General features: G+C 72.1%; 48 protein-coding genes and 3 tRNA genes (2 of these 51 cut by a window edge). 30 read left to right on the forward strand and 21 right to left on the reverse strand.

Features of this window, described 5'->3' with window-relative positions:
• The 4 genes from ACFV4P_RS09825 to ACFV4P_RS09840 form a co-directional block, all read left to right on the forward strand.
• On the forward strand, positions 1–327 hold the 3' portion of the coding sequence (locus ACFV4P_RS09825) for a cytidine deaminase (protein ID WP_073812267.1). It extends 27 nt beyond the left edge of the window; only the last 327 of its 354 coding nucleotides appear in the window; the start codon falls outside the window, past its left edge; its stop codon occupies positions 325–327.
• An 82-nt stretch (positions 328–409) separates the two neighbouring features.
• Entirely contained in the window at positions 410–571 is a 162-nt protein-coding gene (locus ACFV4P_RS09830) for a hypothetical protein (RefSeq protein ID WP_158071912.1), read from the forward strand.
• A 56-nt stretch (positions 572–627) separates the two neighbouring features.
• Positions 628–1,560, forward strand: coding sequence for a GTPase Era (gene era, locus ACFV4P_RS09835; protein ID WP_380469223.1), 933 nt, complete (start codon positions 628–630; stop codon positions 1,558–1,560).
• 37 nt (positions 1,561–1,597) lie between these two features.
• A complete protein-coding gene (locus ACFV4P_RS09840) occupies positions 1,598–2,311 on the forward strand; it encodes an alpha/beta fold hydrolase (RefSeq protein ID WP_380469225.1) in 714 nt (237 codons plus the stop codon).
• Between the two features lie 61 nt (positions 2,312–2,372).
• Here ACFV4P_RS09840 and ACFV4P_RS09845 read toward each other — a convergent pair whose 3' ends face one another.
• A complete protein-coding gene (locus ACFV4P_RS09845) occupies positions 2,373–2,639 on the reverse strand; it encodes a protealysin inhibitor emfourin (protein WP_073812262.1) in 267 nt (88 codons plus the stop codon).
• 352 nt (positions 2,640–2,991) lie between these two features.
• Between ACFV4P_RS09845 and leuA the strand changes: the two genes are divergently transcribed.
• The 4 genes from leuA (at position 2,992) to ACFV4P_RS09865 (ending at position 7,449) form a co-directional block, all read left to right on the forward strand.
• Positions 2,992–4,776, forward strand: coding sequence for a 2-isopropylmalate synthase (gene leuA / locus ACFV4P_RS09850; protein ID WP_380469227.1), 1,785 nt, complete (start codon positions 2,992–2,994; stop codon positions 4,774–4,776).
• Between the two features lie 237 nt (positions 4,777–5,013).
• Positions 5,014–5,679 (forward strand): hypothetical protein, encoded by a 666-nt coding sequence (locus ACFV4P_RS09855; RefSeq protein WP_083646889.1) that lies wholly within the window; start codon positions 5,014–5,016, stop codon positions 5,677–5,679.
• Positions 5,680–5,863: 184 nt separating this feature from the next.
• Positions 5,864–6,610: a DNA repair protein RecO gene (gene recO, locus ACFV4P_RS09860; RefSeq protein WP_380469230.1), complete on the forward strand. Its 747-nt coding sequence runs from the start codon at positions 5,864–5,866 to the stop codon at positions 6,608–6,610.
• A 2-nt stretch (positions 6,611–6,612) separates the two neighbouring features.
• On the forward strand, positions 6,613–7,449 hold the full coding sequence (locus ACFV4P_RS09865) for an isoprenyl transferase (protein WP_380469232.1): 837 nt from the start codon (positions 6,613–6,615) through the stop codon (positions 7,447–7,449).
• A gap of 111 nt (positions 7,450–7,560) precedes the next feature.
• Here ACFV4P_RS09865 and ACFV4P_RS09870 read toward each other — a convergent pair whose 3' ends face one another.
• From ACFV4P_RS09870 to ACFV4P_RS09890, 5 genes are all read right to left on the reverse strand, one after another.
• Positions 7,561–8,775 carry an IS30 family transposase gene (locus tag ACFV4P_RS09870; RefSeq protein ID WP_380469234.1) on the reverse strand — a complete coding sequence of 405 codons (1,215 nt, stop codon included), beginning with the start codon at positions 8,773–8,775 and terminating at the stop codon, positions 7,561–7,563.
• A gap of 84 nt (positions 8,776–8,859) precedes the next feature.
• The gene (locus tag ACFV4P_RS09875) at positions 8,860–9,282 is read right to left on the reverse strand and encodes a Fur family transcriptional regulator (protein ID WP_380469236.1); all 423 of its coding nucleotides are present in this window, start codon (positions 9,280–9,282) and stop codon (positions 8,860–8,862) included.
• Between the two features lie 35 nt (positions 9,283–9,317).
• Complete coding sequence (locus ACFV4P_RS09880; protein ID WP_380469927.1) at positions 9,318–10,304, reverse strand: metal ABC transporter permease; 987 nt, start codon at positions 10,302–10,304, stop codon at positions 9,318–9,320.
• Positions 10,304–11,131, reverse strand: a complete 828-nt coding sequence (locus ACFV4P_RS09885; protein WP_380469238.1) for a metal ABC transporter ATP-binding protein — start codon at positions 11,129–11,131, stop codon at positions 10,304–10,306. The genes ACFV4P_RS09880 and ACFV4P_RS09885 overlap by 1 nt, the downstream gene beginning before the upstream one ends.
• 101 nt (positions 11,132–11,232) lie before the next feature.
• Entirely contained in the window at positions 11,233–12,198 is a 966-nt protein-coding gene (locus ACFV4P_RS09890) for a metal ABC transporter substrate-binding protein (protein WP_380469239.1), read from the reverse strand.
• A 274-nt stretch (positions 12,199–12,472) separates the two neighbouring features.
• Here ACFV4P_RS09890 and ACFV4P_RS09895 point away from each other — a divergent pair, with 274 nt between their 5' ends.
• Complete coding sequence (locus ACFV4P_RS09895; protein WP_073812249.1) at positions 12,473–13,855, forward strand: glycine--tRNA ligase; 1,383 nt, start codon at positions 12,473–12,475, stop codon at positions 13,853–13,855.
• A gap of 269 nt (positions 13,856–14,124) precedes the next feature.
• On the opposite strand, the gene ACFV4P_RS09900 is transcribed toward ACFV4P_RS09895, so the two are convergent.
• The 3 genes from ACFV4P_RS09900 to ACFV4P_RS09910 form a co-directional block, all read right to left on the reverse strand.
• Positions 14,125–15,714 (reverse strand): hypothetical protein, encoded by a 1,590-nt coding sequence (locus ACFV4P_RS09900; protein ID WP_380469241.1) that lies wholly within the window; start codon positions 15,712–15,714, stop codon positions 14,125–14,127.
• 303 nt (positions 15,715–16,017) lie between these two features.
• Entirely contained in the window at positions 16,018–16,593 is a 576-nt protein-coding gene (locus tag ACFV4P_RS09905) for an NADAR family protein (protein WP_380469244.1), read from the reverse strand.
• 125 nt (positions 16,594–16,718) lie between these two features.
• Entirely contained in the window at positions 16,719–18,152 is a 1,434-nt protein-coding gene (locus ACFV4P_RS09910; protein WP_380469246.1) for an MFS transporter, read from the reverse strand.
• Positions 18,153–18,253: 101 nt separating this feature from the next.
• Here ACFV4P_RS09910 and ACFV4P_RS09915 point away from each other — a divergent pair, with 101 nt between their 5' ends.
• A complete protein-coding gene (locus tag ACFV4P_RS09915) occupies positions 18,254–19,105 on the forward strand; it encodes a helix-turn-helix transcriptional regulator (RefSeq protein WP_380469248.1) in 852 nt (283 codons plus the stop codon).
• A 457-nt stretch (positions 19,106–19,562) separates the two neighbouring features.
• Here the strand turns inward: ACFV4P_RS09915 and ACFV4P_RS09920 are convergent, their stop codons facing one another.
• Positions 19,563–20,063 (reverse strand): hypothetical protein, encoded by a 501-nt coding sequence (locus ACFV4P_RS09920; protein ID WP_380469251.1) that lies wholly within the window; start codon positions 20,061–20,063, stop codon positions 19,563–19,565.
• Between the two features lie 135 nt (positions 20,064–20,198).
• Here ACFV4P_RS09920 and ACFV4P_RS09925 point away from each other — a divergent pair, with 135 nt between their 5' ends.
• The 8 genes from ACFV4P_RS09925 to ACFV4P_RS09960 all read left to right on the forward strand — a co-directional run bounded on the left by ACFV4P_RS09925 (position 20,199) and on the right by ACFV4P_RS09960 (position 29,263).
• Positions 20,199–21,470, forward strand: a complete 1,272-nt coding sequence (locus ACFV4P_RS09925) for a histidine kinase (protein ID WP_380469254.1) — start codon at positions 20,199–20,201, stop codon at positions 21,468–21,470.
• Complete coding sequence (locus ACFV4P_RS09930) at positions 21,458–22,105, forward strand: response regulator (RefSeq protein WP_380469256.1); 648 nt, start codon at positions 21,458–21,460, stop codon at positions 22,103–22,105. The genes ACFV4P_RS09925 and ACFV4P_RS09930 overlap by 13 nt, the downstream gene beginning before the upstream one ends.
• Complete coding sequence (locus ACFV4P_RS09935) at positions 22,102–22,995, forward strand: DUF4097 family beta strand repeat-containing protein (protein WP_380469258.1); 894 nt, start codon at positions 22,102–22,104, stop codon at positions 22,993–22,995. Before ACFV4P_RS09930 ends, ACFV4P_RS09935 begins: the two co-directional genes overlap by 4 nt.
• 196 nt (positions 22,996–23,191) lie before the next feature.
• Positions 23,192–24,298: a tRNA dihydrouridine synthase DusB gene (gene dusB / locus ACFV4P_RS09940; RefSeq protein ID WP_380469929.1), complete on the forward strand. Its 1,107-nt coding sequence runs from the start codon at positions 23,192–23,194 to the stop codon at positions 24,296–24,298.
• Between the two features lie 567 nt (positions 24,299–24,865).
• On the forward strand, positions 24,866–27,574 hold the full coding sequence (gene ppdK / locus ACFV4P_RS09945; RefSeq protein WP_380469260.1) for a pyruvate, phosphate dikinase: 2,709 nt from the start codon (positions 24,866–24,868) through the stop codon (positions 27,572–27,574).
• Between the two features lie 212 nt (positions 27,575–27,786).
• Positions 27,787–28,305 (forward strand): ribonuclease, encoded by a 519-nt coding sequence (locus tag ACFV4P_RS09950; protein WP_380469262.1) that lies wholly within the window; start codon positions 27,787–27,789, stop codon positions 28,303–28,305.
• A gap of 68 nt (positions 28,306–28,373) precedes the next feature.
• Positions 28,374–28,934 (forward strand): hypothetical protein, encoded by a 561-nt coding sequence (locus ACFV4P_RS09955; protein ID WP_380469264.1) that lies wholly within the window; start codon positions 28,374–28,376, stop codon positions 28,932–28,934.
• On the forward strand, positions 28,931–29,263 hold the full coding sequence (locus tag ACFV4P_RS09960; RefSeq protein ID WP_380469266.1) for a transcriptional regulator: 333 nt from the start codon (positions 28,931–28,933) through the stop codon (positions 29,261–29,263). The genes ACFV4P_RS09955 and ACFV4P_RS09960 overlap by 4 nt, the downstream gene beginning before the upstream one ends.
• Before the next feature lie 220 nt (positions 29,264–29,483).
• Here ACFV4P_RS09960 and ACFV4P_RS09965 read toward each other — a convergent pair whose 3' ends face one another.
• Positions 29,484–30,239: a GNAT family N-acetyltransferase gene (locus ACFV4P_RS09965; protein ID WP_380469268.1), complete on the reverse strand. Its 756-nt coding sequence runs from the start codon at positions 30,237–30,239 to the stop codon at positions 29,484–29,486.
• 651 nt (positions 30,240–30,890) lie between these two features.
• Here ACFV4P_RS09965 and ACFV4P_RS09970 point away from each other — a divergent pair.
• The 3 genes from ACFV4P_RS09970 (at position 30,891) to ACFV4P_RS09980 (ending at position 35,690) form a co-directional block, all read left to right on the forward strand.
• The gene (locus ACFV4P_RS09970) at positions 30,891–31,832 is read left to right on the forward strand and encodes a PAC2 family protein (protein ID WP_073812232.1); all 942 of its coding nucleotides are present in this window, start codon (positions 30,891–30,893) and stop codon (positions 31,830–31,832) included.
• Positions 31,833–32,774, forward strand: a complete 942-nt coding sequence (locus ACFV4P_RS09975; RefSeq protein ID WP_380469270.1) for an SGNH/GDSL hydrolase family protein — start codon at positions 31,833–31,835, stop codon at positions 32,772–32,774. It begins immediately after the preceding gene.
• Positions 32,775–33,008: 234 nt separating this feature from the next.
• Positions 33,009–35,690 (forward strand): hypothetical protein, encoded by a 2,682-nt coding sequence (locus tag ACFV4P_RS09980; protein ID WP_380469272.1) that lies wholly within the window; start codon positions 33,009–33,011, stop codon positions 35,688–35,690.
• 100 nt (positions 35,691–35,790) lie between these two features.
• On the opposite strand, the gene ACFV4P_RS09985 is transcribed toward ACFV4P_RS09980, so the two are convergent.
• Positions 35,791–37,176, reverse strand: coding sequence for an MFS transporter (locus ACFV4P_RS09985; RefSeq protein ID WP_380469274.1), 1,386 nt, complete (start codon positions 37,174–37,176; stop codon positions 35,791–35,793).
• Positions 37,173–37,799 carry a helix-turn-helix domain-containing protein gene (locus ACFV4P_RS09990; RefSeq protein WP_380469276.1) on the reverse strand — a complete coding sequence of 209 codons (627 nt, stop codon included), beginning with the start codon at positions 37,797–37,799 and terminating at the stop codon, positions 37,173–37,175. The genes ACFV4P_RS09985 and ACFV4P_RS09990 overlap by 4 nt, the downstream gene beginning before the upstream one ends.
• A 137-nt stretch (positions 37,800–37,936) precedes the next feature.
• Here ACFV4P_RS09990 and ACFV4P_RS09995 point away from each other — a divergent pair, with 137 nt between their 5' ends.
• The 3 genes from ACFV4P_RS09995 to ACFV4P_RS10005 all read left to right on the forward strand — a co-directional run bounded on the left by ACFV4P_RS09995 (position 37,937) and on the right by ACFV4P_RS10005 (position 42,545).
• Positions 37,937–39,211, forward strand: a complete 1,275-nt coding sequence (locus ACFV4P_RS09995) for a deoxyguanosinetriphosphate triphosphohydrolase (protein WP_380469278.1) — start codon at positions 37,937–37,939, stop codon at positions 39,209–39,211.
• Between the two features lie 39 nt (positions 39,212–39,250).
• Positions 39,251–41,161, forward strand: coding sequence for a DNA primase (dnaG, locus tag ACFV4P_RS10000; protein ID WP_380469280.1), 1,911 nt, complete (start codon positions 39,251–39,253; stop codon positions 41,159–41,161).
• A 178-nt stretch (positions 41,162–41,339) separates the two neighbouring features.
• Entirely contained in the window at positions 41,340–42,545 is a 1,206-nt protein-coding gene (locus tag ACFV4P_RS10005) for an RNA polymerase sigma factor (protein WP_380469282.1), read from the forward strand.
• Positions 42,546–42,564: 19 nt separating this feature from the next.
• Here ACFV4P_RS10005 and ACFV4P_RS10010 read toward each other — a convergent pair whose 3' ends face one another.
• The 3 genes from ACFV4P_RS10010 to ACFV4P_RS10020 form a co-directional block, all read right to left on the reverse strand.
• Positions 42,565–43,977, reverse strand: coding sequence for a glutamate decarboxylase (locus ACFV4P_RS10010; protein WP_380469283.1), 1,413 nt, complete (start codon positions 43,975–43,977; stop codon positions 42,565–42,567).
• 98 nt (positions 43,978–44,075) lie between these two features.
• Positions 44,076–45,515 (reverse strand): FGGY family carbohydrate kinase, encoded by a 1,440-nt coding sequence (locus tag ACFV4P_RS10015; protein WP_380469285.1) that lies wholly within the window; start codon positions 45,513–45,515, stop codon positions 44,076–44,078.
• Between the two features lie 190 nt (positions 45,516–45,705).
• Positions 45,706–45,999: a hypothetical protein gene (locus ACFV4P_RS10020; RefSeq protein ID WP_073812218.1), complete on the reverse strand. Its 294-nt coding sequence runs from the start codon at positions 45,997–45,999 to the stop codon at positions 45,706–45,708.
• Between the two features lie 298 nt (positions 46,000–46,297).
• Here ACFV4P_RS10020 and ACFV4P_RS10025 point away from each other — a divergent pair.
• Positions 46,298–46,370, forward strand: a tRNA-Asn gene (locus tag ACFV4P_RS10025).
• 5 nt (positions 46,371–46,375) lie between these two features.
• A tRNA-Asn gene (locus ACFV4P_RS10030) sits at positions 46,376–46,448 on the forward strand.
• A gap of 132 nt (positions 46,449–46,580) precedes the next feature.
• Here ACFV4P_RS10030 and ACFV4P_RS10035 read toward each other — a convergent pair.
• Positions 46,581–47,393 carry a trypsin-like serine peptidase gene (locus tag ACFV4P_RS10035; protein WP_380469287.1) on the reverse strand — a complete coding sequence of 271 codons (813 nt, stop codon included), beginning with the start codon at positions 47,391–47,393 and terminating at the stop codon, positions 46,581–46,583.
• Positions 47,394–48,003: 610 nt separating this feature from the next.
• Here ACFV4P_RS10035 and ACFV4P_RS10040 point away from each other — a divergent pair.
• A tRNA-Ile gene (locus ACFV4P_RS10040) sits at positions 48,004–48,077 on the forward strand.
• Between the two features lie 468 nt (positions 48,078–48,545).
• On the opposite strand, the gene ACFV4P_RS10045 is transcribed toward ACFV4P_RS10040, so the two are convergent.
• Entirely contained in the window at positions 48,546–50,861 is a 2,316-nt protein-coding gene (locus ACFV4P_RS10045) for a collagenase (RefSeq protein WP_380469289.1), read from the reverse strand.
• A gap of 335 nt (positions 50,862–51,196) precedes the next feature.
• On the opposite strand from ACFV4P_RS10045, the gene ACFV4P_RS10050 reads away from it, so the two are divergent.
• Complete coding sequence (locus ACFV4P_RS10050; protein ID WP_380469290.1) at positions 51,197–51,823, forward strand: ankyrin repeat domain-containing protein; 627 nt, start codon at positions 51,197–51,199, stop codon at positions 51,821–51,823.
• Between the two features lie 101 nt (positions 51,824–51,924).
• On the opposite strand, the gene ACFV4P_RS10055 is transcribed toward ACFV4P_RS10050, so the two are convergent.
• Entirely contained in the window at positions 51,925–53,253 is a 1,329-nt protein-coding gene (locus tag ACFV4P_RS10055) for a PLP-dependent aminotransferase family protein (protein WP_380469931.1), read from the reverse strand.
• 229 nt (positions 53,254–53,482) lie between these two features.
• Between ACFV4P_RS10055 and ACFV4P_RS10060 the strand changes: the two genes are divergently transcribed.
• Together ACFV4P_RS10060 and ACFV4P_RS10065 are read left to right on the forward strand one after the other, a co-directional pair.
• Positions 53,483–53,935, forward strand: a complete 453-nt coding sequence (locus tag ACFV4P_RS10060) for a carboxymuconolactone decarboxylase family protein (RefSeq protein WP_380469292.1) — start codon at positions 53,483–53,485, stop codon at positions 53,933–53,935.
• Between the two features lie 101 nt (positions 53,936–54,036).
• Positions 54,037–54,939, forward strand: coding sequence for a 1-aminocyclopropane-1-carboxylate deaminase/D-cysteine desulfhydrase (locus tag ACFV4P_RS10065; RefSeq protein ID WP_380469294.1), 903 nt, complete (start codon positions 54,037–54,039; stop codon positions 54,937–54,939).
• A 51-nt stretch (positions 54,940–54,990) separates the two neighbouring features.
• On the opposite strand, the gene ACFV4P_RS10070 is transcribed toward ACFV4P_RS10065, so the two are convergent.
• The gene (locus ACFV4P_RS10070; protein WP_380469297.1) at positions 54,991–56,547 is read right to left on the reverse strand and encodes an LCP family protein; all 1,557 of its coding nucleotides are present in this window, start codon (positions 56,545–56,547) and stop codon (positions 54,991–54,993) included.
• Positions 56,548–56,765: 218 nt separating this feature from the next.
• Positions 56,766–56,993, reverse strand: the 3' portion of a protein-coding gene (locus ACFV4P_RS10075) for a MarR family winged helix-turn-helix transcriptional regulator (RefSeq protein ID WP_380469300.1). It continues 246 nt past the right edge of the window; only the last 228 of its 474 coding nucleotides appear in the window; its start codon lies off the right edge, out of view; it ends in the stop codon at positions 56,766–56,768.

The following is a 56,993-nucleotide window of genomic DNA, read 5'->3' on the forward strand; positions in this document are numbered from 1 at the left end:
GAGGACAAGAAGATCATCACGCTGGCCCGCTCGGCCCGCGCCCGCAACGGCGTGGCCGAGGGCGCCGCAGTCCGCGACGAGACCGGCCGCACCTACGTGGCCGGGACGGTCGCGCTGGAGTCGCTGCAGCTCAGCGCGGTGCAGACGGCCGTGGCGATGGCGGTGGCCAGTGGGGCGAAGAGCCTGGAGGCGGCCGCGGTGGTCTCGGCCGCGGACGAGCCGGCGGCGGCCGACCTGGCGGCCGTGCGGGACTTGGGCGGTGCCGGGACCCCGGTGCTGCTGGCCGGTCCCGACGGCACGCTGAAGGTGGTCGCCGAGGCGCGTTGAGGCTTCTGCCGAACCCCTCGACAACCCCCAGGCCGGTGCGATAATCGCACCGGCCGGGGGTGTTTTCGGTGGGGGAGGGGTCATGGGCGTCGCCGCGTTCTTCTGCGGACTGCTGCTGTGCGTCATGGGTTTCGGCCGCTGGCACGAGACCGGATCCCCGTGGTGGCTGGGCGGCACCCTGGCGCTACTGGCGTTGGTCCTGGTCGGCGGCATCATGGGCGGCGGCAAGAAGAAGGCCGGCTGAGCAGCCGCCCGACCCAATGGCCGGGAAGGCCCGGCCGATCGGGGACAATGGGTGGCATGAATGCCCCTTCCTCCCCGTACCGCTCCGGGTTCGCGTGCTTCGTCGGCCGTCCCAACGCGGGCAAGTCGACCCTGACCAACGCCCTGGTCGGGACGAAGGTCGCGATCACCTCCGACCGTCCCCAGACCACCCGGCACACCGTGCGCGGCATCGTGCACCGCCCCGACGCCCAGCTCGTGCTGGTGGACACCCCCGGGCTGCACAAGCCCCGCACGCTGCTCGGCGAGCGCCTCAACGACCTGGTCCGCAGCACCTGGGCCGAGGTCGACGTGATCGGCTTCTGCGTGCCCGCCGACCAGAAGCTCGGCCCCGGCGACAAGTTCATCGCCAAGGAGCTCGCCGAGATCAAGAAGTCCACCCCGAAGGTGGCGCTGGTCACCAAGACCGACCTGGTGGACTCCAAGCGGCTCGCCGAGCAGCTGATCGCCGTCCACCAGCTGGGCGCCGAACTCGGCATCGAGTGGGCCGAGATCATCCCGGTCTCCGCCGTGGGCGACAAGCAGGTCGACCTGGTCGCCGACCTGCTGACCAAGCTGCTGCCCGAGGGCATGCCGCTGTACCCCGACGGCGACCTCACCGACGAGCCCGAGCAGATCATGGTCGCCGAGCTGATCCGGGAAGCCGCCCTGGAGGGCGTGCGCGACGAACTCCCGCACTCGCTGGCCGTGGTGGTCGAGGAGATGATCCCGCGCGAGGGCCGGCCCGCCGACCGTCCGCTGCTGGACATCCACGCCAACGTGTATATCGAGCGGCAGAGCCAGAAGGCCATCGTGATCGGCGCCAAGGGCTCCCGGCTCAAGCACGTCGGCACCACCGCCCGCAAGCAGATCGAGGCGCTGCTCGGCACCCCGGTCTACCTGGACCTGCACGTCAAGGTCGCCAAGGACTGGCAGCGCGATCCGAAGCAGCTGCGTAAGCTCGGCTTCTGACGGGGCGTCGAACGGGCTTGAAGCGGAGGGGCCGGTCGTGAAGCTGCACACCCACGAGTGGGGCGGGGGCGACCGGACCGCTCTGCTGATCCACGGCCTGCAGTCCGACCACCGCACCTGGCGGGTGATCGGCCCCGCCCTCGCCGCCCGCGGCTACCGGGTGATCGGCGTGGACCTGCGCGGCCACGGCGCCTCGCCGCGCGGCGAGGGCGCCACCCCCGCCGACCGGTACGGGCCCGAGCAGTTCGCCGAGGACCTCGCCGACACCCTGCCCGCCGGAGCCGCGCTGGCCGTCGGGCACTCGCTGGGCGCGCTCGCGCTGTGGCGGGCCGTGGACCGACTCAAGCCGGACCGCGTCGTCTACAGCGACCCGCCGTTCGCCTTCGACCGGCCCGGGCTCGGGCCGGAGCCGTTCGTCGTCTTCCGGCGCATCGGCACCCGGGCGTTCATCACCGCCATGCACCCCGGCTGGGCCGCCGAGGACGTGGACGCCGAACTCGCCGGTCTCGCCGCCTGGGACAGCGACACCGCCGTCGGCCTGTGGGCGCACCCCGAACTGTCCGCCCTGCCGGGCGCCCCGGCCGTCCCCTCGCTGGTCCAACTCGCCGACGCCAGCGCCATGGTGACTCCCGAGGAGGCCGCCGAGCTGCGCCGCCGCGGCTACGAGGTGCGCACCGTCGCGGGCACCGGCCACTGCATTCACCGGGACGACCCGGACGGGTTCCTGGCCTCGCTGGACGGTTGGATCTGAGTCGACCGTCGGCCGTCGGCTGTGGACCGCCAGTCTGCCGGTCCGTGGGCGGGCTCGGGCGTCAGGCGCCTTCGCGGAGTACCAGGCCGATCAACTCGCGCTGGGAGTCGGTCAGTTCGGGGTCGGCGCAGTGGACGGTGCGGCCGTCGACGCTGATCTCGTAGTGGAAGCCGTCGGGCACGCCGTACGCGGGCGTGCGCAGTCCGCCGGCCATCGCCTCGCGTGCCAGCGCGTGCACGTGCGGGGCGTCCGTGCGCTGCTCGGTGTCCATCTCGGCATACCGGAGCAGGCCGGCGAACCCGCCGGTGCGGGTGACCTGGATACGCATGGATGCCAGTGTGCAGCGCGGCGAACGGGTTTGCCGAGGCTTTTCACCAACTTGCCGCACCGGCCCGCCACTCGCCCCGCGTGCGCGGCCCGTCTCACTGGGTGGGATCGTGGCGGGGCTCACTGCGACCGGTGGGCCGCCCGGGTTACAGTGGCGGCATCATGCGTATCCGGCTGCTTCTTCTTAGCTGCCGCGGCGAGGGCCTGTAGTCCAGTGAAGGCCGGCCCCCTCGCCGCGGGGAGTCGTGTTGCGCCCAGCGTGATCCGTGGCGGCGCATCCAGTCGGCCGAGTCGGGTGTCCTGATCCCCCGACCGCAGACCGCCTTCGACAAGGGAAGCCGAGAGCCCCAGCCATGACCGAACAGTCCTCCGTCGCCCGCGCGTTCGTCGACCGTCCGACCCCGATCACCGCCGCGACCGTGCAGCAGAAGACCTCGGGGATGCCGTTCCAGCGGTACGTACCCTTCGGCACCGTGGACCTGCCGGACCGCACCTGGCCGAGCAAGGTCATCACCCAGGCCCCGCGCTGGCTGTCCACCGACCTGCGCGACGGCAACCAGGCGCTGATCGACCCGATGTCGCCGGCCCGCAAGCGCAAGATGTTCGACCTGCTGGTGAAGCTGGGCTACAAGGAGATCGAGGTCGGTTTCCCCTCCTCGGGCGCCACCGACTTCAACTTCGTCCGCTCGCTGATCGAAGAGGGCGCGATCCCCGAGGACGTCACCATCTCGGTGCTGACCCAGGCCCGCGAGGACCTGATCGAGCGGACCGTCGAATCGCTGAAGGGCGCGCCCCGGGCCACCGTCCACCTGTACAACGCCACCTCCCCGATGTTCCGCCGGGTGGTGTTCAAGGCGAGCAAGGACGAGATCAAGGCCATTGCCACGGACGGCACCCGGCTGGTGATGGAGTACGCCGAGAAGATCCTGGGCGACGAGACCGTCTTCGGCTACGAGTACTCGCCGGAGATCTTCATCGACACCGAGCTGGACTACGCGCTGGAGGTCTGCGAGGCGGTGATGGACGTCTGGCAGCCCGGCGAGGGCCGCGAGATCATCCTGAACCTGCCGACCACCGTCGAGCGGTCCACCCCGAACGTCTACGCCGACAAGATCGAGTGGATGTCGCGCAACCTGTCGCGCCGCGAGTTCGTCTGCGTCTCCGCGCACCCGCACAACGACCGCGGCACCGGCGTCGCCTCCGCCGAGCTGGCCGTCATGGCCGGCGCCGACCGGGTCGAGGGCTGCCTGTTCGGCCAGGGCGAGCGCACCGGCAACCTGGACCTGGTCAACGTCGGGATGAACCTGTTCTCTCAGGGCGTCGACCCGATGATCGACTTCTCCGACATCGACGAGATCCGCCGCACCGCCGAGTACTGCAACCAGATGCCGGTGCCCGAGCGCCACCCCTACGCCGGCGACCTGGTCTTCACCTCCTTCTCCGGCTCGCACCAGGACGCCATCAAGAAGGGCTTCGACGCCCTGGAGGCCGACGCCGCCGCCGCGGGCGTCCCGGTCGGCGAGTACACCTGGGGCGTGCCCTACCTGCCGATCGACCCCAAGGACGTGGGCCGCAGCTACGAGGCGGTCATCCGGGTCAACTCGCAGTCCGGCAAGGGCGGCATCGCCTACGTGCTGAAGAACGACCACAAGCTGGACCTGCCGCGCCGGATGCAGATCGAGTTCTCGAAGATCATCCAGGCCAAGACCGACGCCGAGGGCGGCGAGGTCACCCCCGCCGACATCTGGTCGGTCTTCCAGGACGAGTACCTGCCCACCCCCGCCAACCCGTGGGGCCGGATCTCGCTGAGCGGCTCGCGCAGCCTGACCACCGAGGACGGTCGCGACGCGCTGACCACCGAGGCGGTCGTCGACGGCACCCCCGTCACCCTGACCGGCACCGGCAACGGCCCGGTCTCCGCGTTCGTCCACGCGCTGGCCTCGATCGGCGTCGACGTCCGCGTGCTGGACTACGCCGAGCACGCGCTGAGCGAGGGCGGCGACGCGCAGGCCGCCGCGTACGTCGAGTGCGCCGTGGGCGAGAAGGTGCTGTGGGGCGTGGGCATCGACGGCAACACCGTGCTGGCCTCGCTGAAGGCACTGGTCAGCGCCGTCAACCGGGCCGCGCAGCGCGACTGACCTGCGGTCGGTCCACTGTGACTGACGTACCGTTAAGTAACGTGTGGGGCCACACTCTTGAGGTGTGGCCCCGGTCACAAATTTTCCCCTCGGCACCCGTTCAGGGTGCTGACACGAGCCGGTAACCGTGGCAACATCGACGGACCGGAACCGGGGTCGGTGGGACGGCCACGGCGTCCGGTCGCGTGACCTGCCCATTGATGCGCAGGCCGCCTGCCATGTCTGGGGAGTGGCGCCGTGACAGGGTTGTGGGGTGTTCGCCCTCGCTGGCGGACGGACGTCCTCGGCGAGTTCTTCTGCCCGGGCTGCGGTGGGGACCGCAACTACCGTCGGCAGCACGGCCGGCGGTGGCTGCGGTTGCTCGGCACGCCGGTCCTGCCGCTCGGCGGCGTGGTCCGCAGCGTCCAGTGCACCTCCTGCCGCGGCCGCCACGGCACCGACGCCCTGGAACAGTTGACCTCCGTCCGGCTCGGCGCGATGCTCCGCGACGCCCAGTACACCATCGCGCTGGCCGCGCTCGCGGCCGGCGGTACCGGCAGCCGCAGCGGACGCGAAGCCGCCTGCGCCGTCATCAAGGAAGCCGGCTTCGACGACTGCGGCGAGGCCCAGGTGCTGGCCTCGCTCGCCGCGCTCTCCGGACACGGCGGCGGCGAACCCCTCGACGTGGACGTCGCGGGCGGCGGCCTGGCCGTCGAACTGCACGCCGCGCTCGAACCGCTCGCCCCGCACCTGCTCGTCCAGGGCCGCGAACGCCTGCTCACCCTCGGTGCCATGGTCGCGCTCGCCGACGGCCGCTACCTCCCGCAGGAACGGGCCGCGCTCGGCGTGGTCGGCCGCTGCCTCGACCTCACCGGCGAGCAGGTCGACCGGCTGCTGGAGGCCGCCACCCGCGCCCCGCACTGACCCGTTCCGCCTCCCCTGGCCGGGCCCGTACTCCCCCCTCCCGGGCCCGCCGTGTCCCGCACCGCACGGGTGAAGAGCACCACCGCCCCGGTGCGGGTTCACGGCTGCGCGTCGGCCACCGGCTTCGGCCACCGGCGCCGCCGCCGCCGTGCTGTCGGTGCGGTACGGGACAATGGGAACCACCATGAGTCTCTTCCGCGACGACGGCATCGTGCTGCGCACCCAGAAGCTCGGCGAGGCCGACCGGATCATCACCTTCCTGACCCGCCAGCACGGCAAGGTCCGGGCGGTGGCGCGCGGCGTACGCCGGACCAAGTCGAAGTTCGGCGCGCGCCTCGAACCCTTCTCGCACGTCGACGTCCAGTTCTTCAGCCGGGGCAGCGAACTCGTCGGCCGCACCCTGCCGTTGTGCACCCAGGTGGAGACCATCGCCCCCTACGGCGCCCGGATCGTCGACGACTACACCCGCTACACCGCGGGCACCGCGATGCTGGAGACTGCCGAACGCTTCGCCGAGAACGAGGGCCAGCCCGCCGTCCAGCAGTACCTGCTGCTGGTCGGCGGCCTGCGCACACTGGCCGACGGCACCCACCAGTCGCATCTGGTGCTGGACGCCTTCCTGCTGCGCTCGCTCGCCGTCAACGGCTACGGCGCGAGCTTCACCGACTGCGCGCGCTGCGGACTCCCCGGCCCCAATCGGTTCTTCTCCCTCCAGGCCGGCGGCGTGCTGTGCGGCGACTGTCGAGTACCCGGAAGTGCCGTACCCTCCCCTGAGACACTGGTACTGCTCGGCGCGCTGCTGTCCGGGGACTGGCAGACCGCCGACGCCTGCGAGCCGCGGTACTGGCGCGAGGGCAGCGGGCTGGTGGCCGCCTACCTGCAGTGGCACTTGGAGCGGGGCATCCGCTCCATGAGATACGTGGAGAAGTGAACATGGTCGCGCGACGGCTGTTCGGCAGCAAGCAGCGGACGTACGAAGTCCCGGCCCCGCATCCGAGCGGAGCGAAGCCGCCGAAGATCCCCGGCGAGCTCGTCCCGAACCACGTCGCGGTGGTCATGGACGGCAACGGCCGCTGGGCCAAGGAACGCGGCCTGCCCCGCACCGAGGGCCACCGGGTCGGCGAGGCCGTCGTCCTCGACGTGCTGCGCGGCTGCCTGGAGGTCGGCGTCAAGAACCTCTCGCTGTACGCCTTCTCCACCGAGAACTGGAAGCGCTCCCCGGACGAGGTGAAGTTCCTGATGAACTTCAATCGGGACGTGATCCGCCGCCGCCGCGACGAGATGGACGCCATGGGCATCCGGATCCGCTGGGTCGGCCGGATGCCGAAGATGTGGAAGAGCGTCGTCCAGGAGCTTCAGGTCGCCCAGGAGCAGACCAAGAACAACGACGCCATGACGCTGTACTTCTGCGTCAACTACGGCGGCCGGGCCGAGATCGCCGACGCCGCCCTGGCCATCGCCCGCGACGTGGCCGCCGGGAAGCTCAACCCGGAGAAGGTCAACGAGAAGCTGTTCGCGAAGTACCTCTACTACCCGGACATGCCGGACGTGGACCTCTTCCTGCGCCCCAGCGGCGAGCAGCGCACCTCCAACTTCCTGGCCTGGCAGTCCGCGTACGCCGAGCTCGTGTTCCAGGACGTGCTCTGGCCCGACTTCGACCGCCGCGACCTGTGGCGTGCCTGCGAGCAGTTCGCCCGTCGCGACCGCCGGTTCGGCGGGGCGGTGCCCAACGACACCGGCGCCGGCACCGAGGTGCCGCCGCAGCGCTGACGGCTGCTGGGTGGTCGTCCGGACGTCCGGTGGTCCGGACGACCGCTGACGTCGAGGGCCCGGATCGGACTGGGCAGTTTCTAGCAGTTGTTGCAACACGTGGTCGGTTGTCTAGGCCGCGAGGAGTTTAGCCAGACGCTCGGCTGGGGTTTCCCAGCCGAGCGTTTTACGCGGGCGGCGGTTGAGCTGGTCGGCGACGAAGGCCAGGTGCTCGGGGCTGTGAACGGACAGGTCTGTGCTCTTCGGGAAGTACTGCCGCAGCAGGCCGTTCGTGTTCTCGTTCGAGCCGCGTTGCCAAGGACTGGCGGGGTCGCAGAAGTAGACCGGTATGTCGGTGGCGAGCGTGAACTCCCCGTGCCGGGCCATCTCGCTGCCCTGATCCCAGGTCAGGGACCGTTTCAACTCGGTGGGGAGCATGCGGGCGGTGGCCACCAGGGCGTCGCGCACGGTCTCGGCAGTGTGGTCGCCCGGCAGGTGCAGCAGCATCACGAAGCGGGTGGTGCGTTCGACCAGGGTTCCGATCGCCGATATGCCGTCCTTGCCGATGATCAGGTCGCCCTCCCAGTGGCCCGGGACGGCGCGGTCCTCGGCCTCGGCGGGGCGATCGCTGATCATGACCATCGGATCGGTGAACCGGGACTTGCGGCAGTCGGCCTGTCGTTGGGGCTTGCGGCGGGCCCGGCCCGTCCGCAGAGCACCGGCCAGCTCGCGCCGCAGTTGGCCCCGCCCCTGGACGTAAAGAGCCTGGTAGACGGTTTCGTGGACCACGTGCATCTCCGGCCGGTCGGGGAACTGTGCCCGCAGAGCGTGGCATATCTGCTCCGGACTCCACCGCTCGTCCAGCATCGACTGCACAGCGTCCCGCAGCTCCGGATTCCCGCTGATCTTGCGGGCTCTGGGACGGGGCCGGCGGGCATCGGCCCTCGCCTGGGCTGCGAACGGGCGGTAGTGGCCGGTGACGGGGTGGCGATTGCGGCGGATCTCCCGGCTGATCGTGGAGGGGCTGCGGCCCAGCTCGGCGGCGATCGCCCGGACTGTCGCCTTCTCCCGGAGCCGGTCGGCCAGGTGGATGCGCTCGACCTCGGCCAGATACCGGGACGGCGAGGAGGGCGGCGCCGTCGGCCGGGCCGGCGGTGTCGCGTTGTTCCTGCCGGACGCGTTGCGCCCGTTGCGCCAGCGCCTGCCGGTCTTCGGGTTGATCCCGACGATCCGGCAGGCCTGGTCGTTGCCCGCGCCTTGTTTCACGAGCCGGAAGTATGCGGCTCGCCCCGCGGAGAGCTTCCGCCGCCCCTGAGGGCTCCGATCCTTACGGATCTCGAAGGTCATCGCATCCCCTGAACTGGGGTGTTGCAACAACCACTAGAACCCAAGCTGTTCCGATCCGGGCCCTCCGCGCGTGGCGGGCTGCCGCTACTGCGCCGCCTGCTGCTTCGCGGCGCAGTCGCCGCAGGTGCCGAAGATCTCCAGGGTGTGCGCGATGTCGCTGAACCCGTGCTCGGCGGCGACCGCGTTGGCCCAGCGTTCGACCGCCGGACCCTCGACCTCGACGGTCGCCCCGCAGTGCCGGCACACCAGGTGGTGGTGGTGCCCGCTGCTGCACCGGCGGTACACCGCCTCGCCCTCGGCGGTGCGCAGCACGTCCACCTCACCGGCCTCGGCGAGGGACTGGAGCGTCCGGTACACGGTGGTCAGGCCCACCGAGTCACCCCGGTGCTTGAGCATGTCGTGCAGTTCCTGCGCGCTGCGGAAATCCTCGATCTCGTCCAGCACCGCCGAGACGGCGGTGCGCTGCCGAGTCGATCGCGCGCGCGGCGACGGGCCTGCGGTGGTCACCGGGGTCCTCCTGCTGATCGGCTGGGTTTCGCACATCATTGTGCCAGCCCCCGACTTGACAGCGTCTCCCCCGACAGCGGCGCTCCGGTCGCCGCCGCACCCCCCGGCGCGTTCGGGCCGGTTGCCGCGTTCGGGCCGGTTGCCGCGTCCGGGCCCTGATGGGGCAGCGCGACGTCGCAGACCGCCGGGCCGTGTTCGGCGGCGGACCTGTGCTGGCGCTTGGCCAGCGGTGCGGCGATCGCGCTGAACAGGGCGAAAGCCAGGATGGCCAGGAACACGATGGTCGGGCCGGACGGCAGGTCGGCCTGGTAGGAGGTGCCGACGCCGAGCAGCGCCGTCACCACGCCGACGCCGATCGCGGCGGCCTGGGTGGCCGCGAAGGAACGGGTCAACTGCTGGGCGGCGGCCACCGGGACCACCATCAGCGCGCTCACCAGCAGCAGGCCGACCACCCGCATGGCGACGGTCACGGTGACCGCAGCCATCACCGCGAGCAGCAGGTTGAGCACCCGCACCGGCAGGCCTGTCACCCGGGCGAACTCCTCGTCCTGGCAGACCGCGAACAGCTGCCGGCGCAGGCCGACGGTCACCGCGATGACGATCGCCGCGAGCCCGCCGATCAGCGCCAGGTCGCCGGGGGAGACGGTGAGGATCGAGCCCCACAGGTAGCTCTCCAGGCTGCTGGAACCGGCCTGGCTGCTCATCGAAACCAGCAGCTTGCCGCCGGCCATGCCGCCGTAGAAGAGCATCGCCAGCGCGATGTCGCCGCGCTGGTTGCCGCGGGCGCGGACCAGCTCCATCACGATCGCGCCGAACACGCAGACCAGTACGGCCATCCAGATCGGGTCGGTCTGGAACAGGAAGCCGAGGCCGACACCCGTCAGCGCGACGTGCCCGATGCCGTCGCCCATCAGCGCCTGGCGACGCTGCACCAGGTAGATGCCGACCGAGGGAGCGGTGATGCCGACCAGTACGGCGGCGAGGAATGCCCGCTGCATGAAGTCGGGTTGGAACATCTCGATCATGTCAACAGCCCCGGGGTGGTGCGGTGGTGGTGGTCGTCGGCGTGCGGGTGGACGTGGTCGTGGCCGGGCAGCGCGTGCTGGCCGACGCCCCGCGGCGGCGGCCCGTCGTGGGCGACGCAGCCGTCGCGCAGGACGACGGCGCGGTCGATTAGCGGCTCCAGCGGCCCGAGTTCGTGCAGCACCAGGAGCACCGCGCAGCCGCGTTCGACCTCGGTGCGCAGGATGTCGGCGAGCACCTGCTGGCTGTCCACGTCGACGCCGGCCATCGGCTCGTCCATGATCAGCAGGTCGGGACGGCCGACCAGGGCGCGGGCGATCAGCACCCGCTGGTGCTGCCCGCCGGACAGGTTGGCCACCCCGTCGCCGGCCCGGTCCAGCATGCCGACGGCGGTCAGCGCCCGGTCCACCGCGTCGCGGTCCGTGCGCCGGAACGGCAGCAAGCCGTGCTGCGGCAGCCGCCCGGTGGAGACCACCTCGCGCACCGTGGCCGGCACGCCGCCGGCCGCGGTGGTGCGCTGCGGCACGTACCCGACCCGGTGCCAGGCCCGGAACTTGCGCCGCGGTCGCCCGAACAGCTCCAGGCTGCCCTGCGCCAGCGGCACCGACCCTATGACGGTCTTCACGGTGGTGGACTTGCCGGAGCCGTTGGCACCCAGCAGCGCCACCACTTCGCCCGGTCGGACGGTGAGATCGACGCCGCGCAGCACCGGCCGTCCACCGACGGTGGCGACCGCGCCCCGGAGGCTGACGACCGCCGGCCCCGCGTCCTCACCGGAGGACGGCTGCAGCCGGTCGGAGTCTGCCGTGGAGATGACAGCACTCATGGTGTTCCTCGCTCGGCTCGCGCCGCTTGGTTCGGGTGGGGTTCGGGTGTGGGCCGGTCGGCCGGCAGGTGTGTGCGGTCGGGCCGGTCGGTTCGGGCCGGTCAGCTTGCGCCGAGGGCGGCCTTCAGGTTGCCGAGGTTCTGCCGCATGACGGAGAAGTAGTCGTTCCGGTCCGGCTCCTTGACCCCTTCCAGGGGGTCGAGCACGGCGGTCTTCAGACCGAGGTCGGCGGCCACGGTGTTGGCCAGCTTGGGACTGACCAGGGCCTCGAAGAACACGGTGGTGGCGCCGTTGTCCTTGGCGGCGCGCTGGATCGCGGCCAGCCGGGACGGGGTGGGCTCGGCCTCCGGGTCGACGCCGTTGATCGCCACCTGGTTCAGGCCGTAGTGGTCGGCGAGGTAGCCGAAGGCGGCGTGGCTGGTGATGAAGGTCTTGGTCTTGACGTTCTGCAGGCCGTCCCGGAACTCCTGGTCCAGGGCGGCCAGTTGGCCGACCAGCGTGTCGGTGTTGCGCTGGTAGTCGGCGGCGTGGGCCGGATCGACCTCGGCGAGTTCCGCGCCGACGCTCTTCGCGACTGCCGCGTACCGGGTCGGGTCCAGCCAGATGTGCGGGTCGCCGGCGGCGTCGCTGTGCTCGTGGTCGTGCTCGCCGCCGTGGCCGTCGGTCTCGTCGGCGCCCTCGTCCAGGTGGTGGTCCACCAGCGGGGAGACGGCGGTGGCGTCCACCACGTGCTTGGGGTGGGTCTGCGCCACCGCCTTGTCCACGGTCGGCTGCAGGCCCTTGAGGTAGATCACCGTGTCGGCCCGCTGCACCGCGGCGACCTGCTTGGCGGTCAGCTCCAGGTCGTGCGGCTCCACACCGGCGGCGGTCAGGTCGGCGACCTTGACGTGCTCGCCGCCGATCTGCCGGGCCAGAAATTCCATCGGGTAGAACGACGCCACCACGTTCAGCTTTCCGCCGTCCTCACCGGCCGCGCTGCTGGTACCGCCGCAGGCGGAGAGCAGGAGGGCACCGACCGCCGCCGTGGCGGCGAGGGCTATCGGGGTGGACAGGCGGCGATTCTTCATGACAACCATTCTCATCTTATGTGGAAATGATTGTCAACTTGCATTCGGGGCGATCGGGGTCACACTGCTGCCCCGGCGGCCTTCCGCGAGCCGGTGCCGGCAGCCCCGTGCGCCGCTGTCCGCCGCCCGCGCGCCGGGCTCCCGGCGGGGCGGCGGCGGGTGGGCGGTGCACTATCGAGTTGAATCCCGCCCCACCATCCCCGGTACCCTGAGTTTCTTCGGGCGCGCGCAACCAGCCGTGCCCTGACCGTGCCGTCGTACTGAAGAGAGCACTGTGGCCGCCGACAAGATCGACACGATCGTCAGCCTGAGCAAGCGCCGTGGCTTCGTCTACCCCTGCAGCGAGATCTACGGCGGTACCCGCGCCGCCTGGGACTACGGTCCGCTGGGAGTCGAGCTCAAGGAGAACATCAAGCGCCAGTGGTGGCGTGCGATGGTCACCGCTCGGGAGGACGTCGTCGGTATCGACTCCTCGGTGATCCTCGCCCGCGAGGTCTGGGAGGCGTCCGGCCACGTCGCGACCTTCAACGACCCGCTGACCGAGTGCCTCTCCTGTCACAAGCGCTTCCGCGCCGACCACCTGGAAGAGGCCTACGAGGCCAAGCACAACAGGCTCCCGGCCAACGGCCTGGCCGACATCAACTGCCCGAACTGCGGCAACAAGGGCGCCTTCACGGAGCCCAAGGAGTTCTCGGGCATGCTGAAGACGCACCTCGGTGTCACCGAGGACGCGTCCGGCCTGGCCTACCTCCGCCCGGAGACCGCGCAGGGCATCTTCACCAACTTCCGGGCCGTTCAGACCACTTCGCGCAAGAAGCCGCCGTTCGGCATCGCCCAGGTCGGCAAGAGCTTCCGCAACGAGATCACGCCCGGCAACTTCATCTTCCGGACCCGCGAGTTCGAGCAGATGGAGATGGAGTTCTTCGTCAAGCCGGGCGAGGACGAGACCTGGCACGAGTACTGGCTCGAGCAGCGCTGGAACTGGTACGTGGACCTCGGTCTGCGCACCGAGAACATGCGCTTCTTCGAGCACCCCAAGGAGAAGCTGTCCCACTACGCCAAGCGCACGGTGGACATCGAGTACCGCTTCAACTTCGGTGGCAGCGAGTTCTCCGAGCTCGAGGGCGTCGCCAACCGCACCGACTACGACCTGACGGTGCACAGCGAGGCCTCCGGCCAGGACCTGAAGTACTTCGACCAGGACGCGAACGAGCGGTACTACCCGTACGTCATCGAGCCCGCGTCCGGCCTCAACCGCGCCATGCTGGCCTTCCTGATCGACGCCTACTTCGAGGACGAGGCGCCGAACGCCAAGGGCGTCATGGAGAAGCGCGTCGGCATGCGGCTCGACCCGCGCCTCGCCCCGGTCAAGGTCGCGGTGCTCCCGCTCTCCCGCAACGCCGACCTCTCCCCGAAGGCCCGCGGCCTGGCCGCCGACCTGCGTTCCGCCTGGAACGTCGAGTTCGACGACGCCGGTGCGATCGGCAAGCGCTACCGCCGCCAGGACGAGATCGGCACGCCGTTCTGCGTCACCGTCGACTTCGACACCCTTGAGGACAACGCGGTGACCGTGCGCGAGCGTGACACCATGGCGCAGGAGCGCGTGTCGCTCGACCAGGTGAAGTCCTACCTGGGTGCCCGCCTGATCGGCTGCTGACGCCGCACCGGCCGGTGGGTTCCACCGGCTGAGCACCACTTCCGGCTCCCGGCCCGCGAGTTCGAGTTCGCGGGCCGGGAGCCTTGGTGTTTTCTGGGAGCCTCGGTGTCTCCGGGAGCCGCGGTGTTTCCGGACGTCGCGGTGGCTGAGGCGGTCGGGGTGGTCCCGCCAGTCAGCGTTCCGTGGCGGCTGGTGGCATTCCTGGGCGTTCCGTGGCACCCAGTGGCGGGCCTTGGCGTTGTGTGGCGGGTTGTGGCGGGTTGTGGCATTCAGCGACGAGACCGGGACCGCGAGCGAGGGCGCGGCGACGGTTCGGTCGGCAGCCCGCCGGTGCGCAGCGCGGTGAAAACGCTGCGGGCCCGGCTCTCCTCCAGGTCGTCGGCGGCGAACAGCAGGGTGTCGTACAGATCGGTCGCCGCCTGGATCGCGGCGCCGAACCGGCCGATGTCACTCGCGGACCGTAGCCGCACCAGTTCGCGGATCAGCTCCGCCGCGCTCTCCTCGTTCAACGCGCCGGCGATCGCGGCGACTTCGTTGATCGGCCGGCCCGCCGCCTGGCGCAGCAGGTGGCGCATGTCGTCGGTTCGCCCGGCGGCCTTCAAGTGCTGTGCCAACTCGGCGAGTTCTTCGGCCGGAGCGGAGGCGCGTTCCCACAGCAGGGTCTGACCGTCGGCGGACTGGCCGGACTGCTCCAGGGCGGCCAGCAGCGCCGGCAGTGCCGCCGAACTCGCCGACCACAGCGTGTGGAACAGGTCGGCCGCCTCGTCGAGCAGACCGTCGCGGCGCAGCACCGCGAGTGCGGCCGCCGCGTGCTCCGGGGGCCCGGCGGAGACCGAGCGTGCCAGGTAGGTGGAGGATCCTGCCGGACCGTTCTGCTGCAGCAGCGTGGCCAGCTGGGCCACGTCCTCCGCGGTGATCATCGTGGCGACCTGGCGCAGGATGGCCGCCGACTCCTGTGCCGCGCCCCGCTGGTGCAGGCCGTTGATGCGCTGCACCAGGGCCACCAGCTCCACCGTCGTCCGCGGCCGCATCGGACCGGACGACTGCGCCGCGTCCTCCACGCCGGGAGCCCCGCCCGGATGCGGTGCGGCCGGGTTCGGTACGCCCGGGTTCGGTACGGCCGGTCCGCGTCCCGACGGGACCGGGCGGAAGCGGTCGTTGCTGAGGCCGGCCTGCTGCCCGGTGGGCTGCCCGGCCGGGGCCGACAGCCTGTCGACGGGTGCGGCGGGGCCGGGCCGGTTGTTCCAGGCGCCGGCGGGGCCGTGGTGCGGGCCGGGGCGCTCCGAGTGGGAGCCCTCGCGGCGCGGGAGCCCCGGGCCGGCGGGCCGGGTGCCGCCGGCGACCTGATCGCCGGATGCGCCCGCTCTGGCCCAGGAGGTCTGTCCTGCGGATCCTTCGGGACGGTCGGCGGGGCGGGGACGGTTCGGCGAGGCACCGGCGGTCGGGTCGGTGCGCTCCGGGTCCGGTCGCCCGGCGGGCGTGTCGCGTCCGGCGGACGAGTGCGGGCGTTGGGGCGGGATCGGCGGCGCGCCCCAGCCAGCCTGGGGGTCGGTGCGCTCCCTTCCCAGGGGGCCAGCCGGGGCGCGGCCCGGGCGCAGGGGCGGCTCGGCGGCCGAGCGGCCGGGCAACAGGCGGTCCTCGGCGGCCAGCAGACGGTCGCTCAGCTCGAGGCAGCGCGCCCCGAGACCCTCGCGGAGGTTCTGGGCCTGGGCGAGCTGCCGGAGCAGCTCGGGGTCGGGCTGCCGGGACGGGCGGCCGGGCCCGGAGACGTGGTCGGGTCCGCGACCGGCCCGCAGTTCTTCACTGAGTCGGCGCTCGCGTTGGGCGGCGAATTGCCGTGCCCGGAGCAGTTCGTCCAACTCCGCTCTGAGCGTTTGGACATCGGCCGACTCCGGCCCCCGATCGCGCACGGTCATCCCCGCCTGACTTTTCCACGGGGTCCCCCGTTTGGCCCCCGACATGACGACTCGTGGCCATCCTGGTGCTGCCGCACGGCGGCCACGTTACGGGAGTAAGTCATAACGTTTTCGAGACAGAAATGCGAGTGCAGATTCGGCGGCAGGTCGACGGTTTTCGTGGACGTGGGGCCGTCGCCGCCCGACTCGCCCCACTTGTGAGGGTTCGGGGCTTGTTCCGTCCAGCCAACCAGGGTTGATGAGGTGTCAGCCCGTCAGTCGGGCCCGTGCTTCCATCAGTGCGAAGCCGAGCAGGTTCAGCCCGCGCCACTGCGACGGCGAGTTCGCCCGCTCGTCGTCGGCGGCCAGCCCGATGCCCCAGATCCGGTCGAGCGGGCTGGCCTCCACCAGGACGCGCGACCCGGTGCGGAGCAGGTAGTGCCGGAGTCGTTCGTCCTGCCCGAACTTGGCGACGCTGCCCGCGACCACCAGTTCGAAGCGGTGGGCCTCCCAGGCATCCTGGTCGAAGCCGTCGACCAGGCGGCCCAACTTCTTGGCCTCTGCGGGCGTCCGGGCCCGGAGGATACGCGGGACGCTTTCCTCGTCGCCGAACAGCCGCGCCTTGCCGGCCATCATCCAGTGCTCGGCGGTGGCGTACTCGACGCCGTCGACGGTGAACGGCGACGGCCACCACTGACTGAGGGAGCCGGACCCGATCTGCGCGTCCCGCTGCGGCCGGTGACCCCAGAAGTGCAGGTACTTGGGCCTGCTCCCGGACGCGATCGCGGCCACCAACTGCTCGCGGGTACGTGCGTCGCTCGTGAGGATGTCCGGAGTCGTCATGGGGGCATCCTCGCACCGGACCCGAAGGCCGGGCCCGCCATTTATTCGCGGGCCGCGGCCTTCTCCGGGTCGGCCCGTTGTGGGCGTGGTGCCTGCTCCGGCCCCGGCTCGCGGGGGAGCGGCCGTCATCCGACCGAACGCGGCAGCCGGATGCTCAACCAGCAGATGACCAGGGAACCGAGCGTCTGGATGCCGAGCACCAGAGCCAGCGCGTTCGCCATTCCCAGGGCGGGGACGAGCCCGATGAAGAGGGTGCCGAGCGTGGCCACCCCCAGGGCCAGGCTGGACTGTTGAGTGGTCGCCAGCACGCCGCTGCCGACCCCCGCGCGCTCGGCGGGAACCCGGGAGAGCACCACCCGGAACAGGGGCATGCCCACCAGCCCCTGCCCGATGCCGGCGAGCGCGACGCCGGGGAGCATCCGGAGCGGGGAGAAGTGCGACCAGTCGCCCAGCGCGGTGACGATCAGGGTCAGCAGGCCGGAGCCCTGGACCACCGCGCCGGCCGTGATGACCCGGCTGCCGAACCGGCCGACCAGCCGGGGCCCGGCGAGGGAGGCACCGAAGTAGCCGACCGCCATCGGCACCAGTGCCCAGCCCGCGGAGACCGGGCCGAGGTGCAGTCCGTCCTGCAGCAGCAGGGCGATCACGAACATGAAGCCGCCGAATCCGGTGAAGTAGGGGACGGCCACGCCGAGGCCGCGCCGCATCTCCGGAATCCGCAGGAGCGAGAGCGGGACGAGGGGCACTCGCCCTTCCCGTTCGGCCCGCCGTTCCACCGTCACGAACGCCGCCGCGAGGACGGGGAACACGGCCAGGGACAGCCAGGTCCAGAGCGGCCAGCCGACAGCCCGGCCCTCCATCAGCGGAACGAACAGGGCCAGCAGGGTCGCGGTGAGCAGGAGCGTGCCGGAGAGGTCCACGCCGGCGGCCCGTTCCGCCCGGCTCTCCGGGACATGACGCGCCGCCATGAGCGCGGTGAGCAGCGCGAAGGGGACGTTCAGCAGGAACACGGCGCGCCAGCCGGTGCCGAAGAGGTCCGCCGAGACCAGGAACCCGCCGAGTACCTGGCCGATCACCACCGAGATGCCGCCGACGGCTCCGTAGATGCCGAGGGCCCGGGCGCGCTGCTGACCGCTGGTGGTGGCGGTGATGGTGGCGAGGACCTGGGGGAGCAGCAGAGCGGCGGAGGCTCCCTGGGCGACCCGGGCGGCAACCAGGGTCCAGGCGGTGGGGGCGGCACCGCAGGCGAGCGAGGTGAGGGCGAAGGCGACGGCTCCGGCGATGAACAGCCGCCGTCGGCCGAAGGAGTCGCCGAGCCGCCCGCCCAGAACGAGCAGGACGGCGAAGGCAATGCCGTAGCCCGCCGCCACGAGTTCCAGGACGGCGGGGCCGGCGACCAGATCATGGTCGATGGTCGGCAGCGCGACGTTCACTATGAAGAAGTCAAGCATCGGAAGGAAGGCGCCCAGAAGGACGGTGATCAGGCCGGCGGAACCCAGTGCGGGTGCCGCGGGCCGGACCGGCGACGAGATCTGAGGTAGCACTGTCTGCTGAGTCACGGGTACTACGATGAGGCTCCTCTCAGCCTGGTACCAGGCGGTGTTTATCCAGGTATAAGGAGTACCTGGCAACAGGATCTGCGATGGTCCACCCTGGTGCTATGGCTACCTCCACGGACCTTCACACCCCCGCCGACGAACGGAGGCGCGAACTGGCCACGTTCCTGCGCAGCCGCCGGGAGCGCATCTCGCCCGAACAGGTCGGCTTGCCGGCCGTCGGCCGCCGCCGCACCCCGGGACTTCGCCGCGAGGAGGTCGCCGGTCTGGCCGCCGTAGGGGTCACCTGGTACACGTGGTTGGAGCAGGGGCGGGACATCCAGGTCTCGGCCCAGGTCCTGGACTCGGTGGCCCGGGCTCTGCTGCTCGACCGCACCGAACGGTCGCACCTGTTCACACTGGCCGGTTCCGAGGACCCGGCTCCGGTGCGGGACTGCCCCACCGTCAACTCGGCGATCGGGGCCCTGGTCGACCAACTCGACCCGTTCCCAGCCGTGGTGATCAGCAGTCGGTTCGACATCCTCGCGTACAACCGGGCATACACCTGGCTGGCCGGAGACTTGGACGTGATCCCCGAAGAGGACCGCAACATCATGTGGATGGTCTTCACCGATACTCCATTCGCAAGGAACCTGGCGGACCTGGCGGCCGCCAGAGCAGGGGTGGTGGCACGCTTCCGGACCTCGATGGGCGACCACGCGGCGGAGCCCGCGTGGAAGGCGTTGGTCGGTCGGCTGCGCAAGGCCTCCCCGGACTTCGAAGAGGCCTGGGAACGCCACGAGGTGTCGGGGATGGTCAACGGGTTCAAGCAGTTCGTGCTGCCCGACGTCGGCCTGCTGCGCTTCGAGTACACGAACCTGTGGCTCGGGCCCAGGAGCAGCACCCGACTGGTCGGGTACGTGCCCCAGGACCAGGACACTCGGGACCGCCTCCACCGACTGGCCGGCACCGGCTGACGGCCGACCCGGCGCCCGGGTGCGGACGGCGCGCCGTCCGCACCCGGACCGGGCCGACCGAGCGCCACCGAACAGCACAGGGCCGCGAGCGGAAGCTCCGCGCAGAACGCCATCAGCAGAGCCGCCACCAGCTCGGGCCCGCGTGCCGCCGTCGCCATGTCGCACCCGGCGTCGGCCACCAGCAGCACGGCCGCCGACCAGGCCGGCCACCGCGGGCTCCGGCCCTGCCGAAGCAGCACCGCACTGGCCGACAGCGCAGCCGACTCGACCACATCGAGCACAGCCCAGGCCGACCCGCCGGGCAGCGTGGCGAGCAGCGCCGCCCAGGGCAGCAGGACCATCCCGCAGCCCAGGAACAGCAACTCCACCGGCACCGGGCCGACCCGCAGGCCCGCGGTGCCGAACCGGGCCGGACGTACATCCCCGCTCACCCGGACGAGGGTCGAAGCGAACGCACTCATGCCGCCCTCCCCGACTCCGGGCGCCCGGTGCGGGCCGAGGGACCGCACACCTGCGCCCAGCGGAACTCCCCGGCCACCGAGGCGAACCAGAAACGGCCCGCCGTCCGCACCGCATCGGCCTGCACCGCGCGGCGACGCAGCCCGCCCGGCCGGAACAGCACCGGCCGTGGCGAGGCGCCCGGTGGCCATCGGCCCCATGCGCAGGAGACCGGCCCTTCCACCGACCCATCGGCCCGGCCACGCCGCGCTCCGCGCAACTGGGCATCACCGAGCGAGGACTCGACCACCACGTCGAGCAACTCGCCGTACTCGTACACCTCCATGGCCGGGCGGCGGCCGGCGCAAAGGCGCACCGACCACGGACCGACCGCGGCGATCAGGCCCAACCCGCCCACACCGTCGAGGAGTTCGGACCCGGCCGACGGGAACTCCAGGACGGCGCCAGGGGCGGCGGAGAGCGGGCTGCGGCTGCAACGCATCAGGTTCGTGTTCGTCATGCCGTCAAGAATCCTGTGGCGCAAGGATCTTGTCGGTAGCGTGCGGCTCCGTCTTTGGGGTGTAGCCAGCTACACCCCAAAGACGGAGGCCCGGGCCATGGAAGCCGAGATCGGCACGGCCCTACGCTGTGCCGCATGTTCCAGTCGAAGATCCAGTCGCGCCCCGTCCGGGCGGCCCGCCCCGCTGCGGCCCGCCCTGCGGTGCTCCGCGCCGCCCTGGAGCGCGCGCCGTGGTCCACCAGCACTCGACGGGACTCACTCTTCCTGGCCGCGGGCCTCCCGCTCGGCCTGCCCTGCCTCGTCGCTCTCTGCGTCCCGAGCAAGTCGCTGCTGCCGGGCCTGCTCCTGCTGGTGGCCCTGTTCGACCTGATGACCACCGCCCAGCGCAGCCGTGTCCGAGGCCTGCGAGGCCTGGAGATCCCCGGCCGACTGCCACCGGACGCCGGCTGGCTGTCCCGCCTCCGCGCCGGCCTGACTTGGCGCCAGGCCGTGCACCACCTGGTCACGGCCCCGATCCAGACCTGCTGCGCCGCGCTCGTCCTCGCCCTCTGGGGATCGGCGATCGTGCTGCTCGGCTTCTTCGGCTGGGTCTGGCTGCTCCCGATGGACAACCCCCTGCGTTCCGGCCACGGCTGGACGATCGACGGCGCGGTGATCACCGGCGGCGGCCTGCTCCTGCTGTTCCTCACCCCGTGGCTGACCGCCCTGCTCGCCGCGCTCGACCTCTGGACGGTCCGTGCCCTGCTCGGCCCCAACCGCGCGGAGGTGCTGGAGCGTCGCGTCGAACACCTCGCCCAGAGCCGGGTGGACGTGGTGGACGCCGCCGACGCCGAACGCCGCCGGATCGAACGGGACTTGCACGACGGCGCACAGCAACGACTCGTCTCGCTCGCGATGAACCTCGGCCTCGCCCGGCGCACCCTCAAGAACGTTCCGCCCGAGGCGATGGAGGTCATCGTCGCCGCGCACGAGGAGGCCCAGGCCGCGATCAAGGAGCTCCACGACCTGGTCCGCGGCCTGCACCCCGCCGTCCTGGAGGACCGCGGGCTCGACGCGGCGCTCTCCGGCATCGCCGCACGCAGCCCCGTCCCCGTGCACCTCGCGGTCGACCTGCCGGGCCGGATAGCCCCCACCGTGGAGGCGGTCGCGTACTTCACGGTCTCCGAGGCGCTGGCCAACGCCGCCAAGCACGCCAAGGCCTCCCGGGTCGACCTCGCCCTGCGCCGGGTCGACGACCGGCTGCTCATCACCGTCACCGACGACGGCATCGGCGGAGCGGACGCCACCCGCGGCACCGGCCTCACCGGTCTGCGCAAACGCGCCGCGTCCGTGGACGGGTCACTTGCCATCACCAGCCCCCGTGGGGGCCCCACCACTATCACCATGGAGCTGCCATGCGAGCTGTGATCGCCGAGGACTCCGTCCTGCTCAGGATCGGCATCGTCAAGGTGCTGGAGAGCGAAGGCTACGAAGTGGCCGCCGCCGTCGAGGACGCCGAGGCGTTGCTCGCCGCCGTGGAGGAACACCGCCCCCAGATCGTCGTGGCGGACGTCCGGATGCCACCTGGCTTCACCGACGAAGGGGTCCGCGCCGCCCTGATGATCCGGCAGCAGTGGCCGGACACCGCAGTCCTCCTCCTCTCCCAATTCGTCGAGGAACGCTACGCGGCCGATCTGCTGGCCAAGAACACCAGCGGCGTCGGCTACCTGCTCAAGCAGCGGGTCGCCAACGTCGACGACTTCGTCGAGGCGCTCCAACGGGTGGCCGAGGGCGGCACCGCGCTGGATCCGGAAGTGGTCGCCCAACTGCTGCTGCGCCGCGACAAGGATCCGCTGCACCGGCTGACGCCCCGCGAGCGGGACGTCCTGGCGCTGATGGCCGAAGGGCGCTCCAACACCGCGATCGCCGAGTCCCTCGTGGTCAGCGACAGCGCCGTCTCCAAGCACATCAACTCGATCCTCACCAAGCTCGACCTCCCGCCCGCCGAGGACACCCACCGGCGGGTGCTCGCCGTGCTCCGCTTCCTGGAGATCAGCCAGTGACCCGACGACCGACCACGGCACCGGAGCCCGAACGGCGGCCGACCGGCAAGGGCCGCCTCGCCCGTTGGCTGCCGACACCGGGTCCGGACGTCCCGGCCGCCGAGCCGAGCGCCGGGGAGCGCCGCATCTGGCGGATCATCGGGGTGCTGGTGCTCGCCTGCGCCCTGGTGGGCGGGGCCGCGACCACCGGCGCCGCCCTGGTCCAGCAGGACATCGTCCGCGAGCGGACGTACTTCGACGCGATCCACCGGCTCGACATCGACTCCGGGCCGGCCCAGGTGACGGTGCGGGCCGGCGGCACCGATCGGGTGGTCGTCACCGAGCGGGTCGGCTGGGCCCTGCGCAGACCGGTCGTGAGCCAGCAGCTCGGCGCCGACACGCTGTCGGTGGCCGTCGACTGCCCGGAGGCCCGGGTCCTGTTCGGCTGTGCCGTCGCCCTGGAGATACAGGTCCCGGCGGCCACCGCGATCACCTCCCGCAGCGGCTCCGGACGGACGGAGATCCTCGACATCGCCGGGGCCACTACGGCGGAGACCGGCTCCGGGCAGATCGAGCTGAACCGGGTCAGCGGCGCAATCCAGGCCAAGAGCGGCTCCGGCCAGATCATCGGCGCGGGCCTGACGTCGGCGGAGGCCAAGGTGGTCTCCTCCTCGGGCCAGATCACCCTGCAGTACGACCGGCCGCCGAACTTGGTGACGGCCCGACTGGCCTCCGGCGACCTCGTGCTGCAGGTCCCCGACGACCGCAGCCGGTACCGGATCGACCTCAGCAGCGCAGGCGCCGCCCAGGTCGTCGACCCGTCCCTGCCGGACTCGACCTCGTCACGGATGCTCGACATCGTCACCGCCTCGGGCACCGTCACCGTCAACCGGATCGGCGGCCGCCACTGACGGAGCACCGCGCGCCTGCGAAAACCGGCGGGGCGGCCCGCTCGGGCAGTGGGGGAGAATGGAGAGTCCGGAACTCCCGCCATTGGGGCCCTACCCGTTTGAGGATCTGCCGCGCATGACCATCACGCCCGACTCCGCCCAGGCAACCCCGGCCGCACCTGAAGCGCCGGAGTTCGCCCCGCTGAACATCGGGCCCATGGAGGTGTGGCCGCCCGTCGTGCTGGCCCCGATGGCCGGCATCACCAACGCGCCGTTCCGCACCCTGTGCCGGGAGCAGAGCGGCGGCCGCGGTCTGTACGTCTCCGAGATGATCACCACCCGGGCCTTGGTCGAGCGCAACGCCAAGACCATGCAGCTGATCAAGTTCGACCCGAGCGAGAAGCCCCGTTCGATCCAGCTGTACGGCGTGGACCCGGAGACCGTCGGCAAGGCGGCGCGGATGATCTCCGAGGAGGGCCTCGCCGACCACATCGACCTCAACTTCGGCTGCCCCGTCCCCAAGGTGACCCGCAAGGGCGGTGGCTCCGCGCTGCCCTACAAGCGCAACCTGCTGCGGGACATCCTGCGCCAGGCCGTGGGCAACGCGGGCGACCTCCCGGTCACCATGAAGATGCGCAAGGGCATCGACGACGACCACCTCACCTACCTCGACGCCGGCCGGATCGGCGCCGAGGAGGGCGTGGCCGCGATCGCCCTGCACGGCCGCACCGCCGCCCAGCACTACGGCGGCACCGCCGATTGGTCGGCCATCGCCCGGCTGCGCGAGTCCGTGCCGTCCGACATCCCGGTGCTCGGCAACGGCGACATCTGGTCCGCCGACGACGCGGTGCGGATGATGCGTGAGACCGGCTGCGACGGTGTGGTGGTCGGCCGCGGCTGCCTCGGCCGGCCGTGGCTGTTCAAGGACCTGGTGTCGATCTTCGAGGGCGAGGTCGACTACGCCCGCCCCACCTTCGCCTACGTCGCCCGCGCCATGGTGCGTCACGCCCAGCTGCTCGGGGAGTGGCTCGGCGACGAGGCCCGCGGCGTCATCGACTTCCGCAAGCACGTCGCCTGGTACACCAAGGGCTTCTCCGTCGGCTCCGAACTGCGGGTGAAGCTCGCCAGTTCCAGCTCGCTCGACGAACTCGCCGAAACCCTCGCACTGGTCGACCAGGAGCAGAGCTGGCCGATCGGCGCCGACGGCCCGCGCGGCCGAACCAGCGGCAACAACCGGGTCGTCCTGCCCGAAGGCTGGTTGGACGATCCGTACGAGTGTGCCCGACTCGGCGAAGACGCCGAATCGGATACTTCTGGTGGATGAGCTGTACGGAAAGGCAAAAACTGCCCCACTTGGCCACTGGCCGAACCGGCCCAGGGGAGTTGTCCAAGATGGACAGTGGGGCTCCTAGGAGGCGAAATTCTGCAACGCAGAGCGACTCGATGGTCTACGGAAAGCGACGCTCGTCGTAGTGGCCCTCAGCTTGACAGCTGAGATGCGCCCGTGACGCTGGCCACATATCGTGGCGAGTGACGACCAGTCAGCGGACTTCGCCAAGGTGTACAAGTCCGGATCGCTTCCCGAACGGGCTCCGCGGTCGACGGCTGCGGCTGGTTGCAGGAAATCAAGTCGGGGAACCGCAGTGGGCGTGAATGTCGTCACTGCGTGTCCGGTCTGCATGAGCGCCGCGTGGCGATGCCTTCACTTCTTGAAGGCTTACTAGCGTCACCCGGACGATTTCAACAACGCAGGCAAACGCCCATTCAGGCATTCGATCTGCTGGCCAATGGGCCGCTTCGGAGCTCGTGCGACCTATTCACTCCCCTAAGCGGCCTTCGAAATGGGTATGTTCTCCGGCGTCAGGGCAACCGTGGTTGAGGAGAACGACCCGTGGCGGCGAAGCAGAAGTTTGTTTACTCCTTCACCGAAGGAAACAAGGACCTCAAGGATCTTCTCGGCGGAAAGGGCGCGAACCTCGCCGAGATGACCAACCTGGGCCTCCCCGTCCCTCCGGGGTTCACCATCACCACCGACGCCTGCAAGGTGTTCCTGGAGACCGGTACCGAGCCGGCCTCGCTGAACGAGGAGATCACCGGCCACCTGGTCGCCCTTGAGGCCCGGATGGGCAAGCAGCTCGGCCAGGCGGACAACCCGCTGCTGGTCTCGGTGCGGTCCGGTGCCAAGTTCTCCATGCCCGGCATGATGGACACCGTCCTGAACATCGGTCTCTCCGACGACTCGGTGACCGGGCTCGCCGCCCAGTCCGGCAACGAGCGCTTCGCCTGGGACTCCTACCGCCGCCTGGTCCAGATGTTCGGCAAGACCGTGCTGGGCGTCGACGGCGAGCTGTTCGAGGAGGCGCTGGACGAGGCCAAGCACGCCAAGGGCACCGTCAACGACCTCGACCTCACGGCCGAGGACCTCAAGACCCTGGTGGAGACCTTCAAGGCGATCGTGCTCCGGGAGACCGGCCGCGAGTTCCCGCAGGAGCCGCGCGAGCAGCTGGACCTGGCGATCCACGCGGTCTTCCACTCCTGGAACGGCGACCGGGCCCGCCTGTACCGCCGCCAGGAGCGCATCCCGAACGACCTGGGCACCGCCGTCAACGTCTGCACCATGGTCTTCGGCAACCTCGGCGAGGACTCCGGCACCGGTGTCGCGTTCACCCGCGACCCCTCCACCGGCACCCAGGGCGTCTACGGCGACTACCTGCAGAACGCGCAGGGCGAGGATGTGGTGGCGGGCATCCGCAACACCCTCCAGCTGGCCGACCTGGAGCAGCTCGACAAGAAGTCGTACGACGAGCTGATGTCCATCATGGAGACCCTGGAGAACCACTACCGGGACCTGTGCGACATCGAGTTCACCATCGAGCGCGGCAAGCTCTGGATGCTGCAGACCCGCGTCGGCAAGCGCACCGCCGCCGCCGCGTTCCGGATCGCCGTCCAGCTGGTCGACCAGGGCCTGATCGACCTGGACGAGGCGCTGCACCGGGTCACCGGCGGCCAGCTCGCCCAGCTGATGTTCCCGCGCTTCGCCCCCACCGCCGAGACCCGGCCGGTCGCCTACGGCATCGCGGCCTCGCCCGGTGCCGCGGTCGGCAAGGTGGTCTTCGACTCCTACACCGCGGTGAAGTGGTCGCGCTCCGGCGAGAAGGTCATCCTGGTCCGTCGTGAGACCAACCCGGACGACCTGGAAGGCATGATCGCGGCCGAGGGCATCCTCACCTCGCGCGGCGGCAAGACCTCGCACGCGGCCGTGGTCGCCCGCGGCATGGGCAAGACCTGCGTCTGCGGCGCCGAGGAGCTGGAGGTGGACACCAAGAACCGCAAGTTCGTCACCTCCGACGGCCAGGTCGTCCACGAGGGCGACGTGGTCTCCATCGACGGCGCCAACGGCAAGGTGTACCTGGGCGAGGTCCCGGTGCTGCCGTCCCCGGTGGTCGAGTACTTCGAGGGCACCCTGCACGCCGGCGCCGACGTGCAGGGCGGGCTGGTCCAGGCCGTGCACCGGCTGATGTCGCACGCCGACGGCCGCCGCCGCCTCGCGGTCCGCGCCAACGCCGACAACGCCGAGGACGCGAACCGCGCCCGCCGGTACGGCGCCCAGGGCATCGGCCTGTGCCGCACCGAGCACATGTTCCTCGGCGAGGAGCGCCGCAAGGAGGTCGAGCACCTGATCCTGGCGGACAACGACAAGGACCGCGAAGCCGCGCTGTCCAGCCTGCTGCCGCTGCAGAAGGGCGACTTCCTGGAGCTCTTCCAGTCGATGGACGGGCTTCCGGTGACGGTCCGTCTGCTCGACCCGCCGCTGCACGAGTTCCTGCCCGACTTCACCGAACTGTCGGTGCGCGTCGCCCTCGCCGAGGCCCGCAAGGACCCGAACGAGAACGACCTGCGGCTGCTGCAGGCCGTCCACCGCCTGCACGAGGCCAATCCGATGCTGGGCCTGCGCGGTGTCCGCCTCGGCCTGGTCATCCCCGGCCTGTTCGGAATGCAGGTCCGGGCGATCGCCGAGGCCGCGGCCGAGCGCAAGCTGGCCGGCGCCGACCCGCGCCCCGAGGTGATGATCCCGCTGGTCGGCACCGTCCAGGAGCTGGAGCTGGTCCGCGACGAGTGCGAGCGGGTGCTGGCCGAGGTCGCCGCCTCTACCGGCGTCAACCTCGACATCAAGCTCGGCACCATGATCGAGCTGCCACGCGCCGCCATCACCGCCGGGCAGATCGCCGAGGCCGCCGACTTCTTCTCCTTCGGCACCAACGACCTGACCCAGACCGTGTGGGGCTTCTCCCGCGACGACGTCGAGGCCTCGTTCTTCACCGCCTACCTGGAGAAGGGCATCTTCGGCGTCAGCCCGTTCGAGACCATCGACCGCGACGGCGTCGGCTCGCTGGTCCGCAGCGCCGCGCAGGCCGGCCGGGCCACCCGCCCGGACCTCAAGCTGGGCGTCTGCGGCGAGCACGGCGGCGACCCGGACTCGGTCCACTTCTTCCACGAGGTGGGGCTGGACTACGTATCCTGCTCTCCCTTCCGGATTCCGGTGGCGCGCCTGGAGGCCGGCCGCGCCGCCATCGAGACGGCGGGAAGCGACTCGCGCTGACACGAAGCAGCGCGGATCACTGACCCGCACCCCTCCGTACGGAGGGGCGTACGGCGGAGCTCGGCGCAGGAGAGCCGCCGTACGGAGCAGCCGGGGCGGGAACGGACAATGGCGTCCGTTCCCGCCCCGGCGGCGTTTCCCTCGCCCGAACCGGGTGGTTTTCCGGTCCGGCCTACGCCGTTCGGGTGAGCCGGTACGGCAAGCTTGAGGCCATGAGCAGCCGCAATCGCCTGATCAGCCTCGTCGTCCTGGTGGTCGCCGGCCTCGTCGCCGCGGTGACCGCCCTGCTGAACGACGGGGCGGACACAGGCAGCCCGAGTGCCGCGAAGTCCCCGTCCGCCGCGCCCGCCGCCACGGCCACCCGCAGCGGCACCGCGAGCGCCCCCAAGCCCTCCCCGCCGACGAAGCCGTCCGCCGACCAGCCCACCTGGGTTCCCACCAACACCGCGCTGGCCGACGTCTGCCGCAGCAAGCTGCCCTCGCAGGCCCTCGACACCCTCGGTCTGATCGCCAAGGGCGGCCCCTACCCGTACCGCTCGGACGGCATCGTCTTCGAGAACCGGGAGAGCCGCCTGCCGCGCCAGAGCAACGGCTACTACCACGAGTTCACCGTGGTCACCCCGGGTTCGGACGACCGGGGTACCCGCCGGGTGGTGACCGGCAACGCCGGCGAGCAGTACTGGACGGCCGACCACTACGGCTCCTTCCAGGAGATCGATTCGCGCTGCTGAGACCGCTGCTGACGACCCATCGGTAAATTGCTTTCCATCGCGGAAAGCATGTGTCAGAGTGACAGCACTTGATCCGGCAGCGGGCCGGATCCGACGGCACGGCGCTCGGGGGTTCGATGGCCAAGGACAAGCAGTTCACACCCGGAGAGGTCGAAGGGCTCCCGCCCGGAGACGCCCTCACGCCCGCCGAGGCGCTCGCCATCGCGGGGCGGGCCGAGGCCGCCGCGCGACGGCCACATCCGCTGCCCTGGTGGTACGGGCCGGGCGTGGGTCTCTCCGTCGCCGCCTACGGGGCGGCGATCGGGCAGTCCTTCCAGAGTCAGGCGCTGTGGCTGATACTGCTGTGCCCGCTCGGGCTGGTGCTGGTGCAGGCGGCGATAGTGCGGGCGGCCACCCGTGCCCGGGGCGTCGCCGGCCTCGTCGAGCGCGGGCTTCCGCCGCGTGTCCTGCGGGCGCTCGCTGCGGTCGTCCTGGTGGCTGCGCTGTGCGGCCTCGTCGCCTGGCTGGTCACGGGGGAGCAGACCTGGGTCGGGGCTGCCGCCGGCACGGGCGGCGGGCTCACGCTGTGGGCCTGCCTCGCCCTGATCAACCGACACTTCAAGGAGCAGAGCATGAGCAGCGCACAGTGAACGGGCTCGACCCAGCCCTCCACCAGCCGACCAGGCTCACCGTCCTGGCCTTCCTCAGCGGATGCCAGGAAGCGGAGTTCTCCGTGGTTCGCGACTACTGCCAAGTCTCGGACTCGGTGCTCAGCAAGACCGCGGCGAGCCTGGAGACGTCCGGCCACCTGCGGGCCCGCAAGGGCTACGTGGGCAAGCGGCCGCGCACCTGGCTCTCCGCGACCCGGCAGGGCCGGGCCGCGCTGGCCGCCCACCTCGCCGCACTCCAGCAGTTGGCCGCCGCCGCCGAGGCGGCCGGCTCGGAGACCGACGCCGAGGGCGGCCAGGGCCAGGGCTGAGGGGGAGTGCGGGTCGGAGCCCACGGGGTGTCGGAAGGATCACATCCGGAGCGGAGGTGGAGCCAACCCTCGTGAGGTCAGCGCTCCTTGACAACTCGACAGAGCGTCGAAGCCCCAACGCGGCACAGAGCCGTCCGGGGCGGGCGTTCGGGGGCCGATCCCGCCGAACACCCGCCCCGGACGGGTCGCTTCCCGCCGGGGCGGGAAGCGGAAGGCCACCTCAGGCGGCCGGGAGCAGCGAGCTGCCGATCACAGGCTCGCCGCCCAGGGAGCCGCCGTGTCTAAGGCACTCCTGGTTGAGCGGTGCCGGGTCGGGCGCGCTGGGCGAGGTCGCGGCGGCGATCCGCATCTCGATGATGTCGCGGACGGCCGGCCACTCCTCGTCCAGGATCGAATAGAACGCGGTCGACCTGACCACCCCGTCCAGGCCGCGCGAGTGCGCCCGGCGGACCCCTTCGGAGGTGGCGCCCAGCCGCTCGATGGCGACACGGGAACGGGCGTTACGGGCGTCGGCCCGCAGCGAGATCCGCTGCACGCCCCAGATCTCGAAGGCGTGCCGCAGCATCAGCAGCTTTGCCTCCGTGTTGATGCCGGTGCCCTGCGCCCGGGGGGACAGCCAGGTGTTCCCGATCTCCGCGGCGTCCGGCACCGCCTCCAGCGGGTCGCCGTGCGGGATGCCGGGCACCGGCGGCCAGATCAGCGGCCCCTGCCAGTAGTCCAGTTCCAGGAACCGGGTCGAGCCCACGACCCGGTTGTCGGCCGTACTCACGGTGGCGTACGGCATCGACCGGCCAGCCGCCTGGTCGGCGAGGGCACGCCCGATGTACTCCCGGGCGGCTTCCAGGCCGTGCGGGACAGGGGTGAAGGCGTAGGTCGTACGGTCCTCGGCGCCAGCCGCGGCAAGGGCCGCGGCGTGGTGCTCGGCGAGGGGCTCCAGCCGCACGGTGCGGCCGTAGAGGGTGACGGGTACGGGCACGGATCCTTCGGTCCTTCGGCTGTCGTCGGGGGCCCCGTGCCGGGTTCGCGGCGCGTGGGCAGTGGTCGTTCGCCCCGGCCCCGGACAACGGCCGCCCGGGCGCGCTACGCCAGAGGCTCGGGCGTGCGGCGGGTCGGCAGCCCGGAGGCGGGCAGCGCGGTGCCGGTACGGACACGGGTCGACGGACCGATCCGGCGGGATGAGCGACGGGACAGTGTGCGTCCGCGAGATGGCCGAGAGAGAAACGAGATCACGAAGCGAAGCAGGCGGCCAGGTGAAGGCAAGGTGCGCAAGGGATGGCTGGCCGCGCAACGGACCGGGGCGTGGCCCACGACGTGACAGACGGCGTGGCGCGACGACGCGACGATGCGAGGCAGCGAGAGGACGATACCCGCCAGAAGGCGGTGCGTCACTTCGCGGCGCGCCAACGGGGGCGCGCGGGTCCTTTCGGCACGCCGAGACGCCCCGTCATATTACCGTTCGGCCCTCCCGGCACGTCCACGACCAGCGGCTTTTCCACGAGGTGAGAGGATTTGCGAGACGGAGTGAAGACGCGTGCGCGGACGGGAATTCCGGCGAGCCGTCGCACGCTGGACTGATCAGATCCGAAAGCATTCCGAGACGACAAGACGGAACGGGGTTGGGTGCGCTGTGCGTGAGCCCAAGGAGCTGTACGAGCTGGAACCGCAGGGCGTGACCGCCCTGGCGGCGGCGCGCGCCGCCGCGGAGGCCGGTACCGGCCTGGTGCTGCTGTACCACTTCGAGGGTTTCATGGACGCCGGCGAGGCGGGCGGCCAGGTGGTGGCACACCTGCTGGAGCACGGTTCGCCGCAGGTGGTCGCCAGGTTCGACCACGACCGGTTGGTCGATTACCGGGCCCGTCGCCCCGCAATGACCTTCGACAAGGAGAGCTGGACGGACTACGAACCGCCGGAGATCCTCCTACAACTGGTGCGCGACTCCGTCGGCGCGCCGTTCCTGGTGCTCACCGGCCCCGAGCCGGACACCGAGTGGGAGCTGTTCGCCGCCGCCGTCCGGGATCTGGTGGAGCGCTTCGAGATCCGCCTGGCCCTCTCCTTCCACGGCATCCCGATGGGCGTGCCGCACACCCGGCCGGTCAGCATCACCCCGCACGGGAACCGGATCGACCTGGCGGCCGGCCACCCCAAGTGGTTCGACCAGGCGCAGGTCCCGGGCAGCGCGCAAGCCTTGGTCGAGTACCGGCTCGCCGAGTCCGGCCACGACGTGCTGGGCTTCGCCGCGCACGTCCCGCACTACATCGCCCGCTCCGCGTACCCGGCCGCCGCCGTGGTGATCCTTGAGGCCGTGCAGTCCGCGACCGGCCTCGTCGTGCCGGGCAGCGAACTGCGCGCCCGGGTCAACGAGGTCTACGCCGAGATCGAGGACCAACTCTCCCAGGGCGACGGCGAACTGCGTTCTGCGATCCAGGGCATGGAGAGCCAGTACGACGCGGTCTCCGGCGCGGCCGACCGCGAGAGCCTGCTCGCCGAGACCACCGACCTGCCCTCGGCCGACGAGCTGGGGCGCCGTTTCGAGGAGTTCCTCGCCGAGCACGAGCGCGGCGCGGAGTAGGTGCGCCGCCGCCTGCTGGCCGTCACCGCCGCGGTGCTGATCGGCACTGCGGCGTGCAGCGCCACCGAGACCTCGCCGAAGCCGCGCCCCGACCGGTCGGCATCGCCCAGCCCCTCCGCCACGCCCATCACCGGGCCGTACGTGGCGCTCGGGGACTCCTACACCTCCGGCCTGCGCATCCCGCCGCAGGGCGGATCACCGCTGGGCTGCGGCCGGTCCGGCGTCAACTACCCGTCCCTGGTGGCCCGGCAGCTCGGCCTGCAGGACTTTACCGACGTCAGCTGCAGCGGTGCCCGGACGGGAGACCTGACGGCCGCCCAACGGACGGACAACGGCACCAACCCGCCACAGCTGGACGCGCTCGGCCCGACGACCCGCCTGGTCACGCTCGGCGTGGGCGGGAACGACGCAGGATTCCTCGATGTCCTGGGCCGCTGCGCACTGGAGAACGTCAAGCACGGCCTGATCGGCGGCGGTAGCGACGCGCCCTGCCGCAGCTACTACACCACCGGCTCCGGGCGGGGCGAGGTCCAGCGGAAGATGCAGGACACCGGGGAGCGGCTCGCCACCGCCCTCGGCGAGGTGAAGCGGCGGGCACCGGAGGCCAAGGTCCTGCTGATCGGTTACCCGGCGCTGCTGCCGCAGGACCCGACACGGTGCGCCGAGACCCTGGGCAACGGCATCGCGGCGGCCGACGTCGGATTCGTCACCGAGCAGGAACAGCAGCTGAATGCCATGCTCCGCCAACGGGCCGAGGCGGCCGGTGTGACCTTCGTCGACACCTACACCTCGTCCACCGGGCACGACATGTGCGAGGCGGAGGGCACCCGCTGGATCGAACCCCTCGGTGCGTCGGGCGGCCTGGCCCCGATCCATCCGAACGCACAGGGCCAGCAGGGCATGGCCACCGCCGTCCTGGCGTCCCTGCAGCAACGGCACTGACCCGTTCGGCGCCCGGCCCCCGCCGGGCCTGCGGAGCGCAGGGGCGCGTGCGGTGCCCGCGCGCCCGATCGGATCCGAGAGCCCCATACCAGGTCACGGGCCCGGATGAGGGCAGGATCGGCGATCCCGCAGGTGATTCCCGAAGAACTGGGTACGACGGGGTGCCGGAGTGCGTACCCTGCACGCAGAGGGGCTGATTCGAAGATCCGCTCCGAGTCCGGCCGGGGAGCTGGCATGGCAGTTGACGTGTGGGTGAGGGGCCGTGCCGCCCACTCCGTGGTGCTGCGCGAACTGCTCCTGCTCTGGCAGGCGGCCCGCCAAACCGGCGGTCGGACGATCACGCGGAAACACCTGGCCAGGCTGGGCGGGATCAACCCGTCCACCCTCAGCGGCTGGCTGTCCGGACGCTCCGTGCCCCGCGAGATCGATCGGCTCGTCATCGTGGCGGGGGAGTTGGCCCGCGCCGCCGGTCTCCCGGTGCGCCGGGCCCGCTACTGGGCCGCCCTGTTGGAGACCGACCGGGCCCACCGCAACAGGCGCGCGACGGCTTCGGGCCGGTCCGCGCGGAGGACGGCAACGAGTGCTTCATCGGTCGGAGCGGCCCCGACCGACGGCAGCGGACAGCCCACCGGGCGTCGGCGTGCGGGCGGCGGAGGACCGGCCGGTCCTCAGGCGGTGCACCGCTACTCCTCGGGCCCGCCCGCAGCCAGGGCGTTGGTCGACGCGGCACTGGACAGCCTGCGACTCGGTCACCGTCCGGCCCTGCCTGCCGCGCTACTGACGGCCGCCGCCCCGCACTACTTGACGGTACGTGAGCGCGCCACCCTCGGAGCTACGTGGGCGGCCGAGGCGTGGGCGTACCTCCGGGCCGAGGCTCCGGAGACCGGCGGCGCCCTGGTGACCAGCAGCCGGACGTCGGCCGGCCCCGCCTCGGGCGACGAGGTGCGGCTCGCCCCGGCGCTGGTCCGCGAGCTGAGGTCGGAACGGGAGGGGCGCGCCGTGCCCGCCGGCCTGTGGGAGTGTCTGACGCGGTACGCCCATCCCGCCGACCGGCCCGCCCTCGCCCACGCCGCGTCGGTCCGCGGGCTCGACCGGGTCGCGCTCGATCTCTGCACCTCGGCTGCCGCAGCGGGCCATCACACCGCACTGCTGGCCGCCGCCGAGCTGCTCGCCGGGACGGGCCGGACGGCGGACGCCGTCGAGCGTTGCGGCGCGGCAGCCGAGCTCGGAGTGCCGGGGGCGCTGACGCGGGCAGCCGAACTGCTGGAACGCGACCGGCAGTACCGGCAGGCCGTCGCCTGGTACGACCGGGCCGGCCGGGCCGGGGACGCCGAAGCGCTCTGCCGGTCCGCCGAACTCCTCGGCCGCACCGGCGAGATCGACGCGGCGCTGCGACGTTTCGACGCGGCCGCCGATGCGGGTCACCCGGCCGCCCACTACCGGGCCGGGCAGTTGCTCGCGGGGCTCGGCCGCGCGGACGAGGCCTTCGCCCGGTTCGAGTGGGCGGCGGTCGACGGGCATCCGGCGGCACCCGCCGCCTGCGCCAGGGTGTGCGCGGAGGCCGGGAGAACGGACCAGGCCATCGCCTGGTGGGAACGCGCGTGGGAACAGGGGATCACCACGGTGCACGAAGCAGCAGAGATGTGGGAGACAGCAGGCCAGGTCGACCGGGCGGCGGCGTGCTACGAACGGGCAGCAGCGGCCTGCGACGAGACGGCCTGGCACGAGGCCGCGGCACTGTTCGCCAGACATGGCCAGTACGGTGACCTGCCCTGGTACGCGCACATCGGCGACCACCAGGCCCTGCGGGAGCGCGCCGAACAGTGCGAGCGGGACGGCGATCCGGAGGGAGCGCTGCACTGGTACGGCAAGGCGGCGGAGGCCGGCTGTGAGTCGGCCCTGTTCCAGGCGGCCGACATGCTGGAACGGAGCGGCGACAGCACTCGGGCCGTGCACTGGTACGAGCTCGCCGCCCACCGGGGCGACACCTACGCGATGCGCGAACTCGGCCGACTGCTGGCCGCACTCGGCCGGTTGCAGGAGTCCGTCAGCTGGTACCGCGCCGCCGTCCGGGCCGGTGACCGGCACGTGCTGCCCGAGACCGTCCGCGTGGTCGAGCAGCTCGACCGGCGGTCTGCCACCGCCGCCGACCACCCGCACCCCCGTCCACTTCTGCTCGCCGCACCGGCCGAACGCGCCGAGACCGGTGCGCCGGTGCCGCGGCCCGCCGCGCAGCAGTCCTTCACAGGCGCCGAGCTGCTGCGCGAGGCGGTGGAGCTGTTGAAGGACGGCGGTCGGTACTTCGAAGCGGACCTGCTGCTGCGCTCGGCGGACCGTCCCGAGCCGGCCCGGCTGCGCGAGGCGTCCCGGATGCTGTCCGATTCGGTGACCACGGACGAGGCCATCGCGTGGGTGCAGCGGTTCGCCGACACCGGGGACCAGCAGGCCCGGTCCGAGGCGGCCGAGATGCTGGAGAACCGGGGCCGGACCGACGAGGCGCTCGACTGGTACGCGCGGGCCGCCGACGCCGGCGACCCGGGTGCCCTGCTCGCGGCCGCCCGGATGCTGGCCGGCTGCCGCCAGAACGAGCGCGCCCTGGACTGGTACCGGCGGGCCGCGGAAGCGGGCGTGCCGGCGGCACACCGCGAGTCGGTGATGCTGCGTCAGCAGACCGAGGCGGACGAAGCGGAAGCCGCCCGCCGGAGCGCCGAGCGGGGGCTGCGGGCCCTGCCCGCTGCGTCCGGTGCACCTGTCACGTCCGCCGCGCCCGGTACACCCGCCGCGCCGGAGGCCGATGGCCGCCACCCCGAAGGCGCGGAGCCCGCACCCGTCGTACCTGCACCCGTCGTACCTGCACCGGCCTGCCGCGTACGCGTTCCGCGCCAGTCGGTCGCTCCTACCCGGGCCGAGCACTGACCGACCGGGGGTACCGGCCGGTCGGCGTCGCCGAGGATCACCCCGGCGACGAGCAGCAGGAGCAGGAGCAGGAGCAGGAGCAGGGGCAGGGGCAGGGGCGTCAGGGTGCGTCGGCAGGAGCCGGGCACGGGCCCTCGGTGTCGAGGACGCGGCGTTCGGTGGGCAGGTCGCGGACGCGGCGCATCGGGGAGCACCAGAGGATCAGCGCGGCCAGCGGCACGCCGATGGTCATCAGCCACATCGCGGGGCGCACGCCCAGCTGGGTGCCGAGGAAGCCGGCCAGTACGGCGCCGAGCGGGATGGAGCCGAAGTTGAGCACCGCGCTGCTGGCGGAGAGCCGGCCGAGCAGCTCCGGCGGGCAGTAGCGCTGCTGGAAGGTCGACTTGATGACGTTGCCCGCGACCACGCCGGCGGAGGCGCCGAAGCCGCCGATCAGGTACCAGGCCAGTCCGAGGCCGCGGCCGGTGAGCGGGATGAGGACGGTCAGGGCGGGCAGGACGAGTTCGAGCATCAGCATGGCGCGCGAGGTGCCGAGCCGGGCGGCGACCCGGCGGGCGAAGGCCGCGCCGAGGATGCCGCCGGTGGAGGCCAGGCCCACCAGCAGGCCGACGGTGCCCTCGCCGATGCCGACCTCGCGGATCAGGAAGACCACCAGCAGGGCCTGGTAGCCCGTCAGCACCAGGTTGGAGGCGGCGCCGAACAGGGCGAAGGTGCGGAACCAGACGTCGGAGACGAGCAGCCGCAGGCCTTCGCCGATCTCCTTGCGCAGCGCCCGGCGGGGGCGGTCCGCGCGGTCGGTCTCGCGGTGGCCGATCCGCGCGGTGCACCAGAGCGAGAGCAGGAACGTCGCGGTGTTGGCGAGCAGCCCGTTGACCGGGCCGGCGAGCTGGGCGAGCAGGCCGCCGCTGCCGAGGCCGACGATGCCCGCAGCGGAAGCGCTGCCGTGCAGTTTGGCGTTGCCCTCGGGCTGGTCCGCGGGGTCGAGCAGCTGCGGCAGGTACGCGGTGTACGCGGTCTGGAAGAACACCCCGGCGGCCCCGGCGAGCAGCGCCACGGTCAGCAGGTGCCACAGGGTGAGCGTCCCGGCGAGGGCGGCCAGCGGGACGGTCGCGTACAGGACCAGCGAGAGGGCGGTCGAGATGAGCATGATCGGGCGGGAGCGCAGCCGGTCCACCCACACCCCGGCGGGCAGGCCGATCAGCAGCCAGGGCAGCCAGCCGGCCGCGCCGAGCAGGCCGACCTGGAAGGTGCTCGCGTGCAGGGTGCTGACCGCGATCAGTGGCAGGGCCAGGCCGGTGACGGCGGAGCCGTACTTGTTGGCGGTCTCGCCGATCCACAGCAGCCGGAAGTCGCGGTGGCGTCGCAGCAGTCCGGCGGGCCGGCGGGCGATCGGGTCGGTGGCGGGCTCCGGGTGGAGGGTCCCGGTGGTGGCGGGGTCCGCGACCGGCTCGGCGGGGCGGGAGTCGGCGGAGGTGGTCGACGTCATGGCCGGTCGGGTTCCTTTCGGGGCAGTACCTGGATCTGGACAATGGCCGGTCGCGCCTCGGGGTCGGGGGCGGCGGTCGGGTCGGGGGTGTGGCGGGCGACGACCTCGGCGAGTTCGTCGCCGAGGGCCTTGAGCTGGGCGGGCGTCAGGCGCAGGTTGCTCCAGTCGCTGACCAGGCCCACGTTGCGCCAGTCGCCCTCCCACTCGGCGGTCAGCGCGTCCGCGACCAGCTGGTACTGGCGGCGCAGGTTCTCCGCCAGGTAGACGGAGGCCGCCGCTTTGGTGCTGGGGTCCTGGGTGAACTCGGTGGCGGTCAGCGTGATCGTGCCGCGCACCGGGCGCCACCAGCGCTCCCGCTTGGTGCCGCGGCCGGTCTCCTCCTCGATGAACCCGTGTTCCGCGAGGTGGCGCAGGTGCCAGCTGATGGTGCCGGTGGACTCGCCGGTGCGCTCGGCGAGCCGGGCGGAGGTCGAGGGGCCGTGCAGCCGGAGTTCGTCCAGCAGCCGCATTCGCAGCGGATGGGCCAGCCCGCGCAGGCTGTTGGCGTCGAGTTGGCGTCGCGGGGTCTCGTCCTCCGGTGCGGGGGTGGTGGCGGGGTGTTCTTCGGGGCGGTGCTCGTTCATGAGGGCAACACTAGAGTGCAGAGACTTCTCTGCATAGAGCTCTTTGCAGAGAAGTCTCTGCAATTTGCTCGGGCGGTGGCCGGCGTTCGCGCGGCGCACGTCCGAATGTCCGTCATCCGGCGTACGGTGGCGGACATATGAAGACCACCACTCCGTACGATCCGCAGTCCGAGGCACGTTGGGTGCCCGAGCCCGACAAGCGGCCCGGCCGCACCGCCTTCCAACGCGACCGCGCCCGGGTGCTGCACTCGGCCGCGCTGCGCCGTCTGGCGGGGACGACCCAGGTGGTCGCCCCGATGCGCAGGGACTTCCCGCGCACCCGGCTCACCCACTCGCTGGAGTGCGCGCAGGTCGGCCGGGAGCTGGGCGCGGCGCTCGGCTGCGATCCGGATCTGGTGGAGACCGCCTGCCTGGCGCACGACATCGGCCACCCGCCGTTCGGCCACACCGGCGAGGAGGCGCTCGACCAGGCCGCCGAGGCCTGCGGCGGGTTCGAGGGCAATGCCCAGTCGCTGCGCATCCTGACCAGGCTGGAGCCCAAGCGCTTCGCCCCGCTCGACGAACCCGAGGTCCGGCTGGCCCCCTGGCCCGGCCGCAGCGTCGGCCTCAACCTGTCCAGGGCCGCCCTGGACGCCGCCACCAAGTACCCGTGGGCCCGCGGTGGCCACCCCACCGACCCGGCCTCCACCAAGTACGGCGTCTACGGCGACGACCTGCCGGTCTTCCGCTGGATGCGCACCGGTGCCCCGGACGGCCGCAAGTGCTTCGAGGCCACGGTGATGGACTGGTCCGACGACGTCGCGTACTCCACCCACGACGTGGAGGACGGCCTGCAGGCCGGCCACATCGACCCGGCGGCGCTGCGTGCCCCGCAGGAGCGGGCCGAGCTGTTCCGGATCGCCGAGCGGTTCGCCCCGCAGACCGGGCCGGAGGAGTTCGGCGCCGCCCTCGACCACCTCCAGGCCGAGGACTGGTGGCCCACCGCGTACGACGGCACCGCCCGCGCCCGGGCCGGTCTCAAGGACCTCACCAGCCAGCTGATCGGTCGCTTCTGCCTGGCCGCCGAGCAGGAGACCCGGGCCCGCTACGGCCCCGGCCCGCTCACCCGGTACACCGCCGAACTGGTCGTCCCGCGCGGCGTCCGGTTGGAGTGCGCGGTGCTCAAGGCGGTCGCCGTCCGGTACGTGATGCAGCGCGACGAGCAGGCCCAGCTCCGCTCCCGCCAGCGCGTGGTGATCGCCGAACTCGCCGACGCCCTGCTGCGCACCGCCCCGGACGGGCTGGACCCGGTGTTCGCCGCCCAGTACGCGGAGGCCGAGGACGATCGCGCCGCGCTGCGCACCGTGATCGACCAGATCGCCACCCTGACCGACGCCTCCGCGCTCGCCCTGCACGCCAAGCTGATCGGCTGAGCCCACGGATTGTCCGGCCCGCTCCCGTAGACTTTCCCAGTGGCCGGGAGGATCAGGGACGAGGATGTGCAGGCGGTGCGTGCCGCCCTGCCGATCGACGCCGTGGTCGGCGACTACGTGCAGCTGGCCAGCGGCGGCGGCGCCCAGCTGAAGGGCGTGTGCCCGTTCCACGACGAGAAGTCCGCGTCGTTCTACGTGCACCCGGGCAAGAACGTCTTCCACTGCTTCGGCTGCGGCGAGTCCGGCGACACGATCACCTTCCTGATGAAGATCGAGCACTGCTCGTTCGCGGAGGCGGTCGAGCGGATGGCCGCCCAGGCGGGCATCACCCTGCGTTACGAGGAGGGCGGCTACAGTCCGCGCCACCAGCAGGGCGAGCGGACCAGGCTGGTCGAGGCGCACAAGGTCGCCGCCGCCTGGTTCGAGGAGCAGCTGGCCACCCCGGAGGCGGAGATCGGCCGCCGTTTCCTCGCCGAGCGCGGCTTCGACGAGGCCGCCGCCAAGCACTTCGGGGTGGGCTACGCCCCGGTCGGCTGGGAGCACCTGGTGCGTTTCCTGCGCGGCCGCGGCTTCACCGACAAGGAGATCTCGGTCGGCGGCCTGGCCTCGCAGGGCCAGCGCGGCGGCCTGATCGACCGCTTCCGCGGCCGCCTGGTCTGGCCGATCCGGGACAGCTCGGGCGACGTGGTCGGCTTCGGCGCCCGCCGGCTGCGCGAGGACGACAACGGCCCGAAGTACCTGAACACCCCCGAGACGCCGATCTACAAGAAGTCGAACGTCCTGTACGGCATCGACCTGGCCCGCAAGGAGATCGCCAAGTCCGGCCGGGCGGTGGTGGTCGAGGGCTACACCGATGTGATGGCCTGTCACCTGGCGGGCGTCACCACGGCGGTGGCCACCTGCGGCACCGCGTTCGGCGAGGACCACATCAAGATCATCCGCCGACTGCTGATGGACACCTCCACCTACCGCGGTGAGACGGTCTTCACCTTCGACGGCGACGCCGCCGGACAGAAGGCCGCCCTGCGGGCCTTCGAGGACGACCAGAAGTTCGCGGCCCGCACCTCCATCGCCATCACCCCGGGCGGCATGGACCCGTGCGAACTGCGCCTCGCCCAGGGCGACGAAGCGGTCCGCGACCTGGTGGAGAACCCCGTCCCGCTGTTCGAGTTCGCGCTCCGCTCGGCGGTCGCCCGACACCGGGTGGACACCGCCGAGGGCCGCGCCGCCGCGCTCGAAGAGGCCGCCGGGATCATCGTCAAGATCAAGGACCGCTCGATCCAGCACGAGTACGCCGTCCAGCTGGCCGGCATGGTCGGCATCCTGGACGAGCAGTTCGTGGTCCGCCGGATCTCCCAACTCGCCCGCTGGCAGCGGGAGAACCAGCAGAACGGCCAGCGCCGGCCGCTGCGCCGCGCCGAACCCGCCGGGCAGCAGCCGGCCCGTCCGGAGCGTCCGACGTTCCGGCTCAACCCGCGCGACCCGGCCCAGTTCGTCGAACGCGAACTGCTCAAACTCGCCCTCCAGCACCCCGAGTTGGTCAGCCCGGCCTTCGACCAGTACAGCGAGGACGAGTTCCCCACCCCGCCCTACCGGGCCGTCCGCCGCGCCATCGGCCAGACCGGCGGCGCCGCGTACGGCGCGAGCCTGCCGGACTTCACCGCCGCCGTCCGCGAGGCCAGTCCGGACGACCAGGTCCGCGGCCTGGTCACCGAGCTGACCGTGGAGCCGATCCGGTCCCGCCGCAAGGCCGACGAGCTGTACGCGGGGGAGTTCCTGGTGAAGCTGCGCATGCAGGCCGTGGACCGCCGCGTCGACGAGGTCCGCGCCCACCTGCGGCGGCTGGGCGACCGGGCCACCGCCGAGGAACTGCACCCGGTGCAGAGCGAGTTGTGGGCCCTGCAGCAGTACGGGCAGCAGCTGCGTTCGCGCGGCGCGGCCGCCCTCTGACCGCCGCCTGACCGCCCGTCACTCCCTGGGCCGCCCCCGCCTGCCCGGTGGCACCCGCGCGTGCGCCGGGTGCCGCCCGTCCGGCTCGCGGCCGCCCGCAGGTGCCCGGGCGCGCCGCGCTGGGTATCCCCTTCGGTGTGGCGCGGCAACCCCCAGGCCGCGCGCGGCCCCTGGAGGGATGCCCGTGGAGCTCTCAGTCGCCCGCCCGCACCGCACCGCCCCCGCCCGGGACGCCGCGATCCCGGTCCAGCCCGGCTCGCAACTCCCCACCGGGGCCGAGCCCGTGGCCGAAGCCCCCGCCGCCGGAACGGCCCCCGCGCCCGAAGCCCCCGCGCCCGCCCCCGCGCCCGCCCCCACGCCCGCCCCCACGCCTACGCCCGCGCCCGAGGCCGCCGACCGGCCCGAGAGCGAGCCCACCGCCGAGGACCTCGTCGACGAGCCCCCGGAGGCGCCTCTGGACGAGGGCACCGGCCCGGCCGCCGACCTGCTGCGGCAGTACCTGCGCGAGATCGGCCGCATCCGGCTGCTGACCGCCGCCGAGGAGGTCGAGCTGGCCTGCCAGATCGAGGCCGGCCTGTTCGCCGAGGAGGCGCTCTACCGCACCGACCCGGACGGCGACGGGCGGCTCGCGGACGACCTGGACCGTCTGGTGGTGCTCGGCCGGATCGCCAAGCGCCGCCTGATCGAGGCCAACCTGCGGCTGGTGGTCTCGGTCGCCAAGCGCTACGTCGGGCGCGGCCTGACCCTGCTCGACCTGGTCCAGGAGGGCAACCTCGGCCTGATCAGAGCGGTGGAGAAGTTCGACTACGCCCGCGGCTACAAGTTCTCCACCTACGCGACCTGGTGGATCCGGCAGGCGATGAGCCGCGCCCTCGCCGACCAGGCCCGCACCATCCGCGTCCCGGTGCACGTGGTCGAGCTGATCAACCGGGTGCTGCGGGTGCAGCGCGCCCTGCTGCAGGAGCGCGGCGTGGAGCCGACCGCCGCCGAGGTCGGGCTGGTGCTCCAACTGCCCCCGGAGCGGATCCGGGAGGTCCTCAAGCTGGCTCAGGAGCCGGTCTCGCTGCACACCCCGGTCGGTGAGGAGGACGACGTGGCCCTCGGCGACCTGATCGAGGACGCCGACGCCGCCTCCCCGCCGGAGAGCGCCGCCTTCCTGCTGCTGCGCGAGCACCTGGAAGCGGTGCTGGCCACCCTCGGCGAACGCGAACGCCAGGTGGTCCAGCTCCGCTACGGCCTCGACGACGGCCGCCCCCGCACCCTGGAGGAGATCGGCCACCTGTTCGGCGTGACCAGGGAACGGATCCGGCAGATCGAGGCGAAGACCCTCCGCAAGCTCCGCGAGCACGCCTTCGCCGACCAGCTCCGCGGCTACCTGGACTGACCTGCCGCCCGACCGGCCGTCAGTGGTGGAAGCCGCTGCGCTGCGGCATGCCCAGCTCGCTGAACGGCGCGGGCTGGCGCTCCAGCTCGGGCAGCAGCCACCGCAGGTCGTTGAGCAGCAGGTCCGCCAAGTCCCGGGTGAACCCGTTGCGGCACACCACCCGCAGCACCGCCAGGTCGGTCCGTCCCTCCGGGAAGGTGTACGCGGGCACCTGCCAGCCGCGTTCGCGCAGCCGCCGCGAGACGTCGAACACGTCGAACGAGCTGCCCTCGACCGTGGTGAAGGCGAACACCGGCAGCTGGTCGCCCTTGGTGATCAGCCGGAACGGGCCGAGCTTCCCGATCTGCTCGGCCAGGTACTCGGCGACGTCCCGGCAGGCTTGCTGCACCGCGCGGAACCCGGCGTGCCCGAGCCGCAGGAAGGCGTAGTACTGGGCGATCACCTCCGCGCCCGGACGGGAGAAGTTCAGCGCGAAGGTCGGCATCTCGCCGCCCAGGTAGTTGACCTTGAACACCAGCTCCTCGGGCAGCGCCTCGCCGTCCCGCCACAACGCCCACCCCACCCCGGGGTACACCAGTCCGTACTTGTGGCCGGACGTGTTGATCGACGCCACCCGGGGCAGCCGGAAGTCCCACTTCAGGTCCGGGTCCAGGAACGGCGCGACCATGCCGCCGGACGCACCGTCCACGTGCACCGGAATGTCGAGCCCGGTGCGCTGCTGGAGGTCGTCCAGCGCGGCGCAGATCTCGGCGATCGGCTCGTAGGAGCCGTCGAAGGTGGAGCCGAGGATGCCGACCACGCCGATGGTGTTCTCGTCGCAGTGCGCGACGGCCTGATCGGCGGTCAGGTGGAAGCGGTCGCCCTCCATCGGGACGAGCCGCGCCTCGACCTCCCAGAAGTTGCAGAACTTCTCCCAGCAGACCTGCACGTTGATGCCCATCACCAGGTTGGGCCGCGCCCCGGCCGCGTACCGGTCGGCGTTGCGCCGCATCCAGCGCCGCTTGAGCGCCATCCCGGCGAGCATGCAGGCCTCGCTGGAGCCGGTGGTCGAACAGCCCACCGCGGCACCGGGATCGGGCGCGTGCCACAGGTCGGCGAGGATCGCCACGCAGCGCCGCTCCAGTTCGGCGGTCTGCGGGTACTCGTCCTTGTCGATCATGTTCTTGTCGCTGCACTCGGCCATCAGCCGGTCCGCGTACTCGTCCATCTGCGTGGTGACGAAGGTCGCCAGGTTGAGCTTGGCGTTGCCGTCCAGCATCAGTTCGTCGTGGATCAGCTGGTACGCGATGGAGGACGGGATCGGCATCCGGGGCAGCCGGTGCAGCGGCGGGGCGACCTGCATCGCGCCCACCGGGTCGGTCAGCACGTGCAGCGGGCTGAACGGCAGCCGGCGGTCGTCCTGCCCGTGCGCCTGTCCTTTGTGCAACGCCATGACGGAACGTCCCTCCACTCGTGGAGCCCCCACGTTGCCACCCCTTACGGGCCGACGCACGCTCAACAGCCGCTCGGAGGAGGGTGCCGGACGCCAGGTCAGGCGCTCGCGGCGGTCTCCGGGTGGTACTGCTCGCGCATCGCCGCGTACTGCTGGCGCACCGCGTTGCCGACCGCCAGGTCGTGCTCCTGCTCGGGGGCGAGCAGGGTGACGTCCGGCAGTTCCCACTGCGGGGGCTCGGCCGTCCCGGCGAGTGCCCAGGCCGCCTGGCGGGCCGCGCCGCGCGCCGCGTGGTCGCCGCGCGGCGGTATGACCACGGGCAGCCCGAACACCAGCGGGGCTGTCTGCTGCACGGCGGGCAGCCGACCGGCCGTCCCCAGCAGGAACACCCGGTTCACCGCGACACCGTGGCCGCGCAGCACGTCCAGCGCCTCGGCCAGGTTGCACAGCATGCCCTCGACCGCGGCCCGCGCCACGTGCTGCGGCGCCATCGACTCGGCCCGCAGCCCGGTCAGCGTGCCGGCCGCCTGGGGCAGCTTCGGGGTGCGCTCGCCGTCCAGGTACGGCAGGAAGACCATCCCGTACGCGCCCGGCGAGGACTGCAGGGCCAGCTCGGACAGGCCCTCCAGATCGGTGCCGAGCATCGCGGCGGTGGAACGCAGCACCTGCGCGGCGTTCAGCGTCGCCACCATCGGCAGGTGCCGGCCGGTGGCGTCCGCGAACGAGGACACCAGGCCGGACGGGTCGACGACCGCCCGGTCGTGCACCGCGAAGATCGTGCCGTTGCCGCCCAGCGACACCACCGCGTCGCCCGGGCCCAGCCCGAGGCCCAGCGAGGCCGCCATGTTCTCCCCGGTGCCGGCCGAGATCAGCAGCCCCTCCGGCGTGTGCCCGGCGGGCTCGGCCGGGCCGAGCACGTCCGGGACCTTCAGCTCGTGGCCGAGCGCCAGCTTGATCAGGTCCTGCCGGTACTCGCCGGTGATCGGCGACCAGTAGCCGGTGCCGGAGGCGTCGCCGCGGTCCGTGGTGCGCCGCCGGGCGCCGCCCAGCAGCTGCGAGACCAGCCAGTCGTGCGGCAGCAGCACCTCGGCGATCCGCTGCGCCGACACCGGTTCGAACTCGGCCAGCCAACGCAGCTTGGCGATGGTGTAGGTGGGGCCGGGGACGGCGCCGATCGCCTCCACCCAGGGCTCCGCGCCGCCCAGCGCGTCCAGCAGCGCGGCCGCCGAGCCCGCCGACCGCGGGTCGTTCCACAGCAGCGCGGGCCGCACCAGGACACCGCCGGCGTCCAGGCCGATCAGACCGTGCTGCTGGGCGGACACCCCGATCGCGCGGACGCCCTCCAGCAGGCCCCCGGCGGCGGCGTCGCCGAGCGAGTGCAGCCAGCTCTGCGGGTCGACCTCGGTGGAGCGGGCGTCGTCGCCCTCGGGCAGCGGATGGGGAGCGCGGCCCTGCCGCAACACGGCGCCGGTGTCGGCGTCGCACGCGACGATCCGGGTGCGAGTGGTGGAGCTGTCGATGCCCGCGACGATGGCCATGCCGAGATCATGCCGCAGTCGACGGCCGGGGCGGGCCCGACTGCCGCAAGTGTTGCCCAGTCGGTACCGGAACCAGCCCCGCCGCCGACCCTCCGTGCCTGGTCGGGGGCGTTCCGTGCCCGGCCGGAGACGTTCGGTGCGATGTTCGCGCGATGCGCTTCTGCGATGCCCTTTGCGATGCTCCGTGCGCTCAGGGGCGGACGGTGCCCCAGCCGTCGTCCTCGCCGTGGTGCTTGGCGAAGTACGGGACGCGCTCGGTCAGCGCGTTCGGCAGCTTCTCGCCGACCTTGTCGGCGACCGCCCCGGCGGCCTTCCCGGCCACCGCGCCCGCCTGCTGCTTGGCCTTGCCGGCCGCGTCCTGCACCCGCGGGTTCTCCCGCAGCTGCCGGGCCGCACCGGCCAGCTGGTCGTACCGCTCACGCCCGGCCCGGGTACCGAGGACGTACCCGATCCCGATGCCAACGATCAACGACACCTTCCACATGCCCTGGTTCCACCCTTCGTCGCCGCGCGATTGTGTGCCGCGTCTACCCGTCCGGCCGGGCCGTGAACCGCCCTGCCGGTGGCGGGTCCGGGCCAGCCGGAACCGCCTGCACCAGCATCCCCGTCCGTACCGTGAGGCGCGCGCGGGGCACGCCGGACCGGCCCGGGGCCGAGGTGGGGGAGGCTGCTGCCGAAAGCGATTGGCGGAACACCCCCCTGAGTGCGCTAATGTATGTCCCGCAGCGAGCACCGTGGGCCCGGGGAGATCCGGAGACCGGGGTGGGCGAGGCGAAGAACGATCCTCCATAGCTCAATTGGCAGAGCAGCCGACTGTTAATCGGCAGGTTATTGGTTCGAGTCCAATTGGAGGAGCGCGGTCCCCCATAGCTCAATTGGCAGAGCAGCCGACTGTTAATCGGCAGGTTATTGGTTCGAGTCCAATTGGGGGAGCTTCACCGGATTCACGGTGATCAGTACAGAGCGAAGGCCCTTCGGTGAGACCGAGGGGCCTTCGTGTTTCTTCCCGCGGCCGAGCCCTCCACAGGGCCTGCGGTTTCTCCGCAGGGCCGTGGCCGCAGGGGCTCAGCCGCCGGCCTGCCGGTAGAGGTCCGCGAGGCGGCTGCCGAAGGCCACGCTGTAGGAGACCTCCGGGCTGTCGCCGCCCTGCTGGTAACCCCCTATGACGCCGACGACCTGACCCTGCCCGGTCACCCAGGGGCTGCCGCTGGTGCCGTCGGTGAATCCGGCGCAGTCGAAACGCTGCTGGGTATTGCTGCGCGAGGTGGTGCGGCCCTGGCAGGTGATCGGGGACACGGCGCTGTTGGGATATCCGGTGACCGTGACGTCCAGGCCGAAGCCGAGACCGGTGGCGAGGGTGTAGGCGCCCATCGCGTCCTCGACCTGCCGGCCGTTCAGCGCGCCGACCGTGAGGAACGCCACGTCGTACCCCTCGTTCTCGTCGGACCCCCACCGCGGGTCCACCAGCACCCCGGTGACGGGCCAACTTCCGTACGGGGCATGCTGGTCGCGGTAGCCCGGGGCGAACACCAGGCCGTCGATGGGCGTGCCGTGCGGGGCCGCGCAGTGGGCGGCGGTGATCAGCAGGTTGCGGCCCCGACTGTGCACCACGGCGGCCGTGCAGGCCCGCATGCCGTCGGTGTCGTCCAGGAACAGCGGCCCGATCCGGTTGCCCGCGACGTCCGCCGGCGCGGGATGCGCGGTCGGACGGTTGTCGGCGGGCGTGGCGGAATCGCAACCGGTCGCCGCCGCCAGCAGGAGCAGGAGTGCGCAGGCCGCAGCGGCCGGGCCACGGCCGGTTCGGGGAGAGCTGCGCGGCACCGTCACTCGCTTCCGCTCGGCGACCCGCCCGGGGGTGCCGGGCGGCGGATGCAGCAAGATCTACCAGGGCCCGCGCCGCACCGGCAACCGCCCTCGACAGCGGGCCCGCCCGACCGGGTGCCAGGAGCCCTGGGGCAGCCGCCGGTGGAGCGCCTGCGCCGGGACGCCGGAGCAACTGCCGTACGGGATGCCTGCGGTGTCGCCGCCCTGCCGCACTGCCGTCGATCACCTCGACCGCAGTGCCGGTGGGGTCGTTCGGGGCCGTCTGCGGGCGGTCGCCTCCTCGGAGTGTACGGACAGCCGGTCTTAGCGGTGCGGTGCCGCAGCGGCTGTGCGGGCTCGGACCGGCGCAACCTCTGACGGGGTGTTACCGGTGCGAGCGTGGGCACGAACGCCGGCGCCGCGCGGGAGGTGCTGAGGCCTGGGCGATCATTTTCCGGGCCGTCGCCTCGGCCGCGCCGACCGTCCCGGTTCGCTCGTCGGGGTGACCGTCGGACGGACGCGACCACGTCCACGAATGGGTGGCGCGGGCGGGAGGGGGCGGGCCTCCCCGGATGCGCCCCCGGCGCGCACCACGGGTGACCGACCGGCTATGCTGCCGGGGGCGTCCCTGAGGGGTCGTCCGTTACTGCCAGGGCCGCCCGTCGGCCCCGGCGGGTCGAGTCGGGGGGCGGTAGCTCAGCCGGTTAGAGCAGGGGACTCATAATCCCTTGGTCGTGGGTTCGAGTCCCACCCGCCCTACCTCGGCCGCTGACCAGCCGTCAGCCAATGGAGCTCTCTGACCAGGCGAAATGCCGGACTTGTCGAGCTCTGAGCGTAGATTAGCGTCCCCGGCAGCTCCTGTGTGCAGCGCCGCGAGCGCGCGCCGAGGAATTTCCGGGGAACTCGGGCAGGACCCGAACCCGGGGCGGTGCTTCCGGGTGGCCCCGGCGACCTGGGCCGCATCGCCGTCCGCCCTGGCAGGGCCCGCGGTTCCCCCTGGGCGTCGAAACGGTCCGGCGGTTGGCCGCAGCGGGGAGATTCACCCCATCGGGAATCGCTGCGCGATGACCGTTCGGGCACGCATCGCTCGGCGCGGGAACCCCGGGGCAGGGACGGCGATCGCCGGGTGCGGAAGGTGTGGACGGCCGGGGAGTCCGGCGGCCGGGCCGGATACGGCGTGAGGCCCGCGGTCCTGGGATCCGCGGGCCTCGGGTGTCACCGGGTGGGTCAGTACTGCGTGGTGACGGTGACTCCGGAGAAGGAGTTCTGGGCGTAGAGGCTGAAGTACACCCAGCCCGCGGGCGGGTTCGTGATGGTCAGGGTCTCACCGTTGCCGCTGGTGGTGGACTTGGCGGCGTAGGAGCCGGTGGTGGCCCAGGCGGCGGGGTTCCAGTAGAGGTCCGCGTTGCCGGTGCCGCCGGTGGTGGTGATGGTGAGCTGCTTCACGCCGGCCGGCAGGTTGAGGAAGCTGTAGCTGTAGTTGCCGGAGGTGGCCGCGACGTTGTCACGGCGGCAGTTCTTCCCGTACGAGCGGGTGTCCTGGTCGGCGCAGAGCGGGGCGGCGGGGGCCAGGGTGCCGCAGTTGCCGGTGCCGCAGGCGCTCAGGTAGGTGGCGAAGTCGGCGTCGTACGAGGTGCCGATGCCGGTGAGGACGGCACGGGCGCCGGTGAAGTCGCCGGTGCGGGTCTTGGCCAGGTAGGCGGCGACGTCCTGCGGGTGCGACTGCAGCATGTAGCGGACGGCCAGGTAGCCCCAGTTGTAGGTTCGGGTGGAGTCGGTGTTCTGGTAGGTGGTGTCGAACAGCGTGCTCAGCTTGTAGGTGCCCTTGGCGGCCTGCGCGATCGCGTCGTCGTAGCGCACGTCCCGGTACGTGTAGGACATGTACTCGGCGAAGCCCTCGATCCACCAGATGTTGGGGACGGTCTGCCCGGCGTCGAAGTCGCCGTAGAAGTTGAAGCGGCCGTCGAGGTAGTGCGCGTACTCGTGGTTGAGGTTCCAGATCGAGAACGCCGGGCGCAGCCACTCCGCCTCGTGGGCGATGAAGCGGGCCTGGTTGCCGGGCTCGTCGGGCTTGCCCTCCAGGTACATGCCGCCGTTGTCCACCTCGATGTCGAACATCGACCAGGCGTACAGGCGGTAGTCGTAGGAGGAGTCGTAGACCACGACCTCCAGCTGGGTGTTGAGGTCACCGGGGACGGGGCCGTTGTCCTTGACCACGCTGTGGAACAGGGCGTCCTCGTTGGCCAGGCTGGAGCAGGTGCTGTCCAGTTCGGCGGTGGTCAGCGCCTGGGCGCGGATGTGCAGGGTCGGGCTGCAGATTCGGTCCACGGTCAGGACCAGCGGGGCGAGCCGGGTCGGCAGGTCGCACAGCCCGTAGTAGGAGCAGTGGCCCTCGTCCTTCTTCTCGGTGAACCAGGCGAGGTTCATCGTGAGCGGGCCGGTGGCGCCGATCAGCGGGAAGGCGTTGACCAGATCCTTGACCAGCGGGCGGGCCTGGGCCTGCAGCACCGGCTGCTCCAGGAAGGAGCCGAGGTCGATGCCCAGGCCGGTGGCCAGGTCGCTGCCGTTGAGCATCCGGCTGTTGCGCTTGACGAAGGCGGAGATCGAGGCGGCCACCGACGGGTCGGCGGCCAGCGCGGCGTTGAAGGAGTCGGTGCCGAGGCCGTTCTCCAGCACCAGCTTGGTGTTGGAGACGGCGGTCCACATGCCGCCGGTCCAGGAGCCGGTGTAGCGGTCCAGCAGGTCCTTGATCACGCCGGCGTAGCGGGCGTTCTCCTGGGCGGAGTCGATCAGGATGACCGCCTCGGAGAGGATCTGGCCGTTGGCCTCGGTGACGTCCTTGGCGTGCGGGGCGGCGTAGAACGCGTCCAGCGCGCCGCGGATCGAGGTCTGCAGTGCGGTGCCGTACGGGCCGACCGCGTCGGGGTGGTACCACTGGACGTAGTAGCCGGCCCGCAGGAAGGCGATCAGCTGGGCGGCGGACGTCGAGTCGGTGCCGTCGTAGTTCGCCGAGGCGGTGCGCAGGGCGTCGGCGACGGCGACCATCTGCGGCTCGCGGAAGGTGTTCTTCGCGTCGGTGCCGGTGATCGAGTAGAGCTTGCCCAGACAGTCCAGGTCGGCCGCCTTGACCGTGTTGACCAGGGCGGTGCCGCTGGCGGAGCCGAACGACGAGGTGTCGCAGCCGGTGGCGTCGGCGGCGCGCGCGCCGAGCTTCTTGGCCGACTCGACGGCGGTGGCCTGCCGCGGTGCGGACTTGGTACCGGTCTCGACCTGACCCGGGGTCGGGCGGGCGTCCTTCGGCTCGTCGGCCGACTTCGGGACGGGGTGCGAGACGGGGGCGGTGGCCGTGTCGGTGGGGGTGGCGCCGGTGGCGGGTTGGGCGGGGGCGGCGAAGGCGCGGCCCTGTGGGGCGAACAGCCCGACGGTGAGGACCAGCGCGAAAGCGAGCGCGAGCAGCCGACCCAACTGGGCGGCGGATATCCGGATATGACGCACGGTGGGGGACTCCGAGCGGTAGTGGCCGGGCTGGGGGGCGCCGACCATCTGACGTGTGACATGTAAAATGGCACAGAATATCGACGGGCGGAAGAGGAAGACCGCGATGGTGATCGAATCTCCATGTTCGCGGCCCCGCCAGGCCTCCTCGGCCGCCCCGCCTGCATCGACCGATCGGATGACGTCGGTATCAGCCGGAAGGCTCGCGGGGACTGGCCGGTTCGATGACGAACCGGGCCCGGGAGCGGGGCAAATATAGAGGTGAGAGGTTCGTCGGAGGCATTCGCCGGGCCCACCGTTCGGCCCGGCCGGCCCGGCCCGACCTCGCCTGTGTCGAGGGCTGCCCGTGCCGTACCTGCCGTCCCTTCAGGAGGAGGACCGTGATGACGACCGCAATCGACCAACGCCTGCTCGGCGCTGCGCACATCGGCGACCTCGCCGCCGCCAGGGCCGCCCTGGCGGCCGGCGCCAACCTGGAGGCGCGCGATCCACAGGGGCGGACGGCGCTGCTGGCGGCCGCGCTCGCCGACCAGGTGGCCGTCGCCGAGTTCCTGGTCGCGGCCGGCGCGGACCCGGACGCACAGGACCACCGGGAGGACAGCCCGTGGCTGGTCACCGGCGTCACCGGCAGCGTCGCCATGATGCGGGCGCTGCTGGTCGCCGGGCCGGATTTCGGGCTGACCAACCGGTTCGGCGGGGTGAGCCTGATACCTGCGGCCGAGCGTGGCCATGTCGCGTACGTGCAGGCGGTGTTGGAGGAGACCGACCTTGACGTCGACCACGTGAACCGACTGGGCTGGACGGCCCTGCTGGAGGCCGTGATCCTCGGCGACGGCGGCCGCCCGCACATCGAAATCGTCCGCCTGCTGCTCGCTGCGGGCGCCGACCCGCAGCTCGCCGACGGCGACGGCATGACGGCGCTCCAGCACGCCGAGCGTCGCGGTTTCAACGGCATCGCCGCCCTGCTGCGAGCCGCCACATCCGACGCGCGGAAGGGAGACGCCTCATGAACGTCCGCCGGTGGTGTACCGCGCGCCGGTTGGCGACGATCCTCGGGTCGCTCCTCGGCCTCCGACGGTCCTGCCGCAGCTCGAAATTCCCGGTCGGCCGGTCAGTCGCGGGGCAGCGTGGTGAGGGTCTGGCAGAGGGCGTCCAGGGCGGCGGGGAAGGCGTGGTCGGGCGGGGTGCCGTAGCCGATCACCAGGCCGTCGCGCGGCGGCATGGTGCTGTCGGGGTGGCGGTAGGGGCGCAGCCCCTCCAGGGCCAGGCCCAGGCGGCGGGCGGTGCCGAGCGCCAACGGCTCGGTGTTCTCCGGGAGTTCGAGCACGGCGTGCAGCCCGGCGGCGATGCCGCTGACCCGGATGTCCGGGGCCCGGTCGGCCAGGGTGCGGACCATCAGGTCGCGGCGGCGGCGGTAGTGGCGGCGCATCCGGCGCAGGTGGCGGTCGTAGGCGCCGTGGGCGAGGAAGTCGGCCAGGGTGAGTTGGTCGATCACCCCGGAGGTCAGTTCGCGGGAGCCCTTGGCCGCGAGCACCGGGTCGACCAGCTCGGCGGGCAGCACCATCCAGCCGAGCCGCAGCGCGGGGGAGAGGCTCTTGCTGGTGGAGCCGAGGTAGACGACGCGGTCCGGGTCGAGCCCCTGGACGGCGCCGATCGGCTGGCGGTCGTAGCGGAACTCGCCGTCGTAGTCGTCCTCCAGCAGCAGCCCGCCGTGCGCGCGGGCCCAGTCGACGGCCAGGGCGCGGCGTTCGGCGTGCAGCGGGCCGCCGGTGGGGAACTGATGGGCGGGCGTGAGCAGGGCGGCCCGCGCGCCGGTGACGGCCAGTTCGGCGGTGCGGGCCCCGGCCCGGTCGACGGTCAGCGGGACGGTCGGGCGGCCGGCCTCCGTCAGCAGGCCGCGGTGGAAGGCCAGGCCGTACGCCTCGACGGCGACGGGTCCGTCCAGGATGCCACCCAGCAGCCGCAGGGCGTGGGCGAATCCGGCGCACACCACGATCCGGTCCGGTTCGGTGCGGACGCCGCGGGCGCGGGCCAGGTACTCGGCCAGCGCGGTGCGCAGTTCGGGCCGGCCGCGCGGGTCGCCGACGCCGAAGGCGCCGCTGGGGGCGGCGGAGACGGCCCGGCGGACGGACGTCAGCCAGTCGGAGCGCGGGAACGCGGAGGCATCGGGAGAGGAGGGCGCCAGGTCGTGGACGACCGGCCGCGCCGCCGTCGGGCGGGTGGGGGCGTCCCGGCCGGAGGGCAGCGGTGCGGCCCGGTGGGCGACCCGGGTGCCGGACCCCTGGCGGGCCGACAGCCGGCCCTCGGCGACGAGTTCGGCGTACGCGTCGGCCACCGTGTTGCGGGCGATGCCCAGGTCGCGGGCGAGGCTGCGGTACGGGGGCAGGCGGGTGCCGGGGGCGAGCCGCCCGGAGTCGACGGCCTCACGCAACGCCCGCATCAGCTGGGCGCGCCGACTGCCGCCGCCGGACAGCTCCAGGAACAGGTCGGTGCCGAGCGGCCCAGCGGGTGCCTCGATGGGTGTCTCGACGAGTGGCTCGGCGGGCGTCTCGGCGGCGGAGGGTGTCGGCGTCTCGGCCGCCCCGGGGGCGTCGGCCGGCGGATTGACCCATGGTTCTGGCATGGGAATGCACCCTATCCCGGGTCGATCGGGCTTCTAGGGTTGAGGCATGACAATCCATCAGGTCCCGCAGCGCATGAACTTCTCCGCCGTCGCCCCGAAGGTTTTCAAGGCCGTCCTGGCTCTCGATGCCGCCGCTCGCGAGGGGCTGGACCCCGAACTGCTGGAGCTGGTGCAGATCCGGGTCGCGCAGGTCAACAAGTGCGCCTACTGCATCGGTTACCACACCGTGGATGCCCGGAAGGCTGGGGAGAGCGAGGAGCGGATCTACCAGCTGACGGCGTGGGAGGAGTCCAGCCTCTTCACCGACAAGGAGCGGGCGGCGCTGGCCCTCGCGGAGGCGGTGACCCTGCTGCCCTCCGGCGTCTCGGACGAGGTGTATGCGGAGGCGGCGAAGTACTTCGAGGAGCAGGAACTGGCCCAGCTGATCGCCCTGGTGTTCACGGCCAACGCGTGGAACCGGATGAACGTCACCACCCGCAAGACGCCCGGCACGCTCTGACCGGAGCGGCCCCGGCCCCCCGGACGCCCGGGCCGCCGAGGCGGGGCCGGGGCACCTCGGGGGGCCGGTGGGCGGTTGCCGGCCCCGACTAGGGTGAGGGGATGCTCATGCCCGCCGACCTGCCCACACCACTGACGGTGGTCGATGATCCGGAGCTCGCCGCTGCGGGGGTCGAGTTGCGGTTGAAGCGGGACGACCTGGCGCATCCGACGGTCCCGGGCAACAAGTGGCGCAAGCTCGCGCCGAACCTGGAGCGGGCGGTCGCGGAGGGCTGCGAGGCGCTGCTCACCTACGGCGGGGCGTACTCCACGCACGTGCGGGCGGTGGCCGCGGCGGCGTGGGCGCTCGGGTTGGCGAGCGTCGGGGTGATCCGCGGGGCCGAGTTGGCGGGGATGCCGCGGAACTGGTCGCTGGCCCGGGCCGAACGGGACGGGATGGCACTGGAGTTCGTCGAACGTTCCGTCTACCGGAAGGTCGCCTCCGGGCGGCAGGAGCGCCGCGCGGGGCACTTCGTCCTGCCCGAGGGCGGCTCGAACGCGGAGGCGGTGCGCGGGGCCGCGGTGGTCGCCGAGGAGTTGGCGGCGCAACTGCCTGGCCTGGGCGCGGGGGACGTGGTGTGCTGCCCGGTCGGCACCGGGGGAACGTTGGCGGGGATCGCCGCGGGCCTGCCGCCGGGTGCACAGGCGCTCGGGGTGGCGGTCCTGCGCGGCGAGGGTTACCTGGAGCGCGAGGTGGCGGCGCTGCAACTGGCTGCGTACGGGCGGGAGTTCGACAACTGGCGGGTGGTGCACGGGTGGCACGGCGGCGGGTACGGGCGGGTGCCGCAGGAGTTGGAGCGGTTCGCCGCGCGGTTCGAGAGCCGGCACGGGGTGCCGGTGGAGCGGCGGTACGTGGCGAAGGCGCTGTCCGCGGTGTACGACCTGGCCCGGGCTGGCGAGTTGACGGACCGTCGGGTCACGCTCGTGGTGACGGGCCTTCCGGATCCGGTCACGGAGACGGCGTGACCCCCGCCCGCGCCGCCGGGGGCGGGGTGCGGGCGAGGGGCGAGGGGCCGGTCAGCCGAAGCTGAGGTCGCTGCAGAGGTCGCTGTCGGCGGCGCGGGTGTTGCCCGTGATGCCGTCCGGGATCGCGGACGGGATGGCGCCGGGGGAGGACCCGGGGTCGGGGGTGTCGGCGCCGACGCGGTCCTGGCCGAGGGTCAGGGTGAGGGCGTTGCCACCGGAGGCGGCGCGGAGTTCCGCGCCGGGGTAGAGCTGAGCGAGGCGTTCGGCGGCGGGGCGCAGATCGGGCGCGTACTCGATCAGCGTGGTGGACCGGGCGGGGGAGTTCCCGCCGACGGTGATGTCGCGGTAGCCGTTGCCGCGCAGCGCGAGTTCGGTGCGTCCGGCCAGCCCGCCGGACTTCGCGGCGTTGTGGATCACGATCGACACGTCCGTGTTCCCGGCGCCGGGGCTGCTGCCGGCGGACGGGCCGGTCGAGGCGTCGGGAGACGCGCTCGCGGAGGCGCCGGCCGAGGAGTCCGCGGACGGGTCGCCGGAGGGCCCGGCGGACGGGCGCGCGGGGTCGTCGGTGAGGTGGCCGTCCAGGGTGCGGTCCTGGCGGAGCAGGTTCCACAGGATGCTCGCGTCGGGCTGCACGATGGCGACCCGGGCACCCTGGAAGCGCCAGGGCAGGGTGACGAACTGGATGTCGCCGAGCTTGATGTTCTGCAGCGACTGGGCGAACTCGGCGAGCTTGTACGGCGATCCGAGGTCGGGGTCGACGGTGAGCGACTTGGTGGCGGCGTCGGTCAGCGGCAGCAGCGTGGTCAGGTCGAAGCCGTCCTTCTGCACCTTGCCGATCAGCGAGGACATGAACGCCTGCTGACGGCGCATCCGGCCGATGTCGGAGCTGTCGCCGAGGCCGTGCCGGGCCCGGACGTAGTCGACGGCCTGCTGCCCGGCGACGGTCTGCCGTCCCTTGGTCAGGTGGATGCCGTAGGAGTCGACGTCGTTGGGGACGCACACGTCCACGCCGCCGACGGCCTCGGTGATGGAGGCGAAGCCCTTGAAGTCGACGACCAGGGTGTGGTCCACCCGCAGGCCGGTCAGCTCCTCCACGGTGTTCTGCGTGCAGGCGGGGTTGCCGTTCTCGAACTCGCCGATGGTGAAGGCCGAGTTGAACATCTGATTGGTCCGGGCGGTGGTCCAGCGGCCGTCCGCGAGGCGGCACGGCGGGATGGTGACCAGGGTGTCCCGGGGGATCGACACGCCGACGGCGTGTTTGTGATCGGCGTAGACGTGCAGCAGGATCGCGGTGTCGGAGTGCCCGACCCCCACGTCGCCGCCGCCGAGGTCGTCGTTGCCGCCGCTGCGGGTGTCGGAGCCGAGCAGCAGTACGTTGACGGGGCGTCCGCCGGTGGGTGCGGGCGGTGCGACCGGCGGGCGGCTGGTGGCGATGCCCTCCGGGGCGAAGGTCGTGATGTTGTGGTCGAGCCGCTGGTAGTACCAGGCGCCGAGTCCGGCGGCGACGACCACCAGCACGGCGGTGGTCGCCCCGAGGCCCTGGGCTATTCGGCGGGCTCTTCGCCGGCGGGGCTTGGCCGCGGCGGGGCTCTGGGTGGCGTCGGTCATCGGTCCGGCATCTCTCTGCGCGCAACGGGAACTGGTGCCCGAGGGCAGGCACTTGCCGCCCCCGCAACACTGCGGAGGGGGCGTTCGTCACCACTTAGACGGTGCGGCGACGGGAATGGTTACACGCGAACCATCATTTCCGAGAGATTTTTCGACCCTCGAACCGGGGTACCCCCGAACCGCCTGGTGGCAGCTCCGGAGGGTGGTCCGACGAGGGGTCAGGCGGGGGCCGAGGAGTCGAGCATCCGCCGCAGCAGGTCACGCAGTTGGGCCCGTTCGGCGGCGTCCAGCGCGGCCAGCGGCTCGCGGGCGAAGTTCAGCGATTCGCGGAGCTCGGAGGAGGCGGACAGCCCCGAGTCGGTGGCGGCCACCAGCTTCACCCGACGGTCCTGCGGGTCTGCCTCGCGGGTGACGAAGCCGCGCCCCTCCAGCCGGTCGACGATGCC

The sequence above is a fragment of the Kitasatospora sp. NPDC059795 genome (assembly GCF_042732175.1).
GTDB lineage: Bacteria > Actinomycetota > Actinomycetes > Streptomycetales > Streptomycetaceae > Kitasatospora.

Excerpts from the sequence above, each read along its gene's own strand:
- ACFV4P_RS09830 (WP_158071912.1), top strand. The coding sequence starts at position 410 with ATGGGCGTCGCCGCGTTCTTCTGCGGACTGCTGCTGTGCGTCATGGGT.
- era (WP_380469223.1), top strand. The coding sequence starts at position 628 with ATGAATGCCCCTTCCTCCCCGTACCGCTCCGGGTTCGCGTGCTTCGTC.
- ACFV4P_RS09845 (WP_073812262.1), bottom strand. The coding sequence starts at position 2,639 with ATGCGTATCCAGGTCACCCGCACCGGCGGGTTCGCCGGCCTGCTCCGG.
- leuA (WP_380469227.1), top strand. The coding sequence starts at position 2,992 with ATGACCGAACAGTCCTCCGTCGCCCGCGCGTTCGTCGACCGTCCGACC.
- recO (WP_380469230.1), top strand. The coding sequence starts at position 5,864 with ATGAGTCTCTTCCGCGACGACGGCATCGTGCTGCGCACCCAGAAGCTC.
- ACFV4P_RS09865 (WP_380469232.1), top strand. The coding sequence starts at position 6,613 with ATGGTCGCGCGACGGCTGTTCGGCAGCAAGCAGCGGACGTACGAAGTC.
- ACFV4P_RS09870 (WP_380469234.1), bottom strand. The coding sequence starts at position 8,775 with ATGACCTTCGAGATCCGTAAGGATCGGAGCCCTCAGGGGCGGCGGAAG.
- ACFV4P_RS09885 (WP_380469238.1), bottom strand. The coding sequence starts at position 11,131 with ATGAGTGCTGTCATCTCCACGGCAGACTCCGACCGGCTGCAGCCGTCC.
- ACFV4P_RS09890 (WP_380469239.1), bottom strand. The coding sequence starts at position 12,198 with ATGAAGAATCGCCGCCTGTCCACCCCGATAGCCCTCGCCGCCACGGCG.
- ACFV4P_RS09905 (WP_380469244.1), bottom strand. The coding sequence starts at position 16,593 with ATGACGACTCCGGACATCCTCACGAGCGACGCACGTACCCGCGAGCAG.
- ACFV4P_RS09915 (WP_380469248.1), top strand. The coding sequence starts at position 18,254 with ATGGCTACCTCCACGGACCTTCACACCCCCGCCGACGAACGGAGGCGC.
- ACFV4P_RS09920 (WP_380469251.1), bottom strand. The coding sequence starts at position 20,063 with ATGACGAACACGAACCTGATGCGTTGCAGCCGCAGCCCGCTCTCCGCC.
- ACFV4P_RS09925 (WP_380469254.1), top strand. The coding sequence starts at position 20,199 with ATGTTCCAGTCGAAGATCCAGTCGCGCCCCGTCCGGGCGGCCCGCCCC.
- ACFV4P_RS09930 (WP_380469256.1), top strand. The coding sequence starts at position 21,458 with ATGCGAGCTGTGATCGCCGAGGACTCCGTCCTGCTCAGGATCGGCATC.
- dusB (WP_380469929.1), top strand. The coding sequence starts at position 23,192 with ATGGAGGTGTGGCCGCCCGTCGTGCTGGCCCCGATGGCCGGCATCACC.
- ACFV4P_RS09950 (WP_380469262.1), top strand. The coding sequence starts at position 27,787 with ATGAGCAGCCGCAATCGCCTGATCAGCCTCGTCGTCCTGGTGGTCGCC.
- ACFV4P_RS09980 (WP_380469272.1), top strand. The coding sequence starts at position 33,009 with ATGGCAGTTGACGTGTGGGTGAGGGGCCGTGCCGCCCACTCCGTGGTG.
- ACFV4P_RS09985 (WP_380469274.1), bottom strand. The coding sequence starts at position 37,176 with ATGACGTCGACCACCTCCGCCGACTCCCGCCCCGCCGAGCCGGTCGCG.
- ACFV4P_RS09990 (WP_380469276.1), bottom strand. The coding sequence starts at position 37,799 with ATGAACGAGCACCGCCCCGAAGAACACCCCGCCACCACCCCCGCACCG.
- ACFV4P_RS09995 (WP_380469278.1), top strand. The coding sequence starts at position 37,937 with ATGAAGACCACCACTCCGTACGATCCGCAGTCCGAGGCACGTTGGGTG.
- ACFV4P_RS10005 (WP_380469282.1), top strand. The coding sequence starts at position 41,340 with ATGCCCGTGGAGCTCTCAGTCGCCCGCCCGCACCGCACCGCCCCCGCC.
- ACFV4P_RS10010 (WP_380469283.1), bottom strand. The coding sequence starts at position 43,977 with ATGGCGTTGCACAAAGGACAGGCGCACGGGCAGGACGACCGCCGGCTG.
- ACFV4P_RS10015 (WP_380469285.1), bottom strand. The coding sequence starts at position 45,515 with ATGGCCATCGTCGCGGGCATCGACAGCTCCACCACTCGCACCCGGATC.
- ACFV4P_RS10020 (WP_073812218.1), bottom strand. The coding sequence starts at position 45,999 with ATGTGGAAGGTGTCGTTGATCGTTGGCATCGGGATCGGGTACGTCCTC.
- ACFV4P_RS10045 (WP_380469289.1), bottom strand. The coding sequence starts at position 50,861 with ATGGTCGGCGCCCCCCAGCCCGGCCACTACCGCTCGGAGTCCCCCACC.
- ACFV4P_RS10050 (WP_380469290.1), top strand. The coding sequence starts at position 51,197 with ATGACGACCGCAATCGACCAACGCCTGCTCGGCGCTGCGCACATCGGC.
- ACFV4P_RS10055 (WP_380469931.1), bottom strand. The coding sequence starts at position 53,253 with ATGCGGGCGTTGCGTGAGGCCGTCGACTCCGGGCGGCTCGCCCCCGGC.
- ACFV4P_RS10060 (WP_380469292.1), top strand. The coding sequence starts at position 53,483 with ATGACAATCCATCAGGTCCCGCAGCGCATGAACTTCTCCGCCGTCGCC.
- ACFV4P_RS10065 (WP_380469294.1), top strand. The coding sequence starts at position 54,037 with ATGCTCATGCCCGCCGACCTGCCCACACCACTGACGGTGGTCGATGAT.
- ACFV4P_RS10070 (WP_380469297.1), bottom strand. The coding sequence starts at position 56,547 with ATGACCGACGCCACCCAGAGCCCCGCCGCGGCCAAGCCCCGCCGGCGA.